This window comes from Micromonospora sp. KC606 (assembly GCF_004348675.1).
Lineage (GTDB): Bacteria > Actinomycetota > Actinomycetes > Mycobacteriales > Micromonosporaceae > Micromonospora.
In genome coordinates this window covers 1-43202 of sequence record NZ_SMKN01000027.1, presented here as the reverse complement: position 1 = coordinate 43202, position 43202 = coordinate 1, and the positions used below count along the sequence as shown (strand labels likewise).

General features: G+C 69.4%; 44 protein-coding genes and 5 pseudogenes. 26 read left to right on the top strand and 23 right to left on the bottom strand.

The window, feature by feature from the left end; translation table 11 throughout:
* Together E1193_RS09340 and E1193_RS09335 are read left to right on the top strand one after the other, a co-directional pair.
* Positions 1 to 251: pseudogene (locus tag E1193_RS09340) on the top strand (transposase); the annotation flags it as partial.
* A gap of 7 nt (positions 252 to 258) precedes the next feature.
* Positions 259 to 551 (top strand): annotated as a pseudogene (locus tag E1193_RS09335) (ISAzo13 family transposase); the annotation flags it as partial.
* A 153-nt stretch (positions 552 to 704) separates the two neighbouring features.
* Here the strand turns inward: E1193_RS09335 and E1193_RS09330 are convergent.
* The 4 genes from E1193_RS09330 to E1193_RS09320 form a co-directional block, all read right to left on the bottom strand.
* Positions 705 to 1751, bottom strand: coding sequence for an ice-binding family protein (locus tag E1193_RS09330; RefSeq protein WP_279433313.1), 1047 nt, complete (start codon positions 1749 to 1751; stop codon positions 705 to 707).
* Positions 1752 to 2250: 499 nt separating this feature from the next.
* Entirely contained in the window at positions 2251 to 3195 is a 945-nt protein-coding gene (locus tag E1193_RS09325; protein ID WP_132182188.1) for an NAD(P)-dependent oxidoreductase, read from the bottom strand.
* A gap of 88 nt (positions 3196 to 3283) precedes the next feature.
* The gene (locus E1193_RS33720) at positions 3284 to 3418 is read right to left on the bottom strand and encodes a hypothetical protein (RefSeq protein WP_279433312.1); all 135 of its coding nucleotides are present in this window, start codon (positions 3416 to 3418) and stop codon (positions 3284 to 3286) included.
* 96 nt (positions 3419 to 3514) lie between these two features.
* Positions 3515 to 4174 (bottom strand): hypothetical protein, encoded by a 660-nt coding sequence (locus E1193_RS09320; RefSeq protein WP_207922642.1) that lies wholly within the window; start codon positions 4172 to 4174, stop codon positions 3515 to 3517.
* 57 nt (positions 4175 to 4231) lie between these two features.
* Here E1193_RS09320 and E1193_RS09315 point away from each other — a divergent pair, with 57 nt between their 5' ends.
* The 4 genes and pseudogenes from E1193_RS09315 to E1193_RS33035 all read left to right on the top strand — a co-directional run.
* The gene (locus E1193_RS09315) at positions 4232 to 4876 is read left to right on the top strand and encodes a LysE family translocator (RefSeq protein WP_132182186.1); all 645 of its coding nucleotides are present in this window, start codon (positions 4232 to 4234) and stop codon (positions 4874 to 4876) included.
* Positions 4877 to 4949: 73 nt separating this feature from the next.
* On the top strand, positions 4950 to 6191 hold the full coding sequence (locus E1193_RS09310; RefSeq protein ID WP_132182184.1) for an IS701 family transposase: 1242 nt from the start codon (positions 4950 to 4952) through the stop codon (positions 6189 to 6191).
* Between the two features lie 404 nt (positions 6192 to 6595).
* A complete protein-coding gene (locus E1193_RS33040) occupies positions 6596 to 6952 on the top strand; it encodes a transposase family protein (protein WP_243707454.1) in 357 nt (118 codons plus the stop codon).
* A pseudogene (locus tag E1193_RS33035) lies at positions 6952 to 7212 on the top strand (transposase family protein); the annotation flags it as partial. The gene E1193_RS33040 and the pseudogene E1193_RS33035, both read left to right, overlap by 1 nt.
* A gap of 170 nt (positions 7213 to 7382) precedes the next feature.
* Here E1193_RS33035 and E1193_RS09300 read toward each other — a convergent pair.
* Positions 7383 to 7835, bottom strand: a complete 453-nt coding sequence (locus E1193_RS09300) for a GNAT family N-acetyltransferase (protein WP_132182182.1) — start codon at positions 7833 to 7835, stop codon at positions 7383 to 7385.
* Positions 7836 to 8075: 240 nt separating this feature from the next.
* Positions 8076 to 9503 (bottom strand): amidase, encoded by a 1428-nt coding sequence (locus E1193_RS09295; protein ID WP_132182200.1) that lies wholly within the window; start codon positions 9501 to 9503, stop codon positions 8076 to 8078.
* Positions 9504 to 9804: 301 nt separating this feature from the next.
* On the opposite strand from E1193_RS09295, the gene E1193_RS09290 reads away from it, so the two are divergent.
* Both E1193_RS09290 and E1193_RS09280 read left to right on the top strand, forming a co-directional pair.
* Positions 9805 to 10521, top strand: coding sequence for an SDR family oxidoreductase (locus E1193_RS09290; RefSeq protein ID WP_132182198.1), 717 nt, complete (start codon positions 9805 to 9807; stop codon positions 10519 to 10521).
* A 365-nt stretch (positions 10522 to 10886) separates the two neighbouring features.
* Positions 10887 to 11672: an alpha/beta hydrolase gene (locus E1193_RS09280; protein WP_132182180.1), complete on the top strand. Its 786-nt coding sequence runs from the start codon at positions 10887 to 10889 to the stop codon at positions 11670 to 11672.
* A 342-nt stretch (positions 11673 to 12014) separates the two neighbouring features.
* Here E1193_RS09280 and E1193_RS09275 read toward each other — a convergent pair whose 3' ends face one another.
* A complete protein-coding gene (locus tag E1193_RS09275) occupies positions 12015 to 12326 on the bottom strand; it encodes a hypothetical protein (RefSeq protein ID WP_207922641.1) in 312 nt (103 codons plus the stop codon).
* Between the two features lie 317 nt (positions 12327 to 12643).
* Positions 12644 to 13123, bottom strand: coding sequence for a MarR family winged helix-turn-helix transcriptional regulator (locus E1193_RS09270; protein WP_132182178.1), 480 nt, complete (start codon positions 13121 to 13123; stop codon positions 12644 to 12646).
* Between the two features lie 35 nt (positions 13124 to 13158).
* Between E1193_RS09270 and E1193_RS09265 the strand changes: the two genes are divergently transcribed.
* The 3 genes from E1193_RS09265 (at position 13159) to E1193_RS33940 (ending at position 16272) form a co-directional block, all read left to right on the top strand.
* The gene (locus E1193_RS09265) at positions 13159 to 14406 is read left to right on the top strand and encodes a multidrug effflux MFS transporter (RefSeq protein WP_243707452.1); all 1248 of its coding nucleotides are present in this window, start codon (positions 13159 to 13161) and stop codon (positions 14404 to 14406) included.
* A gap of 278 nt (positions 14407 to 14684) precedes the next feature.
* Positions 14685 to 16052 (top strand): RICIN domain-containing protein, encoded by a 1368-nt coding sequence (locus tag E1193_RS09260; RefSeq protein WP_132182176.1) that lies wholly within the window; start codon positions 14685 to 14687, stop codon positions 16050 to 16052.
* A 31-nt stretch (positions 16053 to 16083) separates the two neighbouring features.
* Positions 16084 to 16272 carry a DUF6603 domain-containing protein gene (locus E1193_RS33940; protein ID WP_347877018.1) on the top strand — a complete coding sequence of 63 codons (189 nt, stop codon included), beginning with the start codon at positions 16084 to 16086 and terminating at the stop codon, positions 16270 to 16272.
* A 21-nt stretch (positions 16273 to 16293) separates the two neighbouring features.
* Here E1193_RS33940 and E1193_RS09255 read toward each other — a convergent pair whose 3' ends face one another.
* The gene (locus E1193_RS09255; RefSeq protein ID WP_132182174.1) at positions 16294 to 16920 is read right to left on the bottom strand and encodes a hypothetical protein; all 627 of its coding nucleotides are present in this window, start codon (positions 16918 to 16920) and stop codon (positions 16294 to 16296) included.
* A gap of 222 nt (positions 16921 to 17142) precedes the next feature.
* Here E1193_RS09255 and E1193_RS09250 point away from each other — a divergent pair, with 222 nt between their 5' ends.
* From E1193_RS09250 to E1193_RS09230, 4 genes are all read left to right on the top strand, one after another.
* The gene (locus tag E1193_RS09250) at positions 17143 to 18324 is read left to right on the top strand and encodes a sensor histidine kinase (RefSeq protein ID WP_132182172.1); all 1182 of its coding nucleotides are present in this window, start codon (positions 17143 to 17145) and stop codon (positions 18322 to 18324) included.
* On the top strand, positions 18321 to 18998 hold the full coding sequence (locus E1193_RS09245) for a response regulator transcription factor (RefSeq protein ID WP_132182170.1): 678 nt from the start codon (positions 18321 to 18323) through the stop codon (positions 18996 to 18998). Before E1193_RS09250 ends, E1193_RS09245 begins: the two co-directional genes overlap by 4 nt.
* Before the next feature lie 544 nt (positions 18999 to 19542).
* Positions 19543 to 20106 (top strand): PadR family transcriptional regulator, encoded by a 564-nt coding sequence (locus E1193_RS09235; protein ID WP_132182168.1) that lies wholly within the window; start codon positions 19543 to 19545, stop codon positions 20104 to 20106.
* Positions 20103 to 20522, top strand: coding sequence for a hypothetical protein (locus tag E1193_RS09230; RefSeq protein ID WP_132182166.1), 420 nt, complete (start codon positions 20103 to 20105; stop codon positions 20520 to 20522). Before E1193_RS09235 ends, E1193_RS09230 begins: the two co-directional genes overlap by 4 nt.
* A gap of 322 nt (positions 20523 to 20844) precedes the next feature.
* Here the strand turns inward: E1193_RS09230 and E1193_RS09220 are convergent, their stop codons facing one another.
* Positions 20845 to 21996 (bottom strand): glycosyltransferase family 4 protein, encoded by a 1152-nt coding sequence (locus E1193_RS09220; protein WP_132182164.1) that lies wholly within the window; start codon positions 21994 to 21996, stop codon positions 20845 to 20847.
* A gap of 8 nt (positions 21997 to 22004) precedes the next feature.
* On the bottom strand, positions 22005 to 24206 hold the full coding sequence (locus tag E1193_RS09215; RefSeq protein ID WP_132182162.1) for an MAC/perforin domain-containing protein: 2202 nt from the start codon (positions 24204 to 24206) through the stop codon (positions 22005 to 22007).
* Positions 24207 to 24437: 231 nt separating this feature from the next.
* Here E1193_RS09215 and E1193_RS09210 point away from each other — a divergent pair, with 231 nt between their 5' ends.
* A complete protein-coding gene (locus E1193_RS09210; protein ID WP_132182160.1) occupies positions 24438 to 24647 on the top strand; it encodes a hypothetical protein in 210 nt (69 codons plus the stop codon).
* 233 nt (positions 24648 to 24880) lie between these two features.
* Here the strand turns inward: E1193_RS09210 and E1193_RS09205 are convergent, their stop codons facing one another.
* The 5 genes from E1193_RS09205 to E1193_RS09180 all read right to left on the bottom strand — a co-directional run bounded on the left by E1193_RS09205 (position 24881) and on the right by E1193_RS09180 (position 29972).
* Entirely contained in the window at positions 24881 to 26122 is a 1242-nt protein-coding gene (locus tag E1193_RS09205) for an LD-carboxypeptidase (RefSeq protein WP_279433315.1), read from the bottom strand.
* Positions 26123 to 26313: 191 nt separating this feature from the next.
* A complete protein-coding gene (locus E1193_RS09200; RefSeq protein WP_132182156.1) occupies positions 26314 to 26925 on the bottom strand; it encodes a hypothetical protein in 612 nt (203 codons plus the stop codon).
* A 360-nt stretch (positions 26926 to 27285) separates the two neighbouring features.
* On the bottom strand, positions 27286 to 28263 hold the full coding sequence (locus E1193_RS09190) for a GNAT family N-acetyltransferase (RefSeq protein WP_243707449.1): 978 nt from the start codon (positions 28261 to 28263) through the stop codon (positions 27286 to 27288).
* Positions 28260 to 28859, bottom strand: coding sequence for a TetR family transcriptional regulator C-terminal domain-containing protein (locus tag E1193_RS09185; RefSeq protein ID WP_165945689.1), 600 nt, complete (start codon positions 28857 to 28859; stop codon positions 28260 to 28262). Before E1193_RS09185 ends, E1193_RS09190 begins: the two co-directional genes overlap by 4 nt.
* Before the next feature lie 168 nt (positions 28860 to 29027).
* Positions 29028 to 29972, bottom strand: coding sequence for a DMT family transporter (locus E1193_RS09180; RefSeq protein WP_132182152.1), 945 nt, complete (start codon positions 29970 to 29972; stop codon positions 29028 to 29030).
* Positions 29973 to 30052: 80 nt separating this feature from the next.
* Here E1193_RS09180 and E1193_RS09175 point away from each other — a divergent pair, with 80 nt between their 5' ends.
* The gene (locus E1193_RS09175) at positions 30053 to 30961 is read left to right on the top strand and encodes a LysR family transcriptional regulator (RefSeq protein WP_132182150.1); all 909 of its coding nucleotides are present in this window, start codon (positions 30053 to 30055) and stop codon (positions 30959 to 30961) included.
* A 224-nt stretch (positions 30962 to 31185) separates the two neighbouring features.
* Here E1193_RS09175 and E1193_RS09170 read toward each other — a convergent pair whose 3' ends face one another.
* From E1193_RS09170 to E1193_RS09150, 5 genes are all read right to left on the bottom strand, one after another.
* A complete protein-coding gene (locus E1193_RS09170) occupies positions 31186 to 32421 on the bottom strand; it encodes an MFS transporter (RefSeq protein WP_132182148.1) in 1236 nt (411 codons plus the stop codon).
* The gene (locus E1193_RS09165; protein ID WP_132182146.1) at positions 32421 to 33830 is read right to left on the bottom strand and encodes an FAD-dependent oxidoreductase; all 1410 of its coding nucleotides are present in this window, start codon (positions 33828 to 33830) and stop codon (positions 32421 to 32423) included. The genes E1193_RS09170 and E1193_RS09165 overlap by 1 nt, the downstream gene beginning before the upstream one ends.
* A 71-nt stretch (positions 33831 to 33901) precedes the next feature.
* Positions 33902 to 34399: a GNAT family N-acetyltransferase gene (locus E1193_RS09160; RefSeq protein ID WP_132182144.1), complete on the bottom strand. Its 498-nt coding sequence runs from the start codon at positions 34397 to 34399 to the stop codon at positions 33902 to 33904.
* Positions 34399 to 34728 carry a metalloregulator ArsR/SmtB family transcription factor gene (locus E1193_RS09155; protein WP_132182142.1) on the bottom strand — a complete coding sequence of 110 codons (330 nt, stop codon included), beginning with the start codon at positions 34726 to 34728 and terminating at the stop codon, positions 34399 to 34401. Before E1193_RS09155 ends, E1193_RS09160 begins: the two co-directional genes overlap by 1 nt.
* Before the next feature lie 67 nt (positions 34729 to 34795).
* A complete protein-coding gene (locus E1193_RS09150) occupies positions 34796 to 35041 on the bottom strand; it encodes a hypothetical protein (RefSeq protein WP_243707446.1) in 246 nt (81 codons plus the stop codon).
* Positions 35042 to 35266: 225 nt separating this feature from the next.
* Between E1193_RS09150 and E1193_RS09145 the strand changes: the two genes are divergently transcribed.
* Positions 35267 to 35638 (top strand): metalloregulator ArsR/SmtB family transcription factor, encoded by a 372-nt coding sequence (locus E1193_RS09145; protein ID WP_132182140.1) that lies wholly within the window; start codon positions 35267 to 35269, stop codon positions 35636 to 35638.
* Positions 35639 to 35680: 42 nt separating this feature from the next.
* Here the strand turns inward: E1193_RS09145 and E1193_RS09140 are convergent, their stop codons facing one another.
* A complete protein-coding gene (locus tag E1193_RS09140) occupies positions 35681 to 36808 on the bottom strand; it encodes an NAD(P)/FAD-dependent oxidoreductase (RefSeq protein ID WP_207922639.1) in 1128 nt (375 codons plus the stop codon).
* 62 nt (positions 36809 to 36870) lie between these two features.
* On the opposite strand from E1193_RS09140, the gene E1193_RS09135 reads away from it, so the two are divergent.
* The 6 genes from E1193_RS09135 to E1193_RS33025 all read left to right on the top strand — a co-directional run bounded on the left by E1193_RS09135 (position 36871) and on the right by E1193_RS33025 (position 40793).
* Positions 36871 to 37206: a metalloregulator ArsR/SmtB family transcription factor gene (locus E1193_RS09135; RefSeq protein WP_132182138.1), complete on the top strand. Its 336-nt coding sequence runs from the start codon at positions 36871 to 36873 to the stop codon at positions 37204 to 37206.
* A gap of 72 nt (positions 37207 to 37278) precedes the next feature.
* On the top strand, positions 37279 to 37965 hold the full coding sequence (locus E1193_RS09130; protein WP_132182136.1) for a helix-turn-helix domain-containing protein: 687 nt from the start codon (positions 37279 to 37281) through the stop codon (positions 37963 to 37965).
* A complete protein-coding gene (locus E1193_RS33030; RefSeq protein WP_132182134.1) occupies positions 37962 to 38624 on the top strand; it encodes an arsenate reductase ArsC in 663 nt (220 codons plus the stop codon). The genes E1193_RS09130 and E1193_RS33030 overlap by 4 nt, the downstream gene beginning before the upstream one ends.
* 52 nt (positions 38625 to 38676) lie before the next feature.
* Complete coding sequence (locus E1193_RS09120; protein WP_132182132.1) at positions 38677 to 39417, top strand: MIP/aquaporin family protein; 741 nt, start codon at positions 38677 to 38679, stop codon at positions 39415 to 39417.
* Positions 39418 to 39592: 175 nt separating this feature from the next.
* Positions 39593 to 40000, top strand: a complete 408-nt coding sequence (locus tag E1193_RS09115; RefSeq protein WP_132182130.1) for an arsenate reductase ArsC — start codon at positions 39593 to 39595, stop codon at positions 39998 to 40000.
* 100 nt (positions 40001 to 40100) lie between these two features.
* Positions 40101 to 40793 (top strand): FAD-dependent oxidoreductase, encoded by a 693-nt coding sequence (locus E1193_RS33025; protein WP_347877017.1) that lies wholly within the window; start codon positions 40101 to 40103, stop codon positions 40791 to 40793.
* Here E1193_RS33025 and E1193_RS09105 read toward each other — a convergent pair.
* Positions 40740 to 41615, bottom strand: a pseudogene (locus E1193_RS09105) (ArsO family NAD(P)H-dependent flavin-containing monooxygenase); the annotation flags it as partial. The gene E1193_RS33025 and the pseudogene E1193_RS09105 overlap by 54 nt on opposite strands.
* 20 nt (positions 41616 to 41635) lie before the next feature.
* On the opposite strand from E1193_RS09105, the pseudogene E1193_RS09100 reads away from it, so the two are divergent.
* A pseudogene (locus tag E1193_RS09100) lies at positions 41636 to 41896 on the top strand (metalloregulator ArsR/SmtB family transcription factor); the annotation flags it as partial.
* Between the two features lie 724 nt (positions 41897 to 42620).
* A partial coding sequence (locus E1193_RS09085) for a siderophore-interacting protein (RefSeq protein WP_132182122.1) occupies positions 42621 to 43202 on the top strand: 582 nt, incomplete at its 3' end.

Below are 43202 nucleotides of genomic sequence, written 5' to 3'. Positions count from 1 at the left end.
AGTTCCTCGCGTGATCGGCGTAGACGATTTCGCTCCGCGCCGGCGACGCCGCTATGCCACCGTGGTCATCGACGCCGAGAGCCACGAGCGGATCGACGTGCTGCCCAACCGCACCGCCGACACCATCAGCCGTGTTGAAAGCGTGGCTGCGCGAGCATCCCGGCGTCGAGGTCGTGTGCCGCGACGGCTCGGCCACCTACACCGAGGCGATCCGCCGCGCCCGGCCCGACGCAGTCCAGGTCGCGGAACGGTCCGTCGGGTTTGTCCGATCTGGAGGCCGGTGCCCTCAAGCTGCCGGTTGGGAGGGTCCATCAGGATGGCGGCGGCCGCCGCGCTGAGGAGCGTGATCCGGGTCTGGTGCTGGCGTTGCTCGGGCTGGTTGACCCGGACGAGCGGGGCGACCCGTGCTCCCTGTTGCGCTGGACAACAAATCGCTGCGTAACCTGGCAGCCGAACTGAGCCGGCAGGGCAGGACGGTGTCGGCGATGAGAGTCAGGCGGCTGTTGAAGGCCAACGGGTTCAGCCTGCAGGGCGCCGCCAAGCCCCTCCAGGCCGGTGCCGGCAACCGGGGACAGGTCAGAAGAAGGGCACGCACATACGCGGCCAGATCCGTGGCGAGTCACCCGGTACGCCAGCATCGATCCGCTTGAGCTGTGATGACCCCGGCGGCCGGCGACCGGCCGCCGGGGTCTGCCCGGCCAGGACTACGAGGTCCTGCGGCGGTAGTAGACAAGCAAGGCTGTGCCGGTGACGACGGCGAGGCTGCCGAGGCCTGTCAGGACGGGTACCAGCATGCTGCCGCCGCTGCCGCCGGTCACCGGTAGCTCCGTACGGGTGGAAGTCGGAAGCGCGGTAGGAGCTTTCGTGGGCTGACCGGTCGGAGGACCTGTGGCCGTCGCCGTCGGCGTCGGCGTTGCCGTGGGTGTCGTCGTGGGTGTGGCCGTCGGCGTTGCCGTGGGTGTCGTCGTGGGTGTGGCGGTGGGTGTCGTCGTGGGTGTCGTCGTGGGTGTGGCCGTGGGTGTCGTCGTGGGTGTGGCCGTGGGTGTCGTCGTGGGTGTGGCCGTGGGTGTCGTCGTGGGTGTGGCCGTCGGCGTTGCCGTGGGTGTGGTTGTTGGGGTCGCCGTGGGTGTGGTCGTTGGGGTTCCTGTCGGCTGTAGGCAGACAGGTGCGTTGATGGTGTTGGTGTCGAGGGTGACGGCGCCGGTTTGGGCCAGGGCGCGGCCTTGGAGGGTGGCGCCGGTGTTCATGGTGATCGAGGTTTGGGCCAGGATGTTGCCCACGAAGCGGGTTCCGGTGCCGATCGTGGCCGAGCTGCCCACCTGCCAGTAGACGTTGCAGGGTGAGGCGCCGTTGATGAACACGACGCTGCTGTTGGCTGCCGTGATGAGGGTGGAGTCGATCTGGAAGATGAACACGGCCGCCGGGTTGGCCTGAGAGTTGAGTGTCAGGGTGCCGGTCAGTTGTGCGGCGCCGATCCGGTACACCCCCGGGGTGAGGGTGGATCCGCCGAGTTCGGCGGGAAGACTGGTGAACGGGGTGCGGCCGGCGGCGTCGTTGTAGGCGGTGGTGAGGTCGTTCTTGGCTTGCAGGGCGACGGCGTCGGCGAGGTGGATCTCGCCGGCGACGATGCCCGGGGGGAAGCCTTCCGCGGTGTTGCCGGGGGAAACGCCGAGGCTCTGCGCCAGGAAGCTCGGGCCGGTGTTGGTGACGGTGGAGCCGGCCAGTACGGAGAAGTTGGCGGCTGTGCCCAAGCCGACCGGTGCTGGCTGGGCGTGGGCGCCAGTGCCACTGAAGATCAGCACGGCGACGGCCGCGACGGCCGCTGTGACGGCCGCGAGCGCCGACAGTACAGCGCGCCGATGATGACGGATTGGAATAACTGTCACGATTATGGCCCCTTCATGGTGCGTCTCCGGCGGGCGCTGCCGAGACAGCAGCCGGACTCACACCGGACTGCACTGCCTCCAATCGGACTTTCGCACATCTAGGGCCGTAATGATGCCAAAACACATTAAATCTTCCTATGTATCGCAAAACGGTCTACCGTTCGCGGTCAGCCCATCACCAAATCCCTGATCGCGCACGAGGCGGTCGTCGCTGCATTGCCCCAAGCTGACCCCCTGGCGCACCGGCACCGTCGCCCTGGTGGCGCGCGTCATCGCCAGCATTACCTTGCTCTGGCTACCGGTAGGCGATGGTGAACGCCCGCGGTCGCAGGTCGCCGTACAGCTTCGAGGAGGGCAGCTGGTGCTATCGCAATCCCTCCGTAAAGCCGGATCGCCAGCTCGGGTATCGCGGCGTCCAGCCCAGCTCGCGTTTGATCTTCTCGCTGGAGATCCCGCAAGCCTGCGTCATCATGTGCACCGGGGCTTGGCCGGCCACCAATCGGACCAGCCAGGCCGGTAACCGGCGTGGTGGCTTGGCGCCGAGCGCCCGGGCAAGGGCCGACAGGACATCGCGCGCCGGCGCCGGCTCGTCATCGGCGACGTGGTAGATCCCTGGCTTGCCGCGCTCGATGGCCGCGACCGTGGCCGAGGCGGCATCGGTGATATGCACCCATGACGTCATCCCGCCGCCGCCGCCGATGATCGGGACAATTCGCTTGCGGATCAGTTCGGCCATGACGGCACCCGGCGCGGTCTCGACCCCGGTTCCTGGGCCATAGAAGTTGCCGTAGCGAAGCGCGATGCCGTCGGCCCAGCTGATGCCGGTCACCGCTTCCTCCAGGTGGCGTAGTGCGCTCACCAACGGATCGGCGTCCTTGGGCGGGTTCGGATCGAGTCGGCCGTTCTCGTCGGTGACCAGCCCGCCGGTTCGTTCCACCCAGACGGCGTTGCTTTGCGCCACGAACGTGCGCACGCCCACGGCGTGCGCGGCGGCCAGCAGGTGGTCGGTGCCTTCGGTGCGTAGCCGGTTGGTGGCAGCCGCCATTCGCTTGGCTTCTCGAAAGGTCGGCCGTCCGCCAATCGCGGTGAGCTGGTGGACGACTACCTCGGGCTCGGCCTTGGCCACGGCGTCGGCCACGGCCTCAGGGTCGAGCGCGTTGACCACGACCGACTCGGCGCCGAGCGCACGTAACGCGCCGGTCTTGCCCGCGGAGCGGGTCGTGCCGACGACCTCGTGGCCGCGTGCCACGAGCTGGAGAACGAGGTGGCTGCCGATCGCGCCGGACGCGCCGGCAACAAAGATCTTCATGACAACTCCGTTCGTTGGGTTCACTAACAGCAGACGAGACACCCCGGCAGCCCATGAACGGCAATAGCCCAGTTCACAGCACGGCGCGCTATCGGGGAAGGTTCCGCACGGCGCCGGCGACGACGTACCCGTCGGCGGAGTTGGTCAGGTCGATGGTGGCCGTGCCCGCGACCAGGAGGATGTCGCCGAGCGACACCCATTGCCCGTCGCGGGCGCTGTGCACGTCGTGCTTTCATGCTTTGCCAGATGCGGGGGCAGAGAACCACGAGGCCTCGACGCCGATGGCGGTCGGGGTTTGGCGAATGCTTCTGTCTGGTGCTCAGACTGTCCCGCGCGCTGCCTGCTGAGCGGCCATGCCGGTGACGCCGGTGGTGCGGCCGGTGCGCAGGCCGCTGGCCAGACACAGCATGACACCGAGGGCGAGCCAGGTGGTCAGGACGATGATGGAGTGGGTGGCGCCGTGGCCGTCGAAGAAGGCGGTGGAGCGCAGCAACTGGCCACCGGCCCCGGGCGGCAGCATCTGGCCGAGTGTGCCGGACCAGCCGGGCAGCATTTCGGGTGCGGTCGCGACACCTGACAGGGGGTTGCCGACGAGCATCATGGCGGCGGCACCGAGCCCGAGGCCGGCGTACCCGAGCAGTGACTCCAGCCCGAGGATGCTCATGGAGGTGGCCGCGATGGCCAGGGCGATAGCGCCGCTGTTGGCCATGTAGAAGCCGTCGAGCGAGCCGAGCCAGAACTGCAGGATCGCTGCCACGGCCAAGCCGCCGGTGATCGCGAAGGCGAGCGCCGCGGTGATCCGGCGGGTGATGCCGTGGACGAGTCTGGTCAGCAGCAGCGCGCCGAGTAGGCCGCCCATGACCAGGGGCAGGGCTCCGGCGGCCAGGCCGGCACCGCGCGGGACGTCGGCGGGCAGGGGGGCGAGATCGCGGACGGCGGCCGCCGTGCCGGCGCCCTGTGCACATGCCACCTTCGTCAACGGCCATCTCGTCGAGCGCCCTGCCGAGCAGGTTGCCTGATCGTCTAGCCTGGCCGCATGCCATCGCCCGATCGTCTGGCGGCCTTCGCGCTCGCATCGTTCGTACTGATCGTCATCCCGGGTCCTGCGGTGCTGTTCGCAATCAGCCGCGCCCTGGCGTACGGCCGACGGGTCGCGTTGACGAGCGTCGTTGGCGGGGCGGTTGGCAGCTTCACCGCGGCCACGGCCGTCGCTGTCGGTGTCGGTGTCGGCGCCATCGTCCAGACCTCCGCCGTGGTCTACACCGTGATCAAACTTGCCGGTGCCGCATACCTGATCTACCTCGGCGTCCAGGCGATCCGGCATCGTCGGGCGCTGCGGGAGGCCTTTGAGGCGCAGGCGGCCCCGATCGGTGGCGGGCGCACGCTGGTGCAGGGCTTCATCGTTGGCGTGACGAACCCGAAGACGGTGGTGTTCTTCGCGGCGATCCTGCCGCAGTTCGTCGATCCGTCTGCCGGGCATGCCAGCCTTCAGATGGTGGTCCTGGGCGCGGTGTTCGCCGTGATCGCCCTGGCGATGGATTCCGTCTGGGGCGTGGCGGCGGGTACGGTCCGGTCCTGGTTCGCCCGCTCGGCCCGGCACCTGGACCTGGTTGGCGGCGCGGCGGGTCTCACGATGGTCGGGCTCGGCGTCGGTTTGGCCGTCAGCGGCCGCAAGGACTAGGCCAACTAGTAGTGCTTTGTTAGGTCGGCGTGTCGTTGGTTGCTTGGAGTGGTCCGGGTAGTTGGATGTTGGGGTGACCCCTGGCGAGCTTTCCGTTGTGCGGCAACGGCTTGAGGTGTTTGCCGCGGATGTGTTCACCCCGTTGGTGCGGTCGGATCAGCGGGTGAAGGGTGAGACGTATCTACGGGGACTGTTGCTGGACGGGCGGCGCAAGTCGATGCAGCCGATGGCGGATCGGCTCGGGGTGGATCATCAGGGGTTGCAGCAGTTCGTGACGACCTCGACATGGGACACCACGGCGGTGCGGATGCGGCTTGCCCGCCGGGCCCTCGACGTGGTCGGGCCAGTGGCGTGGGTGGTCGATGACACCGGCTTTCCGAAGGACGGCAAGGGCTCGCCGGGCGTGGCCAGGCAGTACTCCGGCACCCTCGGCAAGGTCGCGAACTGCCAAATCGGGGTGAGTGTTCACGCGGTCACCGACACCGCGTCGTGCCCTCTGGACTGGCGGCTGTTTCTCCCGACGTCGTGGGACGACCAAGCCGTTGACGAGGCTGACCGACCCGACGTGACCGCTCGCCGGGCCCGCTGCGGGATCCCCGAGGACGAGCATCACCGGCCGAAGTGGGCGCTGGTGGTGGAGATGCTCGACGAACTGGCCGACCACGGGCTGCGCCCGCCGCTGCTGGCCGCTGATGCCGGCTACGGGGACAACAGCCAGTTCCGCAGCGCCCTGGACGAGCGTGGGATCGGCTACATCATGCAGGTCAAGGGCGACGCCCTCGCCCATGAGCCAGGCGTGCAGCCAGTCGAGCGGGTCTGGTCCGGGCGAGGCCGACCGCCCACCCGCACCGAGCCGCGCTACCCCAAGACGGCGGTCAGCCTGGTCGAACACGTCCGCTGCGCCGGACGCGACATCGCGGAGACTGTCACCTGGCGGGAAGGCTCGAAAGGCACGATGAGCTCCCAGTTCGTCTTCCTGCGGGTGCGTCCGGCCGGGCACCGCGTCGCCCGTGACCCGGACGGGCTCCTGCCCGAGCGATGGCTGATCGCCCAGTGGCCCGACGACCAGGCCGAGCCGGTCAAATACTGGCTGTCCAGCCTTCCCGAAGCGACCAGCCACACCGACCTGGTCCGCTACGGCAAAATCCGCTGGCGCATCGAACACGACTACCGCGAGCTGAAAACCGGCCTCGGTCTGGACCACTTCGAAGGCCGCTCCTGGATCGGCTGGCACCGCCACGTCACCCTGGTCACCGCCACGCATCTGTTCATCACCGAACTGCGCCTGGACCCAAAAGCGGCTGCGCCGGCCTGACCCTCTACACCGTCATCCGCGAGCTGCAACGACTCCTCGCGACCTGGACCGGCGCCTGCATCACCTGCCACCAACCCGTGAAACCGTTACACCGCAACCAACGACATAGAACCTAACAAAGCACTACTAGTCGGCGGGATCTCGTCGCCCAGCTCTCACAGATTTCGGCGCAACGTCGTCCGTTCCCCGTCTACGCATCCCCTTGTTGTGAAAGCCGAGGAAGTGGGTAGGTCGCCGGCACAATGCTGATCAGCTATTGACCCGTCGAACGATCGAGCGCATTTGTGGAGGAAAGTTGGCCTTACGGGCTCGTGACTAACGACCTCGTGCACGTTGCGAGTCCTTGAGCATCGATGATCGTTGTTCGTGCCACGGGTGGCGCTGCGATCCTGACGAACTCTCGGATGACAGGCCTGTCCCGGCAGGTGATAGCGGGCCTGGTCGCGGAACTGGCACCCCGGTGGCAGGCCCGCCATCGTGACCGGCCCGCCGCGCGAACGCGTCGTCGCCGCGGCGGCGCGGGTGCGAAGCACCGATTCGGGTTCACCGACCGCCTGCTGGCCACGCTGGTGCACCTGCGGCATGGGCTGACATATGACGTGGTAGCCGCCTGGTTCGGGGTGCACCGCTCGACGGTAAGCCGCAGTGTCCCCGAGGTGCGGCCGCTGCTGGCCGAGCGGGGTTGCCGGGTGCGCGACGGCGTGCGGCTGCGTACTCTCGCCGACGTGGTCGGTGCCTGGGTCACCACCCGCGGGCGTTGATGGACGCCACCGAGGTGCGGGGGCCGAGGGCCGAGCGGGTAGAGACCGTTTCGTGTCCGGAAAGGCCCGGGGTGAACACGATGAAAGCCCTGGTGATCTGCGATCCGGCCGGTCGGCTGCTGTTCTGCGGCGAAACCCGGCCGGGCTCGATGCACGACCTCACCCAGGCCCGGACCGCCGGCCTTGTCGACCTCCTGCTCCACGCGCCGCTCGGGGTCCAGGTCCTCGCCGACGCCGGCTACCAAGGACTGGGCGCCGACACCGCCGGAACGGTGATCACCCCGAAACCAAAACTACGCAAACACCGAAAGTCACTGCCGCCGAGCAGCGCGGACCGTCGTTGTGGCCGGGCAGGTGCAGCAACGTCGACGACGTCACCGATCTCGGCAAGGTCTTCCACGGCACCCCCGTCCCGCACCTTGATCATTTGTCACGTATGGCCCAGGATCGGCTCGCGCACCATGAACACGTCCACTGGATCCTCGGTTTCGAGTCTGAACCCGTGCCGTTCGTACAGCCGCCGAGCCGGGCTGCCCTGCAGCACGTTCAGCCGTACCAAAATGCCACCACGGTCGCACTGCTCCAGCAGCCCACGCAGCACGTCCGCACCGATGCCCCTGCCCTGAAGGTGCGGGGCCAGGTAAAAGTGCTCCAGCCAGTGGGCGTCCTCGGCCGGCCGTAGCGACACGCAGCCGGCGAACGCGGCGCCCACCTCGATGACCCAGGTGTGCGCCGGCCCGAACCCGTCCCGCAATCGCTGCCGCACACGCTGCTCGTCATACCGTCCGAGCCGCTCCAGATCCGCCCGCAGCACCACGGTCCGCAACTCGGCCACCGCCTCGATGTCCGCCACCGAGGCCGGTCGGATCTCCCAGTCCGCCATGCTCGCCAAACTACCGCGCCAGACTTCTCCCGCTCTCCTTGATCCTCTGGCTCCGCGAGCCCGCCCAGCTGATTCGTCAGACAGGTTCCAGCAAGCAGCCGCGAGTCGCACGTTGATCGGGCGCCACCGGATACACGCAGATGTCGCCGATCGTGCGCGCGGGCCAGCAGAGCGGCGTCGCGATGGGTGGCCAGCAGTCGTTGCTGTCCTGCGGCCTTAACCGCCGACGAGCGGATGTCGCTACGTTGCCGAGGAGATTGATGCCGGATCCGTGTGCGGGTCGATCGGTGCGAGGGGCGGGATGCGCGCTTCGATCGCTGCGGCCGCGTCAAGGCAGAGGTCCTCTCGGAAGCGTGGTCCGATGATCTGTACGGCGTGCGGGAGGCCGTCGGTTTCCCCGGTCGGGATCGCGACGGCGGGTAGTCCGAGCAGGTTCACGGCCACGGCCATCCGCATCGTGGCGGGAAAGTCGGACAGCCACGCGGGGTCGAGGTCGCGTCCGAGCCGGAACGCCGGCTGGGTGCGGATCGGGGCCAGCACCAGAGGTGCTCGGCCAAGCCAGTCGTTCCAGGCGCGGGCGATGGCGGCTCGCTCCATCATCGGGTCAAACGCCGGCTCGCCCCCCGCCCGGGTCCAGGTTGGTTCATAGGCTTGCCAGAATCGGGCGAACTCGTCGGAGGCGACCGTCTGCACGGGAGGCTGCACCCGGTGGACGCGGCCGTAGCTCGACATGATTTGGGTGTAGATCTCACCCGCGCGCTCCAGCGCGGGGGCGTCGTGCTCCTCGACGACGTAGCCGGCGTCGGTGAGCAGGTCGGCTGCCCGTCGCAGCGCGTACCGCACCGCTGGGTGGACGTCGGTCCCGCCTGGTGCGGTGACCAGGGACACCCGGATGGGCGGTGGCACGGGCGGTCCGTTGAGCGGTACCGGTGCGTGCCACGGGTCGCCTCCGTCGTTCGCGCACATGTGCGTGAAGGCCAGGCGGAGGTCCTCGACGTGGCGCGCGACCGGACCGTGCACACCCAGCAGTTGGAACGCGAACGGCGTCGGCTGGCGACCACCGCTCTGCGTTACCCGGCCGAGCGAGGGTTTCAGGGCCGTCGCGCCGCAGCACTGCGCCGGCCAACGCAGCGAGCCCGCGCCGTCGTTGCCCAGCCCGAGCGGGACCATGCCGGTGATGACCGCGGCGGCGTCGCCCCCGCTGGAGCCACCCGGGGTGTGCTCGGCGGACCAGGGGTTGCGGGTCGCCCCACGCAGCCCGTTGGTGGTGTGCCACCGCATCCCGAACTCCGGCATGTTGGTCCTGCCGATCGGAATCGCGCCTGCTGCGCGGAGCTGGGCGATGTGGGGCGCGTCCTGTCGCGCGATGGCATCGCGTAGCGCGGCGATGCCCTGCGTGGTCGCCGAGCCGGCCACGTCGACGTTCTCCTTCACCGTGATCGGCACGCCGCACAGCGGCCCGGGATCGTCACCGCAGCGCAATGCCCGGTCGACCGCGTCCGCAGCGGCCAGAGCCTGCTCGTCGAGTACGACGGTGAGCGCGTTCACGCCGGGATTGACCTCGTCAATCCGTCGCAGGTGTGCCTGTACCACCTCACGACTGGACACCTCGCCTGTTCTGATCCGGTGCACCAACTCCGACGCGCTCAGCATCCACAACTCCGGCATATCGCCCCATGGTTCATTCATGCGACGAACGTAAGGGCTTCGCCGGCAAATGATCAGTCTTGTCTTTCGGAGCCGCCTCGGCCGCCCAGACCGGACGGGTGAATGTACGTCCGGACATGCCGCCGATCGTGCGCGCGGGCCAGCAGGGCGCCGTCACGCTGGGTGGCCAGCAGTCCTTGCTGTCTGCAGCCTGAACTGCCGTAAGGTGCTGTCACTGGTCGAGGGCCTGCCGATGAGTGGATGCAGGATCCTGCAGGTTCCTGTTGACCTCAAGCCGAGTTCAGGTGCTTCACTGTCGGCCATGGATCTTGACGGTTTGCGCGTCGCCATCACCGGCGCGGCACGTGGCACGGGTCGGCTTTTGGCCGAGGCGTTCGCCGAACGCGGTGCACAGATCTTCCTCTCGGCCCGTGACCTGGTGGCGGCCCGGCGGGTTGCCGATGCGATCAGCCAGCGGGGAGCAGGTCGGGCCGATGCGTTTCGCTGCGACCTCGCCGCACCGGATTCGGTGCGCGGGTTCGCCGCGGCCGTAGCCAACCGGACGGGCCACCTTGATGTGCTGATCAACAATGGTGCCCCCTACATCGAAGGTAACGACCTGGTAGACGTCTCGGACGACATGATCGAAAGCGTGATGGCTGCGGGCGGGACCGGCACCGTGCTGCTGACCAAGCATCTGTTGCCGCTGCTGCGCGCATCGTCGCGGCCCGACATCGTCAACATGATCTCTACTTGCGGCGAGGCGGGGCACCGCCGTTCGGGCGCGCATCCCGCGTTCTACGCGGCCAAGCATGCCCACGCCGGGCTCGCTGAGATTCTGTCGCACCGGCTCCGGCCAGAAGGGATCCGAGTGATTTCCCTGTTTCCACCGGACTTCGTTCAGGACGGGCCGCGGCGGGCGGACAGCGACCTCACTGCGCGATCGATCATCGACTGCGTGGTCTTCGCGGTTGGTCAACCACGAGACTGCTTCATCCGCGAGTTCCACTTCGAGCAGGTGCGGACTCCACATTCCTGAGCGCCCGCCCTGCCAGGCAGCCTGGACCGACCGAGGTTCCTCGGCGTAGGTCCAGGCGCTGAGACGGCCGGCACCGGAACGAAGATCAGGTGCGCGGATCTGCCGCCGACCGAGCGCTGCATCGTGTTGAGTGCCCAGCATCGTGGTCGTGCTGGCCATGGCGGCCGGCCGAAGGATGAAAAGTACGACCGGATCGCGACCGAGAACCAGGCTCGCGTGGATGCCGGAGAGGAGTTGGCTCCGCTGATCGCTGGTTTCCGGGCGCTCGTGGCCCGCCAGACCGTCCCGGCAACTCCGGTGCTCAGGTAGCGGGCTCAGTTGATGGATCCCGTGCGGCTCCGGGCCGTTTTCGCGGTTGTGTCACCATGATCGTTGTGATGATGTCCGTACATGAGGCGGGTCCTGCGGATGGGCTGCCTGTGGTCCTTCTGCATGGCGTGGGCACTACCGGCTGGATGTGGACGAAGCAGCTTTCGACACTCGCTGGCGAACTGCGTCTGCTGGTTCCCGACCTGCCTGGACATGGACGGAGTAGCACTCTTCCGTGGGTGTCGATCCCGCAGACTTCCCGCCTCGTGGCCGAGATGATCAGCGCGCGGACCACGGACGGCAGGGCGTACGTGGTCGGACTGTCGCTCGGCGGCTACGTCGGAGTGCACCTCGCCGCTACCGCGCCCGAGGTGGTAGCCGGCGCGATCGTCAGCGGGGTGAACGTGCTGCCGCTACCTCACTCTGGCAGGCTCCGGCTCATGGGTGCGCTGATCGCACCCGTAATGAAGTGGGGACCCGTGCTGCGTGCGAACGCCCGTGCGCTCAACGTCTCCGCTGAGGACCTCGGCGGTTACCAGGCCGCCGCGCGCACGACGAGTCGGCAGGCATTCCGTAGAGTCAACAGCGAAGCCCTCGACTTTCGGCTTCCTGACGAGGCCAAGTCCTCGCGCTGCTCGGTCCTGGCGGTAGCGGGGGAGAACGAGCACGATCTCACGAGGCGATCCCAGAGCGTGATCGCCTCGACATTCCCGAACGCCCAGGCCTGTCTGGCGCCCGGGGTTGGCCACGCGTGGAACGGCGAGAACGCCGAACTGTTCTCGGCCGTGATCCGTTCCAGGGTCACCGGCGCTGCGCTGCCCGACGAGCTGATGCCTGTGTGATCCCTCTACACCGAGGCCGCTGCCATCTAACGATCTTGTGCTCAGTTGGGCAGGGTCGGTGAGCTGCGGTGACTGCGGCGGCGACCCTGCCCGTGGCCGAGCTGGACCGCGTCCTCGCCCTCGCCGGCGTCTGACCGCAGACCATCAGCACGAGGGGACTCCGAGGAGGCGGTTGAGGCATTGCCAAACGATGTCGGGGAAATCCTTGAGCACGTTGCGCGCATGGCTGCCGGTTACAGCTCTGGCCTGAAATGGCAGGAGGAAGACAGAGTCAACGGTGGCGCTCGACGCCCGCCGTGCCGATGTGCGCGATTTATGGACTGCGACGTCAAACGGTACTGCTCAATCGTCTTCGATGTATCCCGTGGTGGGGTCAACGATGGCCAGGAAGCCGCGGATGTTCTCCATGTGCTCGTCCAGCGACAGGTTCAGGGTCGGACTCACGCCGAATCCGTAGCCGGGGTTCGGCCCGCTCAGCCGCGTGTAGTCGGTGCCGCCGAACTCATTTGGGCGAAGGGCGAACATCTCTCCATCGACTTCAAGCGTGAGCGACGTGACGTCGGCCGCACCTTCGGGTTCGGGGCGCAGGCCGGGCACGGCCCCCGGGTAAGCCTCCCGGTCGCCATCGCCGTTGTCTGGGTAGATCGCCTTCACGCAGCCATCTTCGCGGGTTTGCCTGGCTGATGTCCTGATCTGTCGCCATGCGCTCGTGGGCGTGGCGTGACCGGCCACGCCGGGGCTTCGGAGTGGGTGTCAGTCGCCAACGCCGAGCGTCTTGCGGCGAGCGCCAACCGTCGCCCTCGTCAGCGCGGTGGCGAGATCTCGGTGATCGTGGCAGTTCCTTGTATGGACAGACCTTCGTGCATGGTGATCGTCTGCTCAGGTCGGAGATCATGCCACGCGTCTGGGCTCAGGGGTGCCAGACGGATCGGTCCGGTCGCTCCGGGTGCCAGTTCCGGGAGCAGGTGCTGTCACCGGCTGTCGTGCTGGACCGGGTCGTCGTCGGTGAGTCGCTGTTCCAGACGGCTGAGCAGATCGGTGCACTGCCGGACCGCGTCGAGGTCGTCGCTCAGGATGGTGGCGAGGTGCTGTGCCCAGGCGGCGCGCAGCACGCGCAGGTTGCCCGCGGCGCGCTCGGTCGGGCGCACGGTGATCCCGCGGCCCGTGGTGGCGGTGCGGGAGATCATGCCCTTGTTCTCAAGGCTGCGTAGGGCCGTGCTGACGTTGGTGCGCTGTAACCGGGTGCGACGGGCGATTTCGCTGGGAGCGGCTCCTGGATACAGGTCGACGACACGCATGACATGTCTTTCCGTCTCGGTCAGCGGCACCGCCTCGGGGGTCTCGGGTGTCCGGGCGCGCACCAGCCGGCCGACGTTGAGGATCAGGTCGGCCAGATCGGCGAGTGGACCCTCGGCGGTGTTGGCGACGTCGTTGTCTGTGTCACGGGGCATGGCACCACCGTACTGGATTATGGCATGATAATTATGTGAGCATAACTTCGGTGGGTGGGGAAGATCGGCGAGCGGTCGCAGCGGCCGGTGACGTGGGCGCGCCAAGGCCGGCGAGGGGCCGCTCGGCGCAGCTGGCGCTGGTGCTCGGCTCGCTCAGCGCGTTCGGGGCGCTCACGATCGACATGTACCTGCCGGCGATGCCGGGCATGGCCCGCGAGTTGCACACCAGCGCGCCGCTGGTCCAGCTGACCTTGACGGTGTTCGTCATCGGCCTCGCCGTCGGCCAGGTGATCGTCGGCCCGTTGTCGGACACCTGGGGCCGGCGCCGGCCTCTGCTGATCGGGACGGCCATGTACGTGGCGGGGTCGCTGTGGTGCGCGCTGGCGCCCAACGTCGGCTGGCTGCTCGGCGGTCGGATCCTGCAGTCGCTCGGCGCGGCGGCGGGCACGGTGCTGGCGCGTGCCATCGTGCGCGATCTGTTCGAGGGCACCGCCATGACCCGGTTCTTCTCCACCCTCATGGTGGTCAACGGTGTGGCACCGATCGTGGCCCCCGTCATCGGCGGCCAACTGCTGACGGTCGCGAGCTGGCGGGCGGTGTTCGTCGTCCTCGCAGCCCTCGGTGCCGTCCTGCTGCTGGTGGTCGTGTTCACGCTGCCCGAGTCGCTGCCTGCCGGGCGCCGGGCGCCCGCCCACCCGCGCGAAACCCTGCGGACCTTCCGCGTGCTGGTCACCGACTGGCACTACCTGCGTTACGTGCTGGCCGCGGCGTTGATGTTCGCCGCCGTGTTCGCCTACATCTCCGGCTCCTCGTTCGTCCTGCAGGACGGCCACGGGCTGACCCCGCAACAGTTCAGCCTCGTGTTCGGCGTCAACGGCCTGGGCATCGTGCTGCTCGGCCAGGCCAACGGCCTGCTCGTCGGGCGCGTCGCCGACGAGCACACCCTGCTGCGAACCAGCCTGGCGGTGGCCACCCTCGGCGGACTCGGCGTGCTCGCCTGCGCCGCGTTCGGCCTCCCCCTGCCCGCGCTGCTGGCCTGCCTCTTCACGGCGGTGTGCATGCTCGGCATCGTGCTGGCCAACGCCACCTCCCTGGCCATGGCCCGCCACCGCTCTGCCGCCGGCGCGGCCTCCTCCCTGCAAGGACTGCTGCAGTTCCTCATCGCCGGCGCCGCCGCCTCCACCATGAGCCTGCCCGGCCACGTGACCGCAATCGCCATGGCCGCCACCATGTTCCTGTGCGCCGGGGCCGCGCTGGCCACCCTTGGCGCACGCCCCAAGTGATCACCGGCCGTCGCCCGCACCGCGACGCCATGGCCGGCCCGGCCAACAATCCGGTGCCGCCCAGGCATGACGGCCGCGCGCCGACCACCTGGCCCGAGATCCCGCCACGACGTGGCCGTCGGCGCCAGTGGAGCCCACGCGCAGCTTCACAGTGATAGCCCTGCCGGGTCGATGAACAGCTCAGCCTGATGAGCACATCAGATGATCTGGTGCGTGACGACGATATTCGATACGGTGTGGGCCCCGTCATTTGTGATCATGGAAGGTGGCCTGTGGTCATGACCCGCACCGGACAAGCGGCGAGCCGACTAGCGTGCTTCCGCTCGGTCGCCGTCGCGCTGGCCGCAGCGGTGTTCTTCACCAGTGGTGGCCTGCTGGCCGCCGCGCCGGCCGCCGCCGCGACGCTCGATGAGCTCGCAGGGCCGCCTGCCGCCGCGGATCTGGACGTCATGACGTTCAACCTGCGGTACGCGAGCAGCAGCAGTCCCAACTCGTGGGCGCAGCGCCGGCCGGCCATGCGTGAACTGCTCACTGCCGAGCAGCCGGACCTGATCGGTACTCAGGAGGGGTTGGCCGGCCAGCTCGCGAACATCGAGCAGGATCTGGGCGGCCGCTACGACTTCATCGGCGTTGGTCGGGAGGGCGGCGCCAGGGGCGAGTACATGGCCATCTTCTACGACAACACCCGCCTGCAGCCGCTGGAACAGCACCACTTCTGGCTGTCGGACACGCCGGAGGTGGTGGGATCCAACACGTGGGGCGGCGGATCGATCCGCATGGTCACCTGGGTTCGGTTCCGTGACCTTGTCACGGGTGGGCAGCTGTACGCGGTCAACACCCACCTGGACAATGCCAGCGCCTCTGCCCGCGAGCGGGCCGCGCAACTCATCAGGGCTCGGCTGGCGGCCCTGGCTCCGGGGCTGCCGATCGTGCTGACCGGAGACTTCAACAGTGGGCCCTGGGCCAGCAACCCGGTCTACGACGTCCTCGTTCGGCAGGCGGGGCTGGTCGACACCTGGACGGCGGCCGCGGCCACCGGACCGGTGTACGGCACGTACCACAACTACCAGCCGCTGGTGGCCGGGGGCGCTCGCATCGACTGGATACTCGCGACGCGGGGCGTGACGGTATCGGCTGCGGCCATCAACACGTACCGCTCGGGGTCGGGCCAGTTTCCCAGCGACCACCTGCCGGTGCAGGCTCGCCTCCGACTGCCGGTGGCGACGACCAGCGAGGTCACGCTCGTCAACCGGGCCACCGGGAAGTGCCTGGACGTGTACGCCTCCTCGCTGGTGGATGGGGCTGATGCCGGGCTGTGGACCTGCAACGGTGGCGCGAACCAGCGTTGGCGCATCGACGAGGTCGCCGGCGGCAGCTACCGCCTCATCAACCTCGCCAGTGCAAAGGCACTGGATGTCAACGGTTGCGGCACCGCGGACGGAGCGAAGATCCAGCAGTGGTCGTGGCTCAACAACGCCTGCCAGCGATGGTCCCTCATCGACACACAGGGCGGCTGGATGAGGCTGGAGAACGCCAACAGCGGCAAGGTCGCGGACGTGGCGGACTGCGGCACCACGGACGGCACCACCGTCCGGTTGTGGACGTGGCTGAACAACGACTGCCAGCAATGGCAGGCTCGATCCTGACACGGGGACAACTGGCAACACCGTCGACCGGCTGCGCGCCTGGATCCCGCCGACCGCCGGCAGCGTCTTCCTCACCGCCGGCGGCTACCACCCGAAGTACGACGTGCCCGCACACTACCCGCAGGTGCCGCGGCTCGGCTTCAACCGGCAGGTCGACCCGCACCTCGGCGTCAAGGGCGACGGGTGCTACGCGCTGGACGCGAGAGCACCGAGGGTTTGATGATCCGCATGGACGTGGTCCTCATCGGTTCGCCGGTGTGTCGGCGGTGTGCGGGAGGAGCGATCCGGCCGGCGGGCCCCCGGCACTGGGCGACGCCGACATCCAGACCGCCGTGCAGAGCCAGATCAGCGACGCGCCCGCGAGGACATGGACGGCGGCGATGACCGGAGAGTCCGGCAGCGGCGCGAGCAGCGCCAGGAGCGTGAAAGCGACGCCGTACCCGGCCGCCGCAACCCGGGGGAGCACCCGGGCCCGGAGCATCGACACGGCGAACAGGACCGTGCCGGCGACGAAGACCACGGCGCTGCCCAGCACCGCGACGCCGGTCGGGCCGTTCAGGACCTCGTCGGCGGCGGCCTGGTCGAGGTAGTAGAGGACCATGTTGAGGGCGAACGCCACGCCGGCGAACAGGCCGAGGCCGATGATGTTCACGGCGTACGCGATCGCCCCGAACCGCCCTGCGGCGGCCTGCTGGCGCAGGTAGATGGCGGTCAGCGCGGGCCCCCCGAACGCCACGCCGACGCCGATGACGAAACTGGTGGCAGCCGTCTCCCCGATGAACGCCTCCACCAGCCCGGGCACGGCGGTGGACAATCCCAGGACCACCCCGCAGGCGGCCCCGAAGCGCAGGAGCCAGGATATCGACATAGACAGAACCTTCCTTTCGTACGCAGATGAGGGGACCGTAATTTCGTACGACCACGTCCCATAAGTGCCGGCCGGCCACGCCTCGCGGATCGGTGCACAGCCGGCCGGGGGCTGGGTTGGCCGAACGGCACATGCGGAACGGCCAAAGAACCGGCCGGCCGTGGTCCGGATCGCGCGGCCGGCCGTAGCCTGCTGTCCAGGAAGCGGTGGAAGGAGTACCGGATGGACGGGCCCCGGCGCGCTGTCCCGTGGGTGGTGGCCGTGGTGTACGGCGCCGTGCTCGCTGGCGGCGTCTACTGGTCCGTGATCGGAGAGGCCGGCGAGCGACCGGCCCACCTCGCCAGCTTCGTGGCCGTCCTGACGCTGCTGTTCGGAGTCGAGGCTTTCCACTGGCGCCGCTACCCGGTCACGATGCCGCCCGGTCCGGCCGCCGCGCTGCTCGCCGTGCGGTTCGCGCTTTTCGTCGCGGCGGCGCTGCTCGACGGCTCGGGCACCTCGCGGGCGCTGTTCGTCCTGGTGCCGTTCGTGGCGTACTTCGCCTTCGGCCGCGCGGTGAGCGTCGCGCTGGCCGGCATCTGCCTCGCGCTCATCGCCGTCGTCTTCACGGCGTCCACACCCGACTGGTACCGCGACGCGGAGTACGTCTCGGACCTGCTCATGTTCTCCATCGGCTTGGTACTCGCGATCTGCATGGCGGCGGTGGCCATCGCAGAACGGGACGCCCGTGCCCGCCTCGAACGCACACTGGACCGGATCGCCGAGCTCTCCGCGGCAACGGAACGCAACCGGGTGGCCCGGGACATCCACGACAGCCTCGGCCACCACCTCACCGCGATCGCCATCCAGATGGAGAAGGCGTCGGCTTTCCACGACCGAGACCCTGCGCTGGCAGCGCAGGCGCTGCACGACGCCCGCGCTTCGGCCAGGAACGCCCTGACCGAGGTACGCCGATCGGTGCACGCACTGCGCGACGCAACGCCACCATTCTCGTTGCCCAGCGCCCTCACCGACCTGGCGCACAGCGCCGATGGCGGAGGGCCGGCAGTCACCGTCACCGTCACCGGCGAGCCGCATCGGTATGGACCGGCCCTGCTCGCCGCGCTCTACCGCGCTGCCCAGGAGGGCGTGACCAACGCCCGACGCCACGCCCAGGCGGCGACGGTGACCGTCTCGGTCGCGTTCGACGAGGCGGGCGCGCGGCTCACCGTGGCCGACGACGGCCGTGGCCTCCCGGCCGCCCAGGCCGGGGCCACCGTCGAGGGCCTCGGCCTGCTCGGCATGCGCGAACGGGTGCAACAGCTCGGCGGGCAGATCAGCATCGACAGTCGGCCGGGCGCCGGTACCGTCATCACCGTGACCATTCCGCGCACGACCGCCGCGTCCGTCGCCCGGTGGCCGGCGTGACCGAGAGCGACCCGGTGCGCGTGCTGGTCGTCGACGACCAGCAGCTGGTCCGGGAGGGCATCGCGTCGCTGCTGGACATCCAGCCGGGCGTCACGGTGGTCGGCACCGCGTCTGACGGCAAGGCCGCCGTCGACGCGGCGGTCGAACTGCAGCCGCACGTGGTGCTCATGGACGTCCGGATGCCGGAGATGGACGGGGTCGAGGCCACCGCGATCCTGCACCGGCGGGCGCCGCAGGTCCGCGTGGTCATGCTGACCACGTTCGACGATGAGGAGTACGTTCTCCAAGCGCTGCACGCGGGCGCCGCAGGCTACCTGCTCAAGGATCTGCCCGCAGCCGCCCTCGCTCAGGCGGTGCGGCTAGTCAATGCTGGCGTTGCGCAGCTCGACTTCTCCATCACCGCCAGCCTGGCTGCCACCCTGGCCAGTGATGGAGCCCGGTTCGTCGCGCCGCCACCCACACCACGCCCAGACCCGGTGTTGACCACGCGGGAGATCGACATCCTCGGCCTGATCGCGACCGGCGCGACCAACCGGGAGATAGCTAGCCGGCTGTTCCTGAGCGAGGGCACGGTGAAGAACCACATCTCCCGCATCCTCGGCCGTCTCCGCCTCCGCGACCGCACCCAGGCCGCCCTATACGCCCGCGACCACGGGCTGCTACCGGACCGCTGAACGGAACGCGGTCACCGCACCCGGCATCGGCGCTAGCGTCCTTCGCCCGAGGTCCTGCGCAAAGGCCCGGTGGTCGACGGCGAATCGGGGCCCGAACTCTTGCTCGACTCGCGTTCGACACAGAGCAGCGCTGCGGTCCCGCTGCTCGGCAGCGCCGACACGATCGGCGTGAGGTAGGTGCGGTCGAGGGTTTCGCGGTGTAGCGGCGGGTGTGCTCGGCGGCGAGCTCGCGACGCGAGCGCTTGCCGACCCCTTGGCGGGCGCCCTCGGCGTACTGGAGCTGGCGTAGCGCGGTGCCGATGACGGGGTGTTCGAATCAAACAAGTTTGTCTATGTTTTGCTGGGATTGTGACGCTGGCGACATCGTGTGTCGTGGTCTGCCACCCGGCGCGGCGGCCGACCGACGCGATGATCGGTCCACCCAGCCCCATGATCAAGTGGCCGCTCACGACCAACCTGGTCGTGACGAGGATCCTTGACGCGACGCCACCTATCTAGTAGATATATCTGGCAGATAGCTAGGGCAGGGGTGAGGAGGCGGGCGATGGCACGTTCCAGCCAGACCGACATGGCCGTGCTTGGCGCGCTGAGCATCGAGCCGATGACCGGCTACGCGCTGAGAGAGGCAATCCGCGATGTTCTCGGCCACTTCTGGAACGAAAGCTTCGGGCAGATCTACCCGGCGCTCGCCGACCTGGAGCGCCACGGGTTCGTCCGCCGCGACGGATCAGTCAAGCGCGGCTCGTCGACGTATGCCCTCACCCCTTCGGGGGCCCGCCGGCTTCGTGAGCTGCTCACCCAGCCGATCCAGGCAGTGCCCGCACGCAACGGTCTGCTCCTGCGCCTGTTCTTCGGTCGCACCCTGGGAGTCGAGGCATGCCGGGCACTCACCACCAACGCCAAGGCCGACGCACAACAACGGCTGCGCCAATTCGACGACCTCGACGCTGAGATCGCCGGCGAGCCGCAGCACGCCGACGATGCGCCCTTCTGGCAACTCACCATTTCAGCGGGACGCCACCATGCCCATGCGGTGATCGCCTGGGCAGACGAATGCCTCGCTGCACTCGATCACATCGAACTCTCACGGCGGGAGCACCCACAATGATCACAACAACAGCGAACTTGACCCTGGTGCGGGCCACGGCGACAGCGGCAGTCGTCGGGCTGGTCGGCATCGCGCTGTTCCAACTGGCCCTCGCGCTGGGAGCGCCACTGGGGCAAGCCGCGTGGGGCGGCACCCACACCGGCTCGTTGCCCCACCGGTTGAGGATCGCGAGCGCCCTGGCCGTCCTCGCCTGGGCCGGCGCCGCGATGCTCGTGACTCGTCGGGCCGGGTTCGGAATGCTCGCCATGCCCGAGGCCGTGGCCCGCTGGGGCACATGGATTCTCTTCGGGCTCCTGCTTCTCGGCGCGTTGATGAACGTCGCCTCCTCAAGCACCTGGGAGCGATACTTCTGGGGCCCGTACGCACTGATCGTGGCTGGCCTGTGCTTTGCCGTAGCCCGTAGCAACGTGACCTGACACGAAGCAGTTGGCTTGGGGTGTGCGAGGTGGCGTCTTCACCACCTGCACGCCCTGATCAGCGAGCACGGCGTCGAACTTGGTGTCCCGGTCGCGGATGAAGAAACCGGCGACCGGACGCCACTGCCATCAGAGCGACCCCTAGGAGCACCTTCAGCGACCGCGACACGACCATGATGCGCCGTCTGTCGACAGGGGAGGAGCCTCCGGGGCGAGCGCCGGGTTCGACGGCGGCGGCCTCTCGCTCGCGAGGCGCGCCCCAGGATGCTCACAGCGCCCGAGAGGTCAGGTGATGGGCGGATCGGGCATCCAGACATGCCGGTCAGGTTGTCGCGGCCTGCGGCATCGCCAGCGGGACGAGCCACTGGTGGGCCAGGAAAGCCCAGTCATTGTCTCGTCGGTTCGCCACGCGGGATGCGGCGCCGTCCCAGCGGGCCCGCAGGCCCGGGTCCTCGCCCAGCTGGCGGAGCGCCAGAGCGCAGGCGGCGACATCGACCTCGCCGTATCCAGGCACGGGATCCGGGTCGGCGACGGTGTGGCACGGCACGGTGACGGCGTCCCCGGCCCAGATCTCCCGAGCCGCCGGCTGGTCCGGCACGATCTGGGCAGCCCCGGCGGCGGCGTGCTCGAACGACACCAGTCCCCAGCCCTCGGCGGCCGACGTGTTGAGCCCAACATCGGCGGCGTTGTAGTAGAGGTTCAGGGTGGCATCGTCCGGCTGGTGGTCGGGGACCGTCACCCGGCCGGTCAGGCCGAGCCGCGCGACCTCGTCGCGCCGGTGCTGGCCGTGCACCAGGACCAGGTGCGTACTTGGCAGCGCGCGGGCACACTCGGCCACGGCGCACAGGGTGAGGTCCAGGCGCTTGCGGGGAGTGTCGCGGTTGCCGTTCAGAATCAGGAACTGGTCGTCCGGGATGCCGAGCAGCTGGCGGGCCCGCCGCCGGGAGCGGGCTCGTCGCGGATCGGGGCCGGAATACAGCGGCCGGAACGCCGTCCGGTCGACGCCGTGGCCGATGACCGAAACCGGTGGCGTGGGCCGCCCGGCGGGCCACTGGCCGGTGAGCCAACTCCGGGCGGTCTGCGTGTAGCAGACGATGTGGTTGGCCAGCGCCAACCCGTCCAGTACCTCTTCGGGCAGCCGTTGCCACTCCATCGGTAGGTAGAGGACCACCCGGACAGCTGGCGCGACGCGCCGGGCGATCCGCGCGTACCCGGCGAGAACCGTGGGGTCGTGGCAGGCCAGCAGTGTGTCGGTGGGATGGTTGCGGAGCACCTGCGGAAGCGACGCGAAGCCGTACAGGTCGCCCCGCTGGACCGGCTCGACCATTGTGACCCCGGGCGGAACCGGCTCCGGTCGGCCGAGCGTCAGGTAACGGAGCCGGGTATGGGCCGACAGATGCCGGGCCAGACTGCGCAACACGCGCCCGTACCCGGTCCGGCATCCGCCGTGCCCCACGATGAGCAGGTCATTCACGGCGACGGTCAGCCCCGGGCGATGGTGTACTGGCCGTCGAACCGGTCGCGGTAGAAAAAGGTCTGCAACGTGAGCTTGCCACCACCACCGAGCGAAGTGGTTACCTCGATCGCCGTGCCGGGCGCGCCGCCGAACACACCGACCATTGCGTAACTGAACGCGTAGCCGATCCAGGTGGTCGGGCCGCCCATCATGCTGCCGGCGTCGGCGTGGGCGATCCAGTCGTTGACGACCGGTCCCGCGCCAGCTGTCTCCAGCATGCCCAGTGCGGTGTGCGTCGGGGGCATGCCGCGGTCGAGGCCGTAGGTGGCCAGCACGAGGATGTTCCCGGCGAGGTCGTACGAGCCCTGGATGTCGGCGGCGCAGGCGTTCCACATGTCGTCGTACGTCGCTGGCCAGCTCTCCTTGTTGGCGAGCTGGTAGACCCGGTTGAGCGCGATGCCGCCGGGTACGGACAGGTCGTCGGCGCGGAACACGATCGCGTGGATGCCCACCGGCATCACCGGTGGCGTCTCGGGCTTGATCTGCGTTCCCAGGATGACGATGGGCGGCTTCGGCGTCGCCACCACCGGCCACGCCATCTGCTCCGAGGAGGTCTGCACGCTCAACTGTGGGTGCATCTGCGCGGCGTAGAGCTGCCAGGCCTCCTGAAGGGCCCGGGCCCGCTCAGGGTCGTCAACGAGTTCCCAGACGCCCCCGAGCCGGAAGTCCACGATCGCCGGCGCCGAGCCGAGACTGTCCGCCCACTGCGCGTAGAGGTCGACCGAGGGCTGCTCGAACCGCCACGGGTCGGCGCCGCTGAGCCGCAGCGCCAGCGCCTGGTCTCCGCCGTTGGCGCTGATCGCCACGGTGGACGCCTGCTGGTACGCGGACCACTTCTGCGCGCCGACCACCCCGATGTCCAGGTTCCCAGCGGTGAACAACCCGTCGTACTGCGCCTGCATGCTGGCGCTGAGATCGATCGCGGTCAGCAGGCTCGACTTGCGCACCGAGTTGAAGATTGACATCTCACCACCGATGACGACCGCCTTCGTGTAGAACGGACCGTACGCGGCGAAGAAGTCGAAATAGGTGGCCAGTTCTTCGTCGACCGGCAGCGGCACCGGCAGCGCGGCCACGGCGGCGGTGAAGTCCTGCGTCAGGCACCTCCTGGCCTTACTGGGATTGACCTGCAACACGGCGAGCGGCACGTACGAGCGCCAGGAGCACAGGAAGCTGTCCGCCGTGGTGGTGCGGGACGCTCCGAACGTCGCCTCGATCTCGCCGCTGAACGCGCCGTGCGAGGCGCCGATGCCGGCGTGCACGGACAGCTCGTCCTGGGCCTCCTCGCGGTTCTCGCTGACCGCCTTGACGACGTACGACTTGGGGTCCTCCTGCGCCACCACGTAGTCGGGCACCGAGTAGTCGACGCCACGGAACCGGAACACCCGCTCACCGGCCTGGGTCGAGTCGACGATCGGGACGGTGAGGCTGGAGGTGTCGAACGCCCCGTACACGTTGAAGCCCTGTCCCAAAGCCAATGCCTGGGAGAGCTGCGGGGCAGCGCTCTGGACTGTCTGGTCGGTCATGTCGGCACCCTTTCGTTGGTGGAGCACTGCCGGCCCGGTCGGTGCAACGTGCTGGAGAAAGTAGGCAAAAATGGAGAAGTACCAGTCCATTCCTGTGATCGACTGCCAGCTGTAGACCATGGCCATGGTCGTCGGATCGTCTATGTCGCGGATTCCGACCGAACTCAGCTCGTCATCCATCGGCGCCTTAGGGAAATTCTGGCGTAGCTGTCCATAGGACCTGATCTGCTGTTCGCGGACGGCCCTTGCGGCCTTCCCGGCCGAGTCCAGATGAATACGGTTGATCGCATCGCAGGCCGCTTGCAGGTTCTGCGGAGTGGTGCGGAAGAAGCCGGCGGCGAACTTACCCACGTACCCCGGGATGTCCGGACGGTACTCCTGGTAGCCGGCCTGCGGATCGATTGTGACACCGGTTTCCTCCCGGAACTCCCGCGCGGCGCAGCCCCGAATTGACTCGCCGTCGTTCATTCCGCCACCGGGCAGTGCCCGCTTGCCGCCGCCGTACGGGGTGAGATCGAACCCCTTCGGATAGACCGCCCCCTGCGGATTCCTGCGGTTGGGCTGAAAAAAATATCCCCTATTGTTCTTGGTGGCCAGAAGAAACTTTCCCTCGCCGTCGTGATAGACCGCATATACCTGCATTGGCCCGCCCTTCTGCCAGCCCGGCGCCTCGTGGCAGAAGCAAATCAACCTGCATCCTCGGCGTCCAGCCGTGCATCGGATTGCCGACGATGGGCGGCGCCGCGGCAATCTGCCCACCAACTGCCACAGCAGCCGCTCCAGGTGTGAACTGACTACCGACGAAGACTGCGTCTCCCGAGGCGGCGCAGGTTTCGAGGGCGAGTTGCAGGTGCAGTTGTCGACTATCGGACGGTGACCGTCGACGAGTTACCTGTACGCCTGCACCAGCACACCGATCGTGTAATCGCCGACGCCGACGCCGACGCCGACGCCGACGCCGACGCCGACGCCGAAGGCCAGGCATTCGTCGACCTGGCTGCCCGCTTGCCGGTACGACCCGGCGAGGTTGTCAGGGGCGGACGAGTTGAGAGGCTTCACTTCATATGCCGCAGTCGCAGTTGACGACAGGTTGCTTCGCTGACGCATCGACGTACCACACTTGGCCCGTGAACGGCCTCTCCTGCCGGCCGAACAAACGACCCAGATCAGGGCCCCGAAGCCGAGGTTCCCGACTCGATCGACGTCTGTGGCACCACGGCCGTCGGCCCGCCCGTGCCCCGAAGAGACCGAAGCATGACCACCCACATCACCGGCGAGGCGGTCGCGGGAAGCTGTGATCTCATGATCCGCGGCGCTCAGCTGACCGGCTCCGTCATCGTGTGCGGCCGTACCGGCGGTTCGAGTAGGGACAACGTCCGCTGCTGCGTATCGAGGCCGACACGGATGCCGACCGGCATCGGCAGGTTCGGGCCGGCATGTCCGAGCTCGACGTTGCCCAGCACTGGGATGTCACGGTCGCCGAGTACGTCAAGGACGATCTCGGACAGCGTCGGGGACGCCTCGGGCGAGTCGAGTCCGGCGATCTCGCGCGGAACGCCCACCACCATGCCGGAAATCCGGTCGAGGATGCCGCAGTGCCGCATCACCTGCAGATAGCTCCACACGTGCGACGTGTGGCCGCCCATCTCCTCCCAGAACAACACGGCACCGTCGAACCACTCGAGCGGCACCGCGAAGCGCGTTGCCTGCACCAGCGCGATTCGATTGATCACCCCACCGATTAGCCGTCCTTCGGCACGCCCGTCGCGCCAGCACTCCCACGACGAGCTCGCAGGTAACGCACCGATCACCTCGGTATCGGTCAGCAACCTGGTGTACAGCTTCTCAAGTTCCGCTTGGCGCGTCGCCGCCGCAGCCTGCCAGTGCTCGCCGAAGCCAGGCACGGCCATGTCGGCATGAAACCCGACCAAGCCCGTGCGTGCATAGAGCACCAGATGCAGCAAGGAGATGTCGCTATATCCAAGGATCGGCTTCGGGTCGGCCCTGATCGCCTCAATGTCGATCAAGTCGAGGTAGCCGAACGCCGTCTGGCCGCCATCAGCCGCGATGATCGCACGAACCTCAGGATCACGAAGAAGACCATTGAGTTCCGCGGCGATCTCCGCCGGCGTCGCCGCGCTCCACCAATGGTGCCGCCCTACTTCCAGCAGCAGTGCCCGACGCACGCGGAATCTCATCCGCTCGAGCACAGCCACCGCCTGCTCAACGTTGCACTCGTGAGCCGCAGGCAGCGGCCCGGACAGCGAAGCGATAACGACGAGATCTCCGGGCCTCAACGCACGTGGTCGAAGCAGCTGAGGCGATACAGAACCAGTCACCGGCACAGTATCCGTACATACGCCACAACGCGCTACACATTTCCACAGACCCAGCCAGCAGGCCGAACTCGCACGGCAGTGGGGGACCTCGCGCACCTGCGCGACGCAAGTGTGCTGAGGCTCAAAACGGCCTCGACGCGGCGCTGTGATCCGGACGTCGGCAACGGCAGTGCGTGCGAATAAAGGGATCAATTCGCGTTGCACAACGTTTCCGACCATCAGTAACCATCGGATCAGCGGAAACGGACCAGGCATGACGAACATCGGGATCATCCTCGGCAGTACCCGCCCCGGCCTCTTCACCGAGGTGACCGCCTAGGCGGACGCGTGCGTACCACTGCGCCGACCCTGACGACGCCCGGATCTGCCGGCAATGGTGCGCGGTGCTCGTCGATCGGAGGCGCCAGATTTCAGGCGCGCTCGAAGGTGAGGTCGAAGTCCTTCCGCCAGGACTTGCCGGCGTCCTCGGACGCCTCCCAGCGGCCGAGGATCCGGTCCTCTTCGACGTCGGCGATGAACCGCTGGTGGAAGTCCGGGTCCTCACGGGTCATCGTCCAGTGCCCGCCGTCGAAGGTCATGGCAAACTCGCGGCAGACGCCGCGGTCGTCCTGGTAGAGCGCGACGAACCGATCGTTCGCGTCGCTGCGTCCGAGGACGAGACTCATCTCGGAACGCGCCTGCCGGCCCCCGTCGAACTTCGACCGCGCGACCAGTAGCGACTCCCCGAGCCACTCGATGGTGGTGGTGCCCGGTACCTCGGTGCCCGGCGGTTCGAGGAAGAAGGCATCCGAGATCTTCGTCGCCCATTCGCCCACGAGGCCGCCCAGCTTCGCCATCTCGGTATTGCGCATCGTTTCATCCAATCGGTCCGATGTACTCGTTGCGTCGGCGACCAAGGCCAGCGCACGGCCCGCGGCAGTGACACACCACCGCGCCGGATCGATCAAGACCGGTGACCAGCCCGGTCGACTCGCGGCGGCGTAGCTTTGCGGAAGGGTGCCGCTGCCGCAGCCGACGTCCACAGTCGTCTCGGCCCCAGGCAGCGCCGCGAGCCAAGGACCATCGTATGCGACGCGGGGCCGGTGCGCGGACTCCACATCAGCAGGAATAGCCGAACCTCGGACGCGTGCTGTTCACCATCAGTCCCTCGCGCTCACCGATGGTCGCGTGCCGTCGGATCACTCACAGCCGCTGACCGCGCGGTCGTACCGCGATACCTCCGAAGAGCGCCGCGACCAGTCCAGCGAGGCGCTCCGGGTAGCCGCGCTCCGCCGTCGGATACAGGACCAGGAAAGGAGCGAACGAAGCAGTTCAGGCGACTGATCAGAGTGCTCGTCCACAGCCGCCACCTAAAGGCGCGCGGGAGCCCGGAGGCGACTGTCTCATCTGCGGGCGACCGGAATTGTGTGCGGTGCGTCGGCCCTGTAGCGGCTGATGGGCGGCAGGTTGCATGCCTCGGTGTCGGCGAGGTCACGGCGCCATGCGGCCTCGTCGGCCAGAGCTCCTGTCTCGCGGTATCGACGTACCTGTGGTGCCTCGGACAGGACCTCGGCGGCTTCGGCAACCGGCACCGGCCGGAACCCGAGTCGCTCCCAGAGGGGTCCGGCGCTCGTGGAGAACAGGTATGCCGTACGTCCTTCCTGCGCAGCCGCTTCCGCGAGGACGTGCTCGACCAGCCGCCGTGCGGCCCCGCATCCTCGAAGATCGGCGCGGACGGCGATGCTGCGCAGCAGCACGCAGTGGCCCTGCCGCTCCAGGCCTGCAGCCGCCGCCGGGCCGGCCGCATCCCTGGTGAGCCAGTACCGGGTGCCGGGCGCGAATACGTCCTGGGGCGAGAGCCCCTGGCCCGTGAGGAAGGCCATGAGTTCCTCCCTGTCCGCCGATCGGGCTGCGGGCAGCGGCATGGGTTTGGCGTAGCAGCGGCTGAGCGACTTGTGCTGGTACGGCGGGTAGTTGGGGATCGGCAGGTATCCGGCCCGGGTGTACAGCGCGATGGCCTCGGGCTGGTGGACGGCCGTCTCCAGGCGCATCCCGGTGTGGCCGAGGGCGGCGGCGGTGCGCTCCGCCTCGGCCAGCAGTCGGGCGGCGACGCCTTGGCCCCGTGCCTCGGGAGCGACGTACATGCGCTTGAGCTCGGCCGCGGTGTCCGGTGGCGGGAAAGGCTGTACGGCGCAGCAGCCAACCGGTCGGCCGTTCACCTCGGCGAGCAGGAAGCGTATCGCGGGGTCGATGTGGGCGCCGCCGGTGCAGGGCTCGTCGGGATAGCGGGCGGTGAGGTCGGCGTCGAGGTCCCGGACGAGCCGAAGGATCCTCGGGTCGTCGGCCGCGACGGCGGTGATGGCCGGGGCGGAGGTTGTCACTTGCTGGGGTTCCCTTCGAGGATCAGGTCGAGCTGGGTCTGCAGCACGCGTCGCTGCAGGTCGGCCGGATAGGCGTTCGGGTCGGTCACGGCATTGAGGGCGAGACCGTCCAGGCAGGCGACCAGGCTGCGCACCCGGTCGTCGAGGAGCCCCGGTTCCGTACGAGCCGGGCTGGCGGCGCGCACCAGGCCGGTCAGGCGACGGATCCAGGAGGCGTGGCTGCGGGTGTGCTCGGCGAGCAGGGCGGGATCGTGGCGGGTGGTGAGCAAAAACTGGGACCAGACAATGGCTTCCAGGTGTCGTTCCCTGTCCAGGGGCAGCGCCTGCTCGGCGACGGCGTAGAGGGTGTCGCGGGCGCTGGCGGCAACGGGCAGTGTGTCGATACGGGCCGCCATTCGGCGGTGCATCTCGGTACGGGCGTGGGCCAGCAGCTTTTTCTTGTCCGAGAAGTAGTGGGTGACCATGCCCGTGGTGCAACCTGCAGCGGCTGCGACCGCACGCAGCGTCAGGCCCTCGAGACCGCTGTCCGAGACGACCTGCCAGACGGCTTGCGAGATCGTCGCCCGCCGTTCTTCGTGCTCTACCTGCTTCGGCATCCGACCCCTTTGCATAACCACTGTTGCGTAACGCGCGTTATGCTAACCCGCGTTCTCGCCCTTGGGAAGTGAGGTGGCCCACTGGACGCCTTTCTGGCCGACCGCCCAGGTAGGCATCGCTCCCAGGTGACGGCCTCACCGCCGGAGCAGCGGTCGGCCCAAGAGGCGTCAGGCACGCCTGCCCTCCGGAACACCGACGAGTGGCTCGGCACCGGGCACCGTGGTGTGTTCCGGCCCGGCGCGGTGGGCGCGCTCGATGGCCTGGCCCCAGTAGGTTCCGGCGACCATGAGCAGCGCGCCCACAGCGGCCAGGGCAGTGAGCCGTTCACCGCCGAGCCCGGCCCCGACAGCGACCGCCCAGATCGGCTCGGTGCCCAGCAGGAGGCTGGCCCGGCTTGCGGAGGTCCGCTGCACGGCCCACGTCTGGGACAGGAAGGCGAACAGGCCGCAGAACAACGCGAGGTAGACGAGCTGGGCCCACGTCAGGCCACTGCTGTGGGCCAGAACGCCGAGGTCGCCGGCGACCGGGGGCAGGAAAAGCACGCAGCCGACGCCGGTTTGTACGGCCGTCAGGTGCAGGGGGCGCAGGGTGCGGCCCAAGGAAAGCCGCCCGACGAGAGCGACGTGCCCGGCACGCACCACCGCGGCGGCGAGCATCATCAGGTCACCGCTGCGGACGGCGCGCAACTCGGTGCCGGACAGCAGGAGACCGACGGCCACCACGCAGACGCCGGCGGCGGCGAAGAACGTCAGGGGCAGCCTGCCGCGTCCACCGGTCCGGTCGAGCATTGGCGTCAGCACGATCGTCAGGCTGATGATCAGACCCGCGTTGGCGGCACTGGTGTGCGCTACCCCGTACGTCTCCAGCACCAGCACCGCCGCCTGGCTGACGCCCAGCAGCGACCCGACGCGCACCTCATCGCGGGTCCAGCGGCGGGTCGCCCGGCGGGAAACGACCAGGGCGAGACAGAAAACGGCGGCGATCGCATAGCGGGCGAACAGCACCACCAGGACGGGTAGGGCGACGGTGGCCGTCTTCGCCGTCAAGTAGCTGGAACCCCAGACGATCGCGACAAGGAGAAGTACCGCATCAGTACGGCGGGCATCAGACATGCGCCCACGCTGAGCCACACGAACGCTGAAGCCCAGGCCCAACTTCTGAAATAGTTTTGTAGCCTCCCTACACTGTCTGGATGGACGTACGGCAGTTGCGGATCCTGCGTGAGCTGGGAGAACTCGGCAGCGTCAGCGCGGTCGCCGAGGCTCTGCTGGTGACGCCGTCCGCGATCTCACAGCAGCTGCGGCTGCTGCAACGTTCGATCCCCGTCCCACTCACCGAACGCTCCGGGCGGCGGGTGGTCCTCACCGACGCCGGCCAGGCACTGGCCGGCGCGGCAGTCGAGGTGGAGACCGCACTGGCCCGGGCTCGGCAGACGATCACCAATTTCCTCGAGCAACCGGACGGTGACGTGTCGGTCGCGGCGTTCCACAGCGCGGGGGCGACCTTCTTCCCCCTGCTGTTGCGCGGCCTGGCCGGGCCGGGCAATCCCCGGCTCGTGCTAGCCGACGAGGACGTGGCCCAGGACCGTTTTCCCCGGCTCGCCCGCGACTATGATCTTGTACTCGCCCACAGACTCGACCATGCTCCGCCGTGGCCGCGCACCGTCACGGTCACCCCCCTCCTCCATGAGCCCTTGGACGTGGCTCTACCGGCCGGCCACCCTCTGGCCGACAAGACACGGCTCTCCCCGCAGGATGTAGCAGGTCAACCCTGGATCACCGTCCACGACGACTTCCCGCTGCTGGCCACCATCGAGGCCATCGGCGCCGCAGCGAACCGCCGACTCGACATCGTCCACCGCATCAACGAGTTCTCCGTCGCCGCCGAGGCCGTCGCCGCCGGCGGTGGTCTCGCCCTGATGCCGCGCTGGACCGCGCGCCGCCACCCGGCGATCGTCCTAAGACCGCTCAGCGACGTACACGCCCAACGCCACATCGACGCGCTTCACCGCCCCGAGCGCACCGCCCGGCGAGCCATCCGAATGGTCATCGCCGAACTCCGCCGCGCCGCCGCGCAGATCCAGGACAGAGGGACTGCTTAGATCTCGGCTCTGTCTCGCAATCGGTGGTGACCGACTAGTCGATGTCGGCTGAGGTCATGTGTGCAGGATCGGTGATCCTGGTGTCGGTCACCTCTCACGCCGTCCTGGGGCGAGGACGGTCCGTGGCCCTGGTGGCTGTGGCTGTGGTCAGTGTGATGCGGCTGTCGCGTCTTCAGGCTGGTGGCGGTGCTGTTTGATGCCCGAGGGTGCTGTTGGCGGCGGTGTCAGCCGGGCGGGGCGGTGGCGCGTGCCAGCATGCCGGTGGCGGCGAGGACACAGCAGGCGGCCACGCCGGCGAGTAGGAGGGTGTATCCGCCGTTGATGTGCAGGATGGCGGCGGCACCGAGAGGCGCGGTGGCCTTGGCGATGGTGGCGGGGGCGGCGAGTCGTCCGGCGATGGTGGCGTAGGCGGTGGTGCCGTAGCGGTCGGTGAGCAGGGCCGGGGTGGCGAGGCTGGTGATGCCGAAGCCGAGCCCGAATCCGGTGATGGTGACGACGGCGCCGACGCGGGTTGCGGCGGTGAGGGGCATGGCGAGGACGGCGACCGCCTGGAGGGCGAAGATCGCGGCGACGATGGTGGTGACCGAGAGGCGGCGTCGGGTGCTGGTGAGGACGAGTCGTCCGGTGACGGACAGGACGCCGAGCAGGCCCGTGGCGGTGGCAGCGAAGGTGGCCGAATGGCCCCGGCTGGTGAGGTAGCCGACGAGGTGGACGCTGATGGTGCTGGTGGCGGCGCCGTGGGCGATGAGGGCGGCGGCGAGGATCCAGAATCGCGGGTCGCGCGTCGCGGCGCCTGCGACCGCCCGGCGCACGGAGTGGTCCGGCCGCGCCGTGGGGCTGGGTGTGTTGATGTGCGGCGGTGTGCGGACGACCAGGGCGTGCAGGGGCACGGTTGCCGCGCCGTGGACGGCGGCGAGCGCGAGCAGCGCCCCGCGCCAGCCGAGGTGGGCGACCAGGAAACCGGTGAGGGGCATGAAGATGGTGCTGGCGAACCCGGCGACGACGGTGACGGCGAGCAGGGCGGTGGGGCGCCGGTCGGTGGTGAACCAGGAGACGATGACGGCGAAGGCGGGTTCGTAGAGGATCATGGCGCCGCTGATCCCGATGCCGATCATGACGGCGTAGAGCTGCCCGATGGTCTGGATCTGGGACCAGGCGACCAGCAGGGTCGTGGCGGTGATCGAGCCTGTGGTCATGAGGGCGCGTCCGCCGTGCCGGTCGAGCCACCTGCCGACCGGGATGGCCATCAGGGCGCCGGCGAGAACGCTGGCGGTCAGCGCGCCGGTGACGGCGGTGGTCGAGGCGTCGAGACTGGCAGCCATGGGGCTGAGGAGGACCGCGTAGGCGTAGTAGAGGGTGCCGTAGCCGACGGTCGAGGTGATGGCGAGGGCGGCGACGATGCCCCAGCCGTGGCGCCCGCCGACCGTGGGTTCGGCGGGCGCCGTCGTGGAGGTGGCCATCAGTTGGCGCAGCCGCCGCCGGTCTGGCCGGTTGCCGGCGTGTTGAGGCTGATGAGGTTCAGCGGTGCGGACAGCAGCCCGCCGGAGATGCCGGTGGCGAGTCCTTTTCCGGCGGGTTGCGGTGCGGGGCCGCAGCAGCTTTCGGTGCCGGTGGAGTCGCTGGGGTTGCTGTTGCAGACGCCGGTTTCGGGCAGGTCGAGTTGGACGTCGCGGGCTGTCTGCCAGTCGCCGGTGAGGGCGGCGACGACGGAGCGGACCTGCTCGTAGCCGGTGGCCATGAGGAAGGTGGGTGCCCGGCCGTAGCTTTTCATGCCGACGGCGTAGTAGCCGGGTTCGGGGTGGGCGAGTTCGTCGACGCCGTGCGGGGGAACGGTGCCGCAGGAGTGTTCGTTGGGGTCGATGAGCGGGGCGAGGGCGCGGGTGGCGCCCATGATGGGGTCGAGGTCCAGGCGCAGTTCGGCGGCGATGGTGTGGTCGGGGCGGAAGCCGGTGGCGGCGACGATGCGGTCGACGGTGATGGACTCGTCGGTGCCGTCGGCGTGGCGGACGAGCACGGAGACCCGGCCGCCGGTGGGGGTGATCGTGTGGACGGAGTAGCCGGTGAGTAGGCGGATGCGGCCGGCGTCGACGTGGTCGCGCAGCCGGGTGCCGAGTGCGCCGCGTGCCGGGAGGGCGTCGGCGTCGCCGCCGCCGTAGGTGCGGGCCGGGGAGGCGGAACGGATCGCCCAGGTGACCTCCGTGCCTGGTTCCTGGCTGGCGAGGTCGGCGAGGGAGAGCAAGCTGTTGGCGGCGGAGTGTCCGGCTCCGACCACGAGGGTGTGGCGGCTGGCGAAGCGGGCCCGGCCGGCGCCGAGCACGTCCGGCAGCGACTGTTCCAGGAATGGGTTGGCTGTGCGCTCGCCGTGGGCGGGCAGGCCGCACGCGCCGAGGACGTTGGGGGTGTCCCAGGTGCCGGAGGCGTCGATGACGGCGCGGGCGAGGATCTCCTCGCCGTCGGTCAGGCGGATCAGGAACGGGGCCTGCTCGCGGCCAGCCGTACGGAGCCGGTCGAACCCGAGTCGGCTGATCGCCGCAACGCGGGTTCTGTAGCGCAGGTGCGGCTTGAGCTGCGGCAATGCCGCCAGTGGCTGCAGGTAGTCGCCGACGAGGTCTGCGCCGGTGGGCAGGGTGTCGGGGTCCGGGGCGATCCAGCCGGCGTCGTCGAGCAGCCGGCGGGCGGCGGGGTCGATGTTGTACCGCCACGGGGAGAACAGGCGTACGTGCCCCCACTGCCGCACGGCGGCACCGGCGGTGTTCCCGGCTTCGAGGACGGTGAAGGGCAGGCCACGCTCGTGGAGGTGGGCGGCGGCGGCGAGGCCGACCGGGCCCGCGCCGATGACGGCGACAGGCGGCTGGTCCAGGGCGTTCATCAAGAACTCCTTATGTTGACACTTGTCGAATCAGCAGGTTGTGGGGTGCCTGCTACGGCAGCGGCCGGCGGTCAGTGGATGGTCGGGCTGCGACGTTCGAGGAGGACGACGTCGCGCCAGCGGCCGTGGTGGCGGCCGACGCGTTCGCGGGTGCCGATGACCCGGAACCCGGCCCGTTGGTGCAGTGCGAGGCTGGCGGTGTTCTCGGGGAAGACGCCGGACTGGATGGTCCAGATGCCGGCGGCCTCGGTGGACGCGATCAGGGCATCGAGGAGCAGCCGGCCGGCGCCTCTGCCCTGGGCGGCGGGGTCGACGTAGACGGAGTGCTCCACCACACCGGCGTAGACGGCGCGGGTCGACGTCGGTGACACGGCGACCCAGCCGACCACGACCTCGTCTGCGTCGATGGCCACGAACCGGTGGTCGGCCAGTTTGCCGGCGTCGAACGCCGCCCAGGTCGGGGCGACGGTCTCGAAGCTGGCCTGACCGGTGTCGAGACCGGCCTGGTAGATCGCCAGGACTCGGTCGGCGTTGTCCGTCGCCATCGGGCGGACGGTGATGTCGGCCATCAGCACTCTCCGTTCGGGACTGGAGCCGGGCGGCCCATGACCACGTCGGCGGCGGACGGGAAGCAGCCGACGCAGGCGTCGTTGATGCGGTAGTGGCGGGCGGTGCCGATCGGCTCGACGAGCACGAACCGCACCTCGGTGAGGATCTTCAGGTGTTGGGAGACGGTGGACTGGGCCAGTCCGACGGCGGCGACGATCTCGCCGACGCTCATCGGTCGGTGGTGTCGGGCAAGGTACTCGACGATCTGCACCCGCGTCGGGTCCGCGAGGGCCCGGAACCACGAAGCGTAGGTCTGCGCGGTCGCCCGGTCGAGTAAGTCACCCACCATCCGCTCCCTTCATCGTCTATCGCCGATAGGCGATAGAAGTCTATCAGGTCGGTGGGCGTGGTCGAGATCATCCGCAGCACCCCTGCCCTGCGTAGATGGCATCGGCCTTGGCGTCGGCGCCGCAGCAGGAACCGGCAGCCTGGGCGGCCTCCGCCGTGCCGCAGCATGGGCGGGCGATCGCCGCCTCACCGGCGGGTGGGGGGATCGAGCCGACCGCCTGGGCGGAGCTTGCACAGCAGGAGCCGGATCCGGTGACCGCGAGGGCGGCCGGGTCGCCGGCGAAACCGTCAACGGTCTGGGTGTTCTCGCTCATCAGGATGTCCTTTCGGTTATCGGATGTTCGCGGTGGCGCGTGCGTGCTCGTGGCGGCGCTGGGCGGCGCCGGACGCCTCGGCACGGGAGTCGCAGAACAGCACTCCCGCCGGGGCTGCCGATGACCGCCGAGCCTTGCTGAACACGACGACCTCGCCGCCGCCTGTCTTGACGTTCGTCTAAACAGAGATTTGCACGCTGATTAGAGGGATGTCAACCTAGAGGTATGTCGAATCAAGCCGCGCCGCTCACCGTCATCGACCTGAACACCGACGCGCCCTGCTGCCCGCCGCTGGCGCAGCGGCGGGTGCCGGCGGGGACGGCCGCGGTCCTCGCGCCCGCGTTCAAGGCTCTCGGGGATCCGGTGCGGTTGCAGCTGATGTCGATGATCGCTTCCGCCGAGGGCGGGGAGGCGTGCGTGTGCGACCTGACGCCGGCGTTCGACCTGACCGGCCCGACCATCTCGCACCACCTGAAGACGCTGCGCGAGGCGGGTCTGGTGGAGGCCGAGCGGCGCGGCACCTGGGTCTACTACCGGGCGCGTCCGGTGATCCTGCGCCAGTTGGCGGCGCTGCTCGCCGTCGAGCCGTCCGGCTAGTAACACCGTCACGCGGTCTGCGCGACGCCCGCCCCTGGGCTGTCAGCGTGGTGTGCCAGCGGTGCGGCCGCGCGTGGACGTCGGGACGCGTGCCGGGCGTGGCGGCCTGCGCCGACCGGACAGGTGTGCGGCGAGGGCGCGCATCACGTGGGTGGCGTCGCGGCTGACGCCGCGCAGCGTGTTCGAGGCGAAGGATCGCTGGAACTCCAGCCCCACGTAGGCCAGCCCTTGGTGGGTGGTGGAGAGTCCGTCCACCTGCCGGGGCGTGCCGTGGGCCAGGGCACCGAGGGGCTCCAGGTAGCTTGAATCCGGGCGGTAGCCGGTGGCGAAGATGACGGTGTCCACCGCTTCTGTTGTGCCGTCGCTCCAGACGACGCCCTCGGGGGTGAAGGCGGAGAACATGTCCCGGCGGGCGAGCCGCCCGGACGCGATGGCCTGGCGGTAGGCGCCGGCGTCGAGCACGGCGGCGTGCCGGATCAGGTGGGTGAGGATCCGTCGGGGGAGGCGGTCGGCGCCGGTGGCGCGCAGCCAGTGGTGCAGGTCCCGCCCGCCGATGCGCTGGGGCAGGAACCGGACGGGCTCCCGGGTGGCGAGGGTGACGTGCGCGTGCGCCGCGAGCTCGTGGGCGACCTGCACCGCGGAGTTGCCCGCCCCGACGACGACGACCCGCTTGCCGGAGTAGGGGCCGGGCCGGTGGTAGTCGGCGACGTGCAACAGGTCGCCGGTGAAGTCGCCCCGGCCAGGCAGGTCGGGCAGGTACGGGTTGCCGAAGGACCCGCTGGCGGCGACGACGCCGGCCGCGGCGATCTGGTCACCTGCCTCGGTGTGGATGAGGAATCCGCTGTCGGCGCGAGGGTGGACCGCGGCGACCCGCACGCCGGTGCGGATCTCGGCGTCGACAGTCGCGGCGTAGCGGTGCAGGTAGGCGACGACCTCGTCTCGGTGGGGGTGGTGGTCGGGGTCTCCGGCAAAAGGCATGCCGGGCAGGGCGCTGTAGCGGGCGGGTGAGAACAGGGTCAGGCTGTCGTAGTAGTCCGGCCACGAACCGACCGGTTCGGTGCCCGCGTGCAGGACGACCGGACGCAGGCCGGCGGCGAGGGCGGCGCGGGCGGCGGCGAGGCCGGACTGGCCGCCGCCGACGATGACCAGGGGATCAGCTTGAGCAGTCACCCAGCCATCATATCGTCATTTCGTTGAATGACAATATGATGGTGGCGGGGAAAGGTGTGACCATGAGCCAGACCGCCGACGACCGGCCGACCGGGCCGCAGGCCACCGCAGCCCCGGGTCTTGCGCCCCGGACGCAGGAGTTCCTCAGGGCCCTCGGCAGCCCCACCCGGCAGCGGATCATGATGTTGTTCGCCCGCGGCGCCGAGATGTCCGTCGGTGAGGTGGCCGAGCGGGTCGGCATCAGCCAGGCCACCGCGTCACAGCAGTTGACCCTGCTGCGACGTGGCGGAGTGGTCACCTCGCGACGGGACGGCAAGACGGTGTTCTACCGGGCCGACCGAGATGGCGCCCTCGCGGCTCTGGCGGACCTGCAGTCGTACCTGACCACCTGCTGCTGACATCCCTGAGTCCGGCCACCCCTGCCGGGATCAGCTTGACTCCACGGGGTTGGCTCAGCAAGTATTGAGCCAATGGACGCTGAGCTTTCTTCGCTGGCGCGGCGAGCCCGGATCCATGCCGCACTCGGCGACCCGGCACGCCTGGCGATCGTGGACGCGCTCACCCTGGGCGATGCCTCTCCCGGGGAGATCGCCCACGCCCTCGACATGCCGACGAACCTGGTCGCCCACCACGTCAAGGTCCTCACCGACGCCGGCCTGGTCACCAAGGGCCGATCCGAGGGCGACCGGCGCCGCACCTACCTGCGGCTACGCCCCGAGACGCTGGCCGCCCTCGTCACCCCACGCCTGCCCGGTGTCGGCCGGGTGGTGTTCGTGTGCACCCACAACTCGGCCCGCTCCCAGCTGGCCGCCGCCCTGTGGAAGCAGCGCACCCGCAGCGACGCCGCCTGCGCCGGCACGAAGCCCGCCTCCCGGGTGCACCCCCGCGCGGTGGCCGTGGCCCACCGCCACCATCTCGCCCTCGACCCTGCCGGCACGGCCCACGTCACCGACGTCGTCCGTGACGACGACCTGGTGATCGCCGTCTGCGACAACGCCCACGAGGAACTGACCGGCCCGGTCCGCCCCCGCCTGCACTGGTCCGTCCCGGACCCGGTCCGCGTCGACACCGACGAGGCGTTCGAGACGGCCTATGCCGACCTGGCCGACCGGGTCGACCGGCTCGCCCCCGCCATCCTGCCCGGAGGCCCCCGATGACCGACACCACCGCCCATTTCCATCAGGAAATCACCCTCGACCAGCAGGTCGCCCTGCACACCGCCGCGGCCCGCCTGACTGAGGAGTTCGACGGCAGCTACGGCACCGAAACCATCGAGCGGTTCCTGCACAGCAGCTACGACCAGTTCGCCACCGCCGCCAGCGTCCCGAACTATCTGCCGCTGCTCGCCGAGCGTTTCGCCCGCCAGCGGTTGCGAGCCCTGGCCCGCGTCGAGGGCCACCACCGCGACGGCCGTCCGGTCGTGTTGTTCCTGTGTACGCACAACGCCGGCCGCTCCCAGATGGCCTTGGGCTTCGTCGCCCACCTCGCCGGCGACCGGGCCATCGCCTGGTCCGGTGGCAGCGACCCCGGCATCGAGATCAATCCGGCCGCCGTCGCGGCGATGGCCGAACGCGGCATCGACATCTCCGAGGAGTTCCCTAAGCCGTGGACCGACGAGGTGGTCCGCGCCGCCGACGTCGTGGTCACCATGGGCTGCGGTGACGCCTGCCCCGTCTTCCCCGGCACCCGCTACGAAGACTGGACCGTGGCCGACCCGGCCGGCCGCGACCTCACCGGTGTGCGGCCGATCCGCGACGAGATCGAACGTCGCGTCCGTCGCCTGCTCGACGAGCTGAACGTCCCCGCCACCCGATAACCATCACTGCCCGGCGTACCGGGACAGCAACACCACGGGAGAGAACAGACCAATGACCATCGCACTTCGGCGGCGCCTGCTGGCCGAGTTCACCGGCACCGCCCTGCTGGTCACCGCCGTGGTCGGCTCCGGCATCATGGCGACGACCCTCTCCCCGGGCGACGTCGGCCTGCAACTGTTGGAGAACTCGATCGCCACGGTGTTCGCCCTGGGCACGCTCATCCTGATCTTCGGCCCGGTCTCCGGAGCCCACTTCAACCCTGTCGTCTCGGCGGCCGACTGGTTTCTCGGCCGCCGCGCTGGCACCGGCCTCACCGCCCGCGACCTCGCCGGCTACACCGTCGCGCAGGTCCTCGGGGGGATCGCCGGGTCGGTGCTGGCGAACCTCATGTTCGACCTCGCCGCCGTCGACTTCTCCGGCAAGGACCGCACCGCCGCCAACCTGTGGCTCGGCGAGGTGGTCGCCACCGCCGGTCTGATCCTGCTGATCTTCGCCCTCGCCCGCTCCGGCCGTGCCCCGGTCGCTCCCGCCGCCGTCGGCGCCTACATCGGCGCCGCCTACTGGTTCACCTCCTCGACGTCGTTCGCCAACCCGGCGGTCACCATCGGCCGCGCCTTCACCGACACCTTCGCCGGCATCGCCCCCACCTCGGTGCCCGGGTTCGTCCTGGCGCAGCTCGTCGGCCTCGCCGTCGGCATCGGCCTGCTCGCTGCCCTCTACCCCGACGCCGGCGCCGCCGCCGACCAGGTCGTCGTCCCCACCGACGACGCCACCGCCAGCCACCGCTCATGACAACACCGCACCCGACGGCCACCAGCGGCGCTCGGCCTGGTCCGGGCTTCGTCAACCGCCGACACTGCCCCGGCCGCTACCGGATGCTCGACCGCAACAGCGCCCCCGCCCACCTGTTCCCAAACCTTGGCGACATGCCGGTCAACCGGCCCTCGCATCGCATGGAAGGCACCCGATGAGTGACAAGCCCAGCGTCCTGTTCGTCTGCGTGCACAACGCCGGCCGCTCCCAGATGGCCGCCGGTTGGCTACGCCACCTCGCCGGCGACGCCGTCGAGGTCCGCTCCGCCGGCAGCGCACCCGCCGAGACCGTCAACCCGGCCGCCGTCGAGGCCATGCGCGAGGTCGGCATCGACATCACCGACCAGACCCCCAAGCTTCTCGAGTACGAGACCGCGGAGTCGTCTGACGTGATCGTCACCATGGGCTGCGGCGACGCCTGCCCCGTCTTCCCCGGCAAACGTTACGAGGACTGGAAGCTCGTCGACCCCGCCGGCAAGGGCGTCGACGCCGTCCGCCCGATCCGCGACGAGATCCGCACCCGGGTCGAGAAGCTCCTCACCGAACTGCGCCCCACCGCCTAGTGGGAGCTGTCGGGCCAGCCGTTGGCAGAGCCGGTACCCGGTAGCCGCGGGCGGGTGAGCACTCCCGCCGCCTGGACCTGTTGAGTCCTGGTGTCAGAACGTGCCCCCGCTCGTGGTCGGGAGAGGAACGGCTGATGGGGGTGTCGTGCCCGACGATGGAAGAAGCCACCTTCTCACCCGCTTCGCGCGCAGCGTCACCGTCATCCACCGCCGCGACAGCTTCCGCGCCAGCCGGATCACGTCCGAACGGGCGCTGAACAACGAGAAAATCCATGTGGTGTGGAACAGTGTGGTCGAGGAGATCCTCGGCCACGACGGCACCGTCGCCGCAGTTCGGCTACGGGACATCCACATCGGCGAGACCCGGCTGTTGGACGTCACCGGCGTGTTCGTCGCCATCGGCCACGACCCGCGCAGCGGACTGTTCCGCGGCCAGGTCACCCTCGACAACGACGGCTACGTCACTGTCGCGGCACCCGGCACCCGCACCAACCTGCCCGGCGTGTTCGCCGCCGGAGACCTCCTCGACCACACCTACCGCCAGGCCATCACCGCCGCCGGCACCGGCTGCGCCGCCCTCGACGGAGCGGTACCTCGCCGCCCTGCCCCAATCGGTGCCACCCCGGGGTCCGGCCAACTTGGCCGGGCCTTCGGCCGACGGCTATCCGCGCAGGCGGAAGGCGATGTCGGCGACCGTCGCTCTCGCTGTACGGCCGACACCCACCAGCGTGGCCGATGCCAGCCCTGTCCAATCGCCGTAGCCGAGCAGGTAGAGGTGCGCCTCGTCCACTGACCGGGTGCCCTCGGTGACCACCTCCCCTTTCTGCCATCCGGGCAACAGTGGCGCGAGGTGGGTGAGGTTGGCGTGGAAGCCCGTGCACCAGATGATCGCCTCGCACAGCTGCTCGGTGCCGTCTGCCCACTGCACGCCGCGCTCGGTCAGCCGCGCGAACATCGGACGGGGGTGCAGGACTCCGCGGTCCCGCGCGTCGCGGACGCTGGGCACCATCACGATGTCACCAAGGTCGCTGACACTCTCACCGGCGCCACCGGCGGCCTTGCGGGTGGCCACACCGAACAGCACCCGACCGTCGACGTCGTTCGGCATGAACCGCGCCGGGCGCACCGTTACCCACGTGGCCTCCGCGACCCGGGACACCTCCGCCAGGATCTGCGCCGCTGAGTTACCTCCACCGACAACCACGACCCGCTGCCCCCGGAACTCCTCCGGCGAGGTGTAGTGCACCGTGTGCAGCTGCCGGCCGGCGAACTCCGCACGGCCCGGGACGTCGGGCACGTACGGGCACTCCCACGTACCGGTGGCCGAGATGACGTACCCGGCCAGCCATCTCCCAGCGTCGGTCTCCACCGCCAGGCGCTCCCCGGCCCGCCGCACCTCGCGTACCCGGACCGGCCGACGCACCCGCAGCTCGTACCGCTGCTCATAGGCACGCAGGTAGTCCACGACGTGCCCGGCGGTCGGGAACTCCTCGCCCTCCTGCCGAGGCATCCCCCACCCCGGCAGCGGGCTGTGCTCCGCCGGTGAGAACAACCGCAACGAGTCCCAGCCATGCCGCCACGCCCCACCCGGCTGCGGCTGGGCGTCGAGGACCAGGTAATCCAGACCGGCGCGGCGCCGACCCGGCCCGGCTGCGACTGCTCAGTCTGATCCAGTCGTCTCCGGCGGGGGAGGCGTCCGTGAGTGATTTCACCGCGCCGCTCGGGCTTTCCCAGCCGACCGTGAGTCATCACCTTCGGATCCTCACCGAAGCCGGCCTGCTCGAACGTGAGAAGCGCGGCGTCTGGGCGATCTACCGCCCGGTGCCGTCCGCCATCGCCGCGATCGCCAACCTGTTGACGCCGCCCCGCAAGCGGGCAACGAGGAAGACCCGCTAACCGGCACCATCGAAAGGCCAGCGTCCAGCTAGACGCCACCGGCACGACCCCGCCCGGACCGGTCAACACGCGGGAAATCTCCACCGCAAGGCCGAGGGGCTCGTCGCCTTGACCAAGCGCCCAGCCGAAGCAACGGCCTGGGAACCCGACGACCCCGCATCGCCGAGCTCGCCACCGCCGCGGCCGACCACTACCTCGCCAGCCCCGCACTGCTGAAGACCGTGACCGGTCTACAAGCTCGCACTGACTCCGCGACCCGGTACACGCTGATCGTCCACCACGGCGAAGAGCCGACGCCGCGGCGCAGCTGGCCGCGCTTTTCGCGACCAAGCTCCGCGCCGCCGGCATCCATATCCCCGGACCAGGCTCCCACTGACCGCGCCGTGCTCCGGTCCTTCGGCCCGGCGAGGCCCCGGACCGTCGGCCTGACTATCGCGCCCCCGTGTGCGGCGGCGATTGCGCTCCTCGGCGAGGTGGAACGCGCTGACCCACGCCTCGGCGCGGGCACGTTCCACATCGAGCGCGTCGTCGGCCCCATCGTGCAACTCGGCGCGGATGTCGAGCGACGCGGTCGGCAAGCTCGGCGATCCGGGCCTTGGTTCTCCGCGACGACGGGGAGTGGTCCCCGGCGGCGCACCCGGGAGCTGGAGGACAAGCCGGTCCGCGCGGCCAGCAGAACCGGGCCGACGAGCAGGCCGGACCGGGCCCGCTAACCTCTGCCGGCATGTCCGCCTTCCGCAACTCGCCCAACATCCTGTTCGAGACAACCGTGACGGCGACCCGGCGACTGTCGCCCGGGTTCGTCCGCGTCACGCTCGGCGACGAACGACTGCGGGACCTGGCCCCGCACCAGCTCGACCAGCGCATCAAGATCATGCTGCCGATCACCGGCGACTACCCTGCCGGACTGCGGGCGGGGCTGCCCGAGCAGGTGTGGCGGCGCGAGTGGCGGTCCGTCCCCGACCGCGAGCGTCCATGGCTGCGCAGCTACACCGCGTACCGGACACGGCCGACGGCGGGTGAGTTGGACCTGGACTTCTACCTGCACCAGCCGCACGGTCCGGCAAGCGGCTGGGCGGCGGGGGCCCGACCGGGCGACCGACTGATCCTGTCGGGTCCGCACATCCAGGCCGGCCAGCCCAGGTACGGCGTGCAGTGGGAGCCGGGGCCGGCGACGCGGGTGCTGATCGCGGCGGACGAGACGGCGTACCCGGCGGTGCGGGGCATCCTGCCCAGCCTCGGGCCGGGGGTGTGGGCGACGGTCCTGCTGGAGGCCGGCGCCGCGGCGGATGCCGCCACCCTCGAC

What these genes read in the sequence shown, in the direction of transcription:
- E1193_RS09325 (WP_132182188.1), bottom strand. Translation starts at nt 3,195, where the DNA reads ATGAAGATCTTTGTTGCCGGCGCGTCCGGCGCGATCGGCAGCCACCTC.
- E1193_RS09315 (WP_132182186.1), top strand. Translation starts at nt 4,232, where the DNA reads ATGCCATCGCCCGATCGTCTGGCGGCCTTCGCGCTCGCATCGTTCGTA.
- E1193_RS33040 (WP_243707454.1), top strand. Translation starts at nt 6,596, where the DNA reads ATGACAGGCCTGTCCCGGCAGGTGATAGCGGGCCTGGTCGCGGAACTG.
- E1193_RS09300 (WP_132182182.1), bottom strand. Translation starts at nt 7,835, where the DNA reads ATGGCGGACTGGGAGATCCGACCGGCCTCGGTGGCGGACATCGAGGCG.
- E1193_RS09295 (WP_132182200.1), bottom strand. Translation starts at nt 9,503, where the DNA reads ATGCCGGAGTTGTGGATGCTGAGCGCGTCGGAGTTGGTGCACCGGATC.
- E1193_RS09290 (WP_132182198.1), top strand. Translation starts at nt 9,805, where the DNA reads ATGGATCTTGACGGTTTGCGCGTCGCCATCACCGGCGCGGCACGTGGC.
- E1193_RS09280 (WP_132182180.1), top strand. Translation starts at nt 10,887, where the DNA reads ATGATCGTTGTGATGATGTCCGTACATGAGGCGGGTCCTGCGGATGGG.
- E1193_RS09270 (WP_132182178.1), bottom strand. Translation starts at nt 13,123, where the DNA reads ATGCCCCGTGACACAGACAACGACGTCGCCAACACCGCCGAGGGTCCA.
- E1193_RS09260 (WP_132182176.1), top strand. Translation starts at nt 14,685, where the DNA reads ATGACCCGCACCGGACAAGCGGCGAGCCGACTAGCGTGCTTCCGCTCG.
- E1193_RS09255 (WP_132182174.1), bottom strand. Translation starts at nt 16,920, where the DNA reads ATGTCGATATCCTGGCTCCTGCGCTTCGGGGCCGCCTGCGGGGTGGTC.
- E1193_RS09250 (WP_132182172.1), top strand. Translation starts at nt 17,143, where the DNA reads ATGGACGGGCCCCGGCGCGCTGTCCCGTGGGTGGTGGCCGTGGTGTAC.
- E1193_RS09235 (WP_132182168.1), top strand. Translation starts at nt 19,543, where the DNA reads ATGGCACGTTCCAGCCAGACCGACATGGCCGTGCTTGGCGCGCTGAGC.
- E1193_RS09230 (WP_132182166.1), top strand. Translation starts at nt 20,103, where the DNA reads ATGATCACAACAACAGCGAACTTGACCCTGGTGCGGGCCACGGCGACA.
- E1193_RS09215 (WP_132182162.1), bottom strand. Translation starts at nt 24,206, where the DNA reads ATGCAGGTATATGCGGTCTATCACGACGGCGAGGGAAAGTTTCTTCTG.
- E1193_RS09205 (WP_279433315.1), bottom strand. Translation starts at nt 26,122, where the DNA reads ATGGTCGGAAACGTTGTGCAACGCGAATTGATCCCTTTATTCGCACGC.
- E1193_RS09185 (WP_165945689.1), bottom strand. Translation starts at nt 28,859, where the DNA reads ATGCCGAAGCAGGTAGAGCACGAAGAACGGCGGGCGACGATCTCGCAA.
- E1193_RS09180 (WP_132182152.1), bottom strand. Translation starts at nt 29,972, where the DNA reads ATGTCTGATGCCCGCCGTACTGATGCGGTACTTCTCCTTGTCGCGATC.
- E1193_RS09175 (WP_132182150.1), top strand. Translation starts at nt 30,053, where the DNA reads ATGGACGTACGGCAGTTGCGGATCCTGCGTGAGCTGGGAGAACTCGGC.
- E1193_RS09170 (WP_132182148.1), bottom strand. Translation starts at nt 32,421, where the DNA reads ATGGCCACCTCCACGACGGCGCCCGCCGAACCCACGGTCGGCGGGCGC.
- E1193_RS09165 (WP_132182146.1), bottom strand. Translation starts at nt 33,830, where the DNA reads ATGAACGCCCTGGACCAGCCGCCTGTCGCCGTCATCGGCGCGGGCCCG.
- E1193_RS09160 (WP_132182144.1), bottom strand. Translation starts at nt 34,399, where the DNA reads ATGGCCGACATCACCGTCCGCCCGATGGCGACGGACAACGCCGACCGA.
- E1193_RS09155 (WP_132182142.1), bottom strand. Translation starts at nt 34,728, where the DNA reads ATGGTGGGTGACTTACTCGACCGGGCGACCGCGCAGACCTACGCTTCG.
- E1193_RS09150 (WP_243707446.1), bottom strand. Translation starts at nt 35,041, where the DNA reads ATGAGCGAGAACACCCAGACCGTTGACGGTTTCGCCGGCGACCCGGCC.
- E1193_RS09145 (WP_132182140.1), top strand. Translation starts at nt 35,267, where the DNA reads ATGTCGAATCAAGCCGCGCCGCTCACCGTCATCGACCTGAACACCGAC.
- E1193_RS09135 (WP_132182138.1), top strand. Translation starts at nt 36,871, where the DNA reads ATGAGCCAGACCGCCGACGACCGGCCGACCGGGCCGCAGGCCACCGCA.
- E1193_RS09130 (WP_132182136.1), top strand. Translation starts at nt 37,279, where the DNA reads ATGGACGCTGAGCTTTCTTCGCTGGCGCGGCGAGCCCGGATCCATGCC.
- E1193_RS33030 (WP_132182134.1), top strand. Translation starts at nt 37,962, where the DNA reads ATGACCGACACCACCGCCCATTTCCATCAGGAAATCACCCTCGACCAG.
- E1193_RS09120 (WP_132182132.1), top strand. Translation starts at nt 38,677, where the DNA reads ATGACCATCGCACTTCGGCGGCGCCTGCTGGCCGAGTTCACCGGCACC.
- E1193_RS09115 (WP_132182130.1), top strand. Translation starts at nt 39,593, where the DNA reads ATGAGTGACAAGCCCAGCGTCCTGTTCGTCTGCGTGCACAACGCCGGC.